50 protein-coding genes, 1 tRNA gene and 4 pseudogenes (1 of these 55 only partly in view) are annotated in these 56,045 nt (G+C 72.2%); 28 read left to right on the forward strand and 27 right to left on the reverse strand.

Features of this window, described 5'->3' with window-relative positions:
• Positions 1-191 precede the first annotated feature (191 nt).
• The 3 genes from ABZ920_RS08125 to ABZ920_RS08135 form a co-directional block, all read right to left on the reverse strand.
• Positions 192-1,514, reverse strand: a complete 1,323-nt coding sequence (locus ABZ920_RS08125) for a fused response regulator/phosphatase (protein ID WP_361500030.1) — start codon at positions 1,512-1,514, stop codon at positions 192-194.
• A 354-nt stretch (positions 1,515-1,868) separates the two neighbouring features.
• Positions 1,869-3,023 carry an NlpC/P60 family protein gene (locus ABZ920_RS08130; RefSeq protein ID WP_361500032.1) on the reverse strand — a complete coding sequence of 385 codons (1,155 nt, stop codon included), beginning with the start codon at positions 3,021-3,023 and terminating at the stop codon, positions 1,869-1,871.
• Positions 3,024-3,400: 377 nt separating this feature from the next.
• Entirely contained in the window at positions 3,401-4,213 is an 813-nt protein-coding gene (locus ABZ920_RS08135) for a class I SAM-dependent methyltransferase (protein ID WP_361500034.1), read from the reverse strand.
• 450 nt (positions 4,214-4,663) lie between these two features.
• On the opposite strand from ABZ920_RS08135, the gene mshA reads away from it, so the two are divergent.
• Entirely contained in the window at positions 4,664-6,001 is a 1,338-nt protein-coding gene (gene mshA / locus ABZ920_RS08140) for a D-inositol-3-phosphate glycosyltransferase (protein WP_361500036.1), read from the forward strand.
• Entirely contained in the window at positions 5,994-6,500 is a 507-nt protein-coding gene (locus ABZ920_RS08145; RefSeq protein ID WP_361500038.1) for a YbjN domain-containing protein, read from the forward strand. Before mshA ends, ABZ920_RS08145 begins: the two co-directional genes overlap by 8 nt.
• A 74-nt stretch (positions 6,501-6,574) precedes the next feature.
• Here ABZ920_RS08145 and ABZ920_RS08150 read toward each other — a convergent pair whose 3' ends face one another.
• Positions 6,575-7,408: an AraC family transcriptional regulator gene (locus ABZ920_RS08150; RefSeq protein WP_361500040.1), complete on the reverse strand. Its 834-nt coding sequence runs from the start codon at positions 7,406-7,408 to the stop codon at positions 6,575-6,577.
• Between the two features lie 49 nt (positions 7,409-7,457).
• Between ABZ920_RS08150 and ABZ920_RS08155 the strand changes: the two genes are divergently transcribed.
• Positions 7,458-7,907, forward strand: coding sequence for a DUF2000 domain-containing protein (locus ABZ920_RS08155; RefSeq protein ID WP_361500042.1), 450 nt, complete (start codon positions 7,458-7,460; stop codon positions 7,905-7,907).
• 330 nt (positions 7,908-8,237) lie between these two features.
• Here ABZ920_RS08155 and ABZ920_RS08160 read toward each other — a convergent pair whose 3' ends face one another.
• A complete protein-coding gene (locus ABZ920_RS08160; protein ID WP_361500044.1) occupies positions 8,238-9,500 on the reverse strand; it encodes an MFS transporter in 1,263 nt (420 codons plus the stop codon).
• A 155-nt stretch (positions 9,501-9,655) separates the two neighbouring features.
• Between ABZ920_RS08160 and ABZ920_RS08165 the strand changes: the two genes are divergently transcribed.
• On the forward strand, positions 9,656-10,417 hold the full coding sequence (locus ABZ920_RS08165) for a phosphoglyceromutase (protein ID WP_361500046.1): 762 nt from the start codon (positions 9,656-9,658) through the stop codon (positions 10,415-10,417).
• 658 nt (positions 10,418-11,075) lie between these two features.
• Here the strand turns inward: ABZ920_RS08165 and ABZ920_RS08170 are convergent.
• From ABZ920_RS08170 to ABZ920_RS08180, 3 genes and pseudogenes are all read right to left on the reverse strand, one after another.
• Positions 11,076-11,446: pseudogene (locus tag ABZ920_RS08170) on the reverse strand (site-specific integrase); the annotation flags it as partial.
• 348 nt (positions 11,447-11,794) lie between these two features.
• Positions 11,795-12,096 (reverse strand): annotated as a pseudogene (locus ABZ920_RS08175) (site-specific integrase); the annotation flags it as partial.
• 124 nt (positions 12,097-12,220) lie between these two features.
• On the reverse strand, positions 12,221-12,487 hold the full coding sequence (locus ABZ920_RS08180; RefSeq protein ID WP_361500048.1) for a hypothetical protein: 267 nt from the start codon (positions 12,485-12,487) through the stop codon (positions 12,221-12,223).
• Between the two features lie 523 nt (positions 12,488-13,010).
• On the opposite strand from ABZ920_RS08180, the gene ABZ920_RS08185 reads away from it, so the two are divergent.
• Together ABZ920_RS08185 and ABZ920_RS08190 are read left to right on the forward strand one after the other, a co-directional pair.
• Complete coding sequence (locus ABZ920_RS08185; protein ID WP_361500051.1) at positions 13,011-13,547, forward strand: hypothetical protein; 537 nt, start codon at positions 13,011-13,013, stop codon at positions 13,545-13,547.
• Positions 13,548-13,818: 271 nt separating this feature from the next.
• Positions 13,819-15,177, forward strand: a complete 1,359-nt coding sequence (locus ABZ920_RS08190; RefSeq protein ID WP_361500054.1) for a hypothetical protein — start codon at positions 13,819-13,821, stop codon at positions 15,175-15,177.
• A gap of 154 nt (positions 15,178-15,331) precedes the next feature.
• On the opposite strand, the gene ABZ920_RS08195 is transcribed toward ABZ920_RS08190, so the two are convergent.
• From ABZ920_RS08195 to phoU, 6 genes are all read right to left on the reverse strand, one after another.
• Complete coding sequence (locus tag ABZ920_RS08195; RefSeq protein ID WP_361500057.1) at positions 15,332-16,078, reverse strand: BTAD domain-containing putative transcriptional regulator; 747 nt, start codon at positions 16,076-16,078, stop codon at positions 15,332-15,334.
• Between the two features lie 559 nt (positions 16,079-16,637).
• A complete protein-coding gene (locus ABZ920_RS08200; protein ID WP_361500060.1) occupies positions 16,638-16,826 on the reverse strand; it encodes a hypothetical protein in 189 nt (62 codons plus the stop codon).
• A 287-nt stretch (positions 16,827-17,113) separates the two neighbouring features.
• Complete coding sequence (locus ABZ920_RS08205) at positions 17,114-17,602, reverse strand: lamin tail domain-containing protein (RefSeq protein WP_361500062.1); 489 nt, start codon at positions 17,600-17,602, stop codon at positions 17,114-17,116.
• Positions 17,603-18,227: 625 nt separating this feature from the next.
• Positions 18,228-18,989, reverse strand: coding sequence for a ferritin-like domain-containing protein (locus ABZ920_RS08210; RefSeq protein ID WP_361500065.1), 762 nt, complete (start codon positions 18,987-18,989; stop codon positions 18,228-18,230).
• A 268-nt stretch (positions 18,990-19,257) separates the two neighbouring features.
• Positions 19,258-19,413: a hypothetical protein gene (locus ABZ920_RS08215; protein ID WP_361500068.1), complete on the reverse strand. Its 156-nt coding sequence runs from the start codon at positions 19,411-19,413 to the stop codon at positions 19,258-19,260.
• Between the two features lie 140 nt (positions 19,414-19,553).
• Positions 19,554-20,243, reverse strand: coding sequence for a phosphate signaling complex protein PhoU (phoU, locus tag ABZ920_RS08220; protein ID WP_361500071.1), 690 nt, complete (start codon positions 20,241-20,243; stop codon positions 19,554-19,556).
• Between the two features lie 224 nt (positions 20,244-20,467).
• Between phoU and ABZ920_RS08225 the strand changes: the two genes are divergently transcribed.
• On the forward strand, positions 20,468-21,853 hold the full coding sequence (locus ABZ920_RS08225; RefSeq protein WP_361500074.1) for an ATP-binding protein: 1,386 nt from the start codon (positions 20,468-20,470) through the stop codon (positions 21,851-21,853).
• A complete protein-coding gene (locus ABZ920_RS08230) occupies positions 21,850-22,530 on the forward strand; it encodes a response regulator transcription factor (RefSeq protein ID WP_030612283.1) in 681 nt (226 codons plus the stop codon). Before ABZ920_RS08225 ends, ABZ920_RS08230 begins: the two co-directional genes overlap by 4 nt.
• 135 nt (positions 22,531-22,665) lie before the next feature.
• On the opposite strand, the gene ABZ920_RS08235 is transcribed toward ABZ920_RS08230, so the two are convergent.
• Entirely contained in the window at positions 22,666-23,328 is a 663-nt protein-coding gene (locus tag ABZ920_RS08235) for a DUF461 domain-containing protein (RefSeq protein WP_361500077.1), read from the reverse strand.
• A 686-nt stretch (positions 23,329-24,014) separates the two neighbouring features.
• Here ABZ920_RS08235 and ABZ920_RS08240 point away from each other — a divergent pair.
• From ABZ920_RS08240 to ABZ920_RS08270, 7 genes are all read left to right on the forward strand, one after another.
• A complete protein-coding gene (locus ABZ920_RS08240; RefSeq protein WP_003953493.1) occupies positions 24,015-24,497 on the forward strand; it encodes a CarD family transcriptional regulator in 483 nt (160 codons plus the stop codon).
• Between the two features lie 290 nt (positions 24,498-24,787).
• The gene (gene ispD / locus ABZ920_RS08245) at positions 24,788-25,552 is read left to right on the forward strand and encodes a 2-C-methyl-D-erythritol 4-phosphate cytidylyltransferase (RefSeq protein WP_361500080.1); all 765 of its coding nucleotides are present in this window, start codon (positions 24,788-24,790) and stop codon (positions 25,550-25,552) included.
• On the forward strand, positions 25,542-26,045 hold the full coding sequence (gene ispF / locus ABZ920_RS08250; RefSeq protein WP_361500083.1) for a 2-C-methyl-D-erythritol 2,4-cyclodiphosphate synthase: 504 nt from the start codon (positions 25,542-25,544) through the stop codon (positions 26,043-26,045). Before ispD ends, ispF begins: the two co-directional genes overlap by 11 nt.
• 55 nt (positions 26,046-26,100) lie before the next feature.
• On the forward strand, positions 26,101-26,505 hold the full coding sequence (locus ABZ920_RS08255; protein WP_361500086.1) for a PPOX class F420-dependent oxidoreductase: 405 nt from the start codon (positions 26,101-26,103) through the stop codon (positions 26,503-26,505).
• A 487-nt stretch (positions 26,506-26,992) separates the two neighbouring features.
• Positions 26,993-28,393: a cysteine--tRNA ligase gene (cysS, locus tag ABZ920_RS08260; protein ID WP_361500088.1), complete on the forward strand. Its 1,401-nt coding sequence runs from the start codon at positions 26,993-26,995 to the stop codon at positions 28,391-28,393.
• A 154-nt stretch (positions 28,394-28,547) separates the two neighbouring features.
• The gene (rlmB, locus tag ABZ920_RS08265; protein ID WP_361500091.1) at positions 28,548-29,486 is read left to right on the forward strand and encodes a 23S rRNA (guanosine(2251)-2'-O)-methyltransferase RlmB; all 939 of its coding nucleotides are present in this window, start codon (positions 28,548-28,550) and stop codon (positions 29,484-29,486) included.
• 164 nt (positions 29,487-29,650) lie between these two features.
• Positions 29,651-31,402, forward strand: coding sequence for a DoxX family membrane protein (locus ABZ920_RS08270; RefSeq protein WP_361500094.1), 1,752 nt, complete (start codon positions 29,651-29,653; stop codon positions 31,400-31,402).
• 219 nt (positions 31,403-31,621) lie between these two features.
• On the opposite strand, the gene ABZ920_RS08275 is transcribed toward ABZ920_RS08270, so the two are convergent.
• From ABZ920_RS08275 to ugpC, 3 genes are all read right to left on the reverse strand, one after another.
• Positions 31,622-32,353 (reverse strand): nucleotidyltransferase family protein, encoded by a 732-nt coding sequence (locus ABZ920_RS08275; RefSeq protein WP_361500097.1) that lies wholly within the window; start codon positions 32,351-32,353, stop codon positions 31,622-31,624.
• A 563-nt stretch (positions 32,354-32,916) separates the two neighbouring features.
• Complete coding sequence (locus ABZ920_RS08280; RefSeq protein ID WP_361500100.1) at positions 32,917-33,369, reverse strand: hypothetical protein; 453 nt, start codon at positions 33,367-33,369, stop codon at positions 32,917-32,919.
• A gap of 240 nt (positions 33,370-33,609) precedes the next feature.
• Positions 33,610-34,749, reverse strand: coding sequence for a sn-glycerol-3-phosphate ABC transporter ATP-binding protein UgpC (ugpC, locus tag ABZ920_RS08285; RefSeq protein WP_361500103.1), 1,140 nt, complete (start codon positions 34,747-34,749; stop codon positions 33,610-33,612).
• A gap of 233 nt (positions 34,750-34,982) precedes the next feature.
• On the opposite strand from ugpC, the gene ABZ920_RS08290 reads away from it, so the two are divergent.
• Positions 34,983-35,056 (forward strand) — tRNA-Thr (locus tag ABZ920_RS08290).
• 798 nt (positions 35,057-35,854) lie between these two features.
• Here the strand turns inward: ABZ920_RS08290 and ABZ920_RS08295 are convergent.
• Positions 35,855-36,190, reverse strand: a pseudogene (locus ABZ920_RS08295) (tyrosine-type recombinase/integrase); the annotation flags it as partial.
• Positions 36,191-36,268: 78 nt separating this feature from the next.
• On the opposite strand from ABZ920_RS08295, the gene ABZ920_RS08300 reads away from it, so the two are divergent.
• Entirely contained in the window at positions 36,269-36,994 is a 726-nt protein-coding gene (locus ABZ920_RS08300; RefSeq protein WP_361500106.1) for a hypothetical protein, read from the forward strand.
• A 304-nt stretch (positions 36,995-37,298) separates the two neighbouring features.
• A complete protein-coding gene (locus ABZ920_RS08305) occupies positions 37,299-37,562 on the forward strand; it encodes a hypothetical protein (RefSeq protein WP_361500109.1) in 264 nt (87 codons plus the stop codon).
• A 1,530-nt stretch (positions 37,563-39,092) separates the two neighbouring features.
• Here ABZ920_RS08305 and ABZ920_RS08310 read toward each other — a convergent pair.
• The 5 genes from ABZ920_RS08310 to ABZ920_RS08330 form a co-directional block, all read right to left on the reverse strand.
• Positions 39,093-39,509 carry a hypothetical protein gene (locus tag ABZ920_RS08310; RefSeq protein WP_361500112.1) on the reverse strand — a complete coding sequence of 139 codons (417 nt, stop codon included), beginning with the start codon at positions 39,507-39,509 and terminating at the stop codon, positions 39,093-39,095.
• Positions 39,499-39,930, reverse strand: a complete 432-nt coding sequence (locus ABZ920_RS08315) for a hypothetical protein (protein WP_361500115.1) — start codon at positions 39,928-39,930, stop codon at positions 39,499-39,501. The genes ABZ920_RS08310 and ABZ920_RS08315 overlap by 11 nt, the downstream gene beginning before the upstream one ends.
• Positions 39,931-40,789: 859 nt before the next feature.
• Complete coding sequence (locus ABZ920_RS08320) at positions 40,790-41,596, reverse strand: hypothetical protein (RefSeq protein ID WP_361500118.1); 807 nt, start codon at positions 41,594-41,596, stop codon at positions 40,790-40,792.
• Between the two features lie 55 nt (positions 41,597-41,651).
• Complete coding sequence (locus tag ABZ920_RS08325) at positions 41,652-42,509, reverse strand: hypothetical protein (RefSeq protein ID WP_361500121.1); 858 nt, start codon at positions 42,507-42,509, stop codon at positions 41,652-41,654.
• 686 nt (positions 42,510-43,195) lie between these two features.
• Entirely contained in the window at positions 43,196-44,986 is a 1,791-nt protein-coding gene (locus tag ABZ920_RS08330; protein WP_361500124.1) for an FAD-dependent monooxygenase, read from the reverse strand.
• A 213-nt stretch (positions 44,987-45,199) separates the two neighbouring features.
• Here ABZ920_RS08330 and ABZ920_RS08335 point away from each other — a divergent pair, with 213 nt between their 5' ends.
• Genes ABZ920_RS08335 through ABZ920_RS08365 form a run of 7 tightly spaced genes read left to right on the forward strand, consistent with a single transcriptional unit; the run spans position 45,200 to position 50,452 of the window.
• On the forward strand, positions 45,200-46,312 hold the full coding sequence (locus ABZ920_RS08335; RefSeq protein ID WP_361500127.1) for a SchA/CurD-like domain-containing protein: 1,113 nt from the start codon (positions 45,200-45,202) through the stop codon (positions 46,310-46,312).
• Positions 46,313-46,368: 56 nt separating this feature from the next.
• Complete coding sequence (locus ABZ920_RS08340) at positions 46,369-46,809, forward strand: cupin domain-containing protein (RefSeq protein ID WP_361500130.1); 441 nt, start codon at positions 46,369-46,371, stop codon at positions 46,807-46,809.
• Complete coding sequence (locus tag ABZ920_RS08345) at positions 46,806-48,071, forward strand: beta-ketoacyl-[acyl-carrier-protein] synthase family protein (RefSeq protein ID WP_361500133.1); 1,266 nt, start codon at positions 46,806-46,808, stop codon at positions 48,069-48,071. Before ABZ920_RS08340 ends, ABZ920_RS08345 begins: the two co-directional genes overlap by 4 nt.
• A complete protein-coding gene (locus ABZ920_RS08350; RefSeq protein WP_361500136.1) occupies positions 48,068-49,324 on the forward strand; it encodes a beta-ketoacyl synthase N-terminal-like domain-containing protein in 1,257 nt (418 codons plus the stop codon). Before ABZ920_RS08345 ends, ABZ920_RS08350 begins: the two co-directional genes overlap by 4 nt.
• A gap of 42 nt (positions 49,325-49,366) precedes the next feature.
• Positions 49,367-49,624, forward strand: coding sequence for an acyl carrier protein (locus ABZ920_RS08355; RefSeq protein ID WP_361500139.1), 258 nt, complete (start codon positions 49,367-49,369; stop codon positions 49,622-49,624).
• Position 49,625: 1 nt separating this feature from the next.
• Positions 49,626-50,108, forward strand: a complete 483-nt coding sequence (locus tag ABZ920_RS08360) for an SRPBCC family protein (RefSeq protein ID WP_361500142.1) — start codon at positions 49,626-49,628, stop codon at positions 50,106-50,108.
• A gap of 20 nt (positions 50,109-50,128) precedes the next feature.
• Positions 50,129-50,452, forward strand: a complete 324-nt coding sequence (locus ABZ920_RS08365) for a TcmI family type II polyketide cyclase (protein WP_361500144.1) — start codon at positions 50,129-50,131, stop codon at positions 50,450-50,452.
• A gap of 105 nt (positions 50,453-50,557) precedes the next feature.
• On the opposite strand, the gene ABZ920_RS08370 is transcribed toward ABZ920_RS08365, so the two are convergent.
• Both ABZ920_RS08370 and ABZ920_RS08375 read right to left on the reverse strand, forming a co-directional pair.
• A complete protein-coding gene (locus ABZ920_RS08370) occupies positions 50,558-51,583 on the reverse strand; it encodes a methyltransferase (RefSeq protein WP_361500147.1) in 1,026 nt (341 codons plus the stop codon).
• A gap of 86 nt (positions 51,584-51,669) precedes the next feature.
• Complete coding sequence (locus ABZ920_RS08375) at positions 51,670-52,740, reverse strand: right-handed parallel beta-helix repeat-containing protein (RefSeq protein ID WP_361500149.1); 1,071 nt, start codon at positions 52,738-52,740, stop codon at positions 51,670-51,672.
• Positions 52,741-52,877: 137 nt separating this feature from the next.
• On the opposite strand from ABZ920_RS08375, the gene ABZ920_RS08380 reads away from it, so the two are divergent.
• Positions 52,878-54,284: an FAD-dependent oxidoreductase gene (locus ABZ920_RS08380; protein WP_361500152.1), complete on the forward strand. Its 1,407-nt coding sequence runs from the start codon at positions 52,878-52,880 to the stop codon at positions 54,282-54,284.
• A 56-nt stretch (positions 54,285-54,340) separates the two neighbouring features.
• Positions 54,341-55,030 (forward strand): pentapeptide repeat-containing protein, encoded by a 690-nt coding sequence (locus tag ABZ920_RS08385; protein WP_361500155.1) that lies wholly within the window; start codon positions 54,341-54,343, stop codon positions 55,028-55,030.
• 144 nt (positions 55,031-55,174) lie between these two features.
• Here ABZ920_RS08385 and ABZ920_RS08390 read toward each other — a convergent pair whose 3' ends face one another.
• Positions 55,175-55,675, reverse strand: coding sequence for a hypothetical protein (locus ABZ920_RS08390; protein WP_361500158.1), 501 nt, complete (start codon positions 55,673-55,675; stop codon positions 55,175-55,177).
• Between the two features lie 213 nt (positions 55,676-55,888).
• Between ABZ920_RS08390 and ABZ920_RS08395 the strand changes: the two are divergent.
• Positions 55,889-56,045: pseudogene (locus ABZ920_RS08395) on the forward strand (M1 family peptidase) (its annotated part continues 134 nt past the right edge of the window); the annotation flags it as partial.

The following is a 56,045-nucleotide window of genomic DNA, read 5'->3' on the forward strand; positions in this document are numbered from 1 at the left end:
TGGTGACGGCCTGCCGGTCTCGCGGGTCGTCGGCCTGGCGGCGAAGGTGAGGGTCCGCCCGTTCACCGGGCCACGGTCCGGCCCGCGCGGACGCCCTCCGCCACGGCGCGCCGGTCCGCCGACGGTCGGGCCACAGTGCGCCGGTGACCGCCGACGGTCCGGCTGCGCGGATCGTCCCGTGGACGCCCCGGCTACGGCGCCCGGTCGAGCAGGACCACCGCGACGTCGTCCGTCAGCTCGCCGCCGTTGAGGTCCCGCACCTCGTTCACCGCGGCGCGCAGCAGGTCCTCGCCGCGCAGGCCCTGGTCCAGCTGACGGCGGATCATCTCCACCATGCCGTCCTGGCCGAGCCGCTCGCCGCCCTCGCCGACCCGGCCCTCGATCAGGCCGTCCGTGTACAGCATCAGGCTCCACTCCGCGCCCAGCTCCACCTGGAGGCGCGGCCAGCGGGCACCGGGCAGCAGGCCCAGGGCCGGCCCGTTGCTGTCGTACGGCAGCAACGCGGCGGGCCTGCCGGGCCGGGCGACCAGCGGTGCCGGATGGCCGGCCAGGCACAGGCCCGCCCGGCGCCCGTCGGGCGCGATGTCCACCGTGCACATCGTCGCGAAGATCTCGTCGTCGGGGCGCTCGTGCTCCAGCACCTGCTCCATCGTGCTGAGCAGCTGGTCCCCGCACAGCCCCGCCAGCGTCAGCGCCCGCCAGGCGATGCGCAGCTCCACGCCGAGCGCCGCTTCGTCCGGGCCGTGGCCGCAGACGTCGCCGATCATGGCGTGCACGGTGCCGTCGGGCGTGCGGACGGCGTCGTAGAAGTCGCCGCCGAGCAGCGCGCGGGAGCGGCCGGGGCGGTAGCGGGCGGCGAAGCGCAGCGCCGACCCGTCCAGCAGGGGGGTCGGCAGCAGGCCGCGCTCCAGACGGCGGTTCTCCTGGGCGCGCAGTTTGCCCTCGGCGAGCCGGCGCTCGGCGGTGTCGGAGCGCTTGCGCTCCACCGCGTACCGGATCGCGCGGCTCAGCAGCCGCCCGTCCAGCTCGTCGCGGAACAGGTAGTCCTGGGCGCCGACGCGCACGGCCTCCGCACCCCGTTCCGCGTCGCCGGACGCCGTGAGTGCGAGTACGGCGTGCCGGGGCGCGAGCTGGAGCACGTGCTTGAGCACGGCCAGCTCGTCCTCCTCACCGGGACCGGACCGGCCGGGCGCCGGCAGCGCGAGGTCCAGCAGGATGCAGTGGACGTCGTCCGTGAGCAGCCGCTCGGCCTCGGTGAGGTTGCGGGCCCTGCGGACGCGGATCGGCTTGCCGGCCGAGTCGAGCAGCTCGGGCACGATCGGCGAGCCGCCGGGGTCGTCCTCGATCAGCAGCAGCGTGAGGTTGGTGCCGGTGGCGTCACGGGCGTCCCTCTCGACCGCGGCCTCCACGCGCGGCGCCTGTGCTGCGGAGGGGCCGCCGCCGTGGGACACGGTCTGCGCCTGACCGCTCTCCGCGGCCGGGATCACTCTCTGCCGCGGTACGGGCACGGGCATCGTCCTGGGTTCCTTCCCTCCCCCCGAGGGCGTGGCGGATACGAGGGACCTCGCCCCACCGACGGGGACCATAGCGGTAGTGGGCGCCGCAGCGGAATGGTGCTCGGCGAGCCGCTCGGCTCGCGGCACCTGTCATATGCCGCGTTATCCGGCGGAGTTGGACAGCCTCCGGCCGGGCCGGGGATGACGAACGTCACCCCGTGACCGGGTCTGGCGGCCAAGGGGGTGCGGTGGGTCACGTGGTCCACCTCACCGGCACCGCGGGCGCCGCAGCGGCGGTGCCGACGGAGGCCGAGCACCGGCGGGGCGCGCCGCGTCGGTGACCGCGGCGCGCGGGCGCCGGCGACGGCGGAGTCAGCGGGCGTCGGCGACGGCGGTTCGACGGGCGTCTGGGCGGACCACGCCGAGGATGGGCATGGTCCCCGCGCCCGCGACCGTCACCGTCCGGCCCGGCCGCGGGGCGTGCACGACCGCTCCGTCGCCGATGTACATGCCGACGTGGCTTGCGTCGCCGAAGTAGATGATCAGGTCACCGGGACGCATGTCCTTCACGGCGACGTGCTCCAGCTGGCGCCACTGCTCCTGGGAGGTCCGCGGGATGGGCCGGCCGGCCGACGCCCAGGCCTGCGAGGTCAGCCCCGAGCAGTCGTACGTCCTCGGCCCCTCGGCGCCCCACTCGTAGGGCTTGCCGATCTGTTCGGTCGCGTACTTCACGGCCTTCTTGCCCTGCACGGACGCCTGGCCGCTGATCTCCTTCAGCACGCCGGTGCCGAGCCAGGCCGTCTGCGCCTTCGCGGCGGCCTCCTGCTCCAGCCGGGCGAGCCGCTCCCGCTGCCGCTCCTCCAGCGTGGACTGGAGCTTCTCGGCCTCGTCGATGCGCTGTTCTATCTTCTTCTTCGCCGCGGCCCTGGCCTTGCGGTTCGCCTCCAGCCTGCGCCACTGCGCGGCGGCGTCCGCCTCGTACCGCTTCAGTTCCTGCTGGGTGCGGTCCAGTTCCGCCAGCAGGCCCTTGGTCGCCCGCTCGCCCTGCAGCACCCGGCCCGCGCCGTCGAGGAACTGCCGCGGGTCGTCGCTGAGCACCAGCCGCGCCTCGGGCGGCAGGCCCGCGCCCCGGTACTGGGCCCGGGCCGCGGCGCCGGCGCGGTCCTTCAGGTCGTCGAGCCGCTCCTGGCCGTCGACGATCTTCCGGGCCAGGTCGACGACTTCGGCGGACTGCCGTTTCGCCTTCTCCTCCGCGGCGTTGTAGGCGTCGGTCGCGACGGCCGCGTCGTGGTACAGCGTGTCCAGCCTGGCGCGGACGGCCTCCAGGTCCTTGTCCGGCGGGAGGCCCGGGGAGGCGGTCGAGGGGGCGCCGGAGGACGGGGCGGCCGTACCGCCGGCCGGTCGGGTGGGCGACGTGGTGGGGTCGGGCCGCGCACTGGCGAACGCCGTCGCCGGTACTCCCAGCACGGTGACCGCGCAGACCACGGCCACGGCCGCCGCGAGCACGCTGCTCCTGCCCCGTCCCATACTCAGCCCCCAACCTGATTAACCGTCAGTAACTTAGGACACCGGGGGGATCGTGCCACGTCGCGACGCAAAACGACAGATGCCGTGCCGGTGAGGGCCGACGGGACCCACGGACGACGGCTCACCACCCCCTGCCCGCCCCCTTCGAAACGATCTCCCCGAGCGTGTGACGAACACCTCAACGCCATCGTTCCCGGCGGCCCGGTGCGGCCCGGTGCGGCCCGGTGCGGCCCGGTGCGGCCCGGTGCGGCCCGGTGCGGCCCGGTGCGGCCCGGTGCGGCCCGGTGCCCGGTGCGGGGTGGCGTGGGGCGGGGCAGCGGTCGGGCAGGGCGGACGGCGTGGCCGCGCGGGCCCGGCCGGGCGAGCGGCCGGTGTGATCAGAGGCGCGGGGCCAACGCCTGCCAGGCCACCGTCACTTCACCCTGCCGCCACCTCACCGGCCCGTCCGTCACCGGCCAGTCCGCCGTGAGGGCGCGCACCGCCCGGATCCAGCGCTGGCGGGCGCCGTAGGAGGCGTAGGGCGCGGCCGCCGCCCAGGCCCGGTCGAAGTCGCGCAGGAAGGCGTGCACGGGCTCACCCGGGACGTTGCGGTGGATGAGCGCCTTGGGAAGGCGTTCGGCCAGGTCGGAGGGGCGGTCCAGGGAACCGAGGCGGGTCGCGAAGGTGACCGTGCGCGGACCGTCCGGACCGAGCGCCACCCACACGTGCCGCCGGCCGATCTCGTCGCAGGTGCCCTCGACCAGCAGACCGCCGCGCGTGTGCCCGTCCGCCGGCGCGAGCCGCGCGCACAGCCGCTCCCAGACGGCCGCGACCTGGTCCTCGTCGTACTGCCGCAGCACGTTCGCCGCGCGGATGAGATGTGGACGCCGGGGGACGGGCACCTCGAAACCGCCGTGCCGGAACACCAGTCCGTCCCGCTCGTACGGCCTGGCCGCCGCGACCCGGGCCGGATCGATCTCGACGCCCGCCACGCACGTGCGGGGCGCCACGGTCCGCAGGCGGTGCAGCAGCTCCACGGCCGTCCAGGGCGCGGCGCCGTAGCCGAGGTCCACGGCCAGCGGATCGGCGGCCCGGCGCAGCTCGGCGCCGTGCACGGCCGCGATCCAGCGGTCCATGCGGCGGAGCCGGTTGGGGTTGGTCGTCCCGCGCGTCACCGTGCCCACGGGGCGGGTCGCTGCGCGGGATGTCATGGATTCCAGGGTATGCGGGCACCCGGCGGGTGCCGCCCGCCCCCGGCCGGCACCCGCCGGCGGCGACGGACCGGTTGTAGTCGGCGGCGGTGGCGGTGACCCGGGCGCCCCTCTGCGCGCCGGAGGGAACCGTCCGACCCGGCGCGGCGGCGCCCGCCCGCCTCGGCCCCGGGACGTCGGGCGCCGGCGCCCGGCACTCGCCCCTGGCGGCGGCCGCGTCCGGCACCGTCACCCGGAGCGGCCACCGCCCCCCGTCTTCCCGGCGTCCTCCACCGCTCCCCACCGCCACGACACCGCGTCACGCCACCCGACACCGAACGGTTGAGCGAGGACCGTAATGATTCGGCAAAGAGGCTCCCGGCGGAAATGGACCCATCACCTCCGGCGTTACGACTGGAAGGGCGCCCGGCGCCCTCCGTCCGGCATGCCCGCAGCGAGGAGGACCGCCACGTGAGCCAGTACGCCAGCAGGCTCGGGCGTCGCTCGGCGGCGGCCGGCCCCCGGCTGAGGCTGTACCGCCGCCCCCGTCGCGTGGCCATGCTCTCCGTCCACACCTCGCCGCTGCACCAGCCCGGCACGGGCGACGCGGGCGGCATGAACGTCTACATCGTGGAGCTCGCGCAACGCCTCGCCGCGCAGGGCGTCGAGGTCGAGATCTTCACCCGGGCGACCGCCGGGGGCCTGCCGCCGTCCGTCGAGCTCGCCCCCGGCGTCCTCGTCCGGCACGTCGACGCGGGCCCCTACGAGGGCCTCGCCAAGGAGGACCTGCCGGCGCAGCTGTGCGCCTTCACGCACGGCGTGATGCAGGCGTGGGCCGGGCACCGTCCCGGCCACTACGACCTCGTCCACTCCCACTACTGGCTCTCCGGCCACGTCGGCTGGCTCGCCGCCCAGCGCTGGGGCGTTCCCCTCGTGCACGCCATGCACACCATGGCCAAGGTCAAGAACGCCAGCCTCGCGGCCGGCGACACCCCCGAGCCCGCGGCCCGCGTCATCGGCGAGACCCAGATCGTCGAGGCCGCCGACCGGCTGATCGCGAACACCGCCGAGGAGGCCGACGAACTCGTCCGGTACTACGCGGCCGACCCCGCCAAGGTCGCCGTCGTGCACCCCGGCGTGAACCTCGGCCGCTTCCGCCCGGCGGACGGCCGCGCCGCCGCGCGGGCCCGCCTCGGACTGCCGCCCGACGCCCTCGTCCCGCTGTTCGCCGGCCGCATCCAGCCGCTGAAGGCCCCCGACGTCCTGCTGCGGGCCGTGGGCGTGCTCCTCGACCGGCGGCCCGAGCTGCGTTCCCGCATCGTCGTCCCCATAGTCGGCGGCCCCAGCGGCAGCGGCCTCGCCAAGCCGGAGGGGCTGCAGAAGCTGGCCGCCCGGCTGGGCATCGCCGACGTCGTACGGTTCCGGCCGCCGGTCGGGCAGGAGCAGCTCGCCGACTGGTTCCGGGCCGCGTCCGTCCTGGTCATGCCGTCCTACAGCGAGTCGTTCGGCCTGGTCGCGATAGAGGCGCAGGCGGCCGGCACGCCCGTGCTCGCGGCCGCGGTCGGCGGGCTGCCGGTGGCCGTGCGGGACGGCGAGACGGGCTTCCTGGTCCAGGGCCACGACCCGGCCCAGTACGCGCGCGTGCTGGGGGACTTCGCCGACGATCCGGACCTGGCGGACCGGATGGGCGCGGCTGCCGCCCGGCACGCGCAGTCCTTCGGCTGGGACACCGCGGCCCGCGCCACGGCCGACGTGTACACGGCAGCGCTGCACGCGCACAGGCGTCGCGTACGCTCGCCTCATGGGTGAGGCAGAGCAGCAGCACGCGAACGAGGTCCTCGAAGGCGTCCTGAAGGACTCCGAGGTGGAGTGGGAGAGCCCCCAGCCCGGTACCTACGTGGTGAAGCTCCCCGGCACCCGGAAACTGTCGACCACCCTGTCGATGATCGTCGGCAGACACTCGCTCTCCCTGAACGCCTTCGTCATCCGCCACCCCGACGAGAACGAGGCCGGCGTCCACCGCTGGCTCCTGGAGCGCAACCTCAAGCTGTACGGCGTGAGTTACGCCGTCGACCAGCACGGGGACGTCTACGTCACCGGACGGCTGCCGCTCGCCGCCGTGACCGCCGACGAGGTCGACCGGCTGCTCGGGCAGGTCCTGGAGGCCGCCGACGGCAGCTTCAACACCCTGCTGGAACTCGGCTTCGCCTCCGCGATCCGCAAGGAGTACGCCTGGCGCGTCTCCCGCGGCGAGTCGACGCGGAACCTGCAGGCCTTCGCGCACCTGACCAAGCCTCAGGACGGCTGAACGGTCGCTCGCCACAGGCCGGCTGACGCCCCGTCGGACGGGCGAGGCGCGGCGGCTTCCGCGGCGGACGGACCTCAGCGCGCCCGGCCCGGCCGCCCGGCGCCGTACCGTCCCGGTGTCACGCCCACCAGCCTCCTGAAGTGCCGGGTGAGGTGGGCCTGGTCGTGGAAACCGGTCGCGGCGGCCACCTCGGCCGGCCGCACGCCCTCCAGCAGCAGCCGGCGGGCGCGGTCGACGCGGCGGGACGTCAGGTACTGGTGGGGCGCGATGCCGTAGGCGCCGCTGAAGGACCGCACGAGGTGGGCGGGGTGGGCCTGCAGCAGCCCGGCCGCCTCCTCCAGGGTGAGCCCCTGCGGCACCCTCGCGTCGAGGAGTTCGCGCAGCCGGCGGGCGAGGACCGGGTCTCGGCGGACCGCCGGGCCAGCCGAGCCTGCCCGCCGCGGCCGCAGATGGGCGCGCAGCCGCTCGCCGATCAGCGTCAGCCGGCTCTCGGCCTCCAGCTCGCCGCCGGGGCCGGCGAGCGCCGCGTGCACCTGCCCGACGCGCCGCCGCAGGACGGGGTCGCGCAGGTCGGGCCCGTCCACCGCGGCACCGATGAGTTCCTCGCCGAGGTGGGTGGTGTCGAGGTACAGCACGCGTTTGCGGAACCCGTCCGAGGTGGCGGGGGAACCGTTGTGCGGCACGTGCGGAGGCAGCAGCGACACCGTGTCGTGCGGGGTGCCGTGCTCGTGCCGGTCGAGGTCGTACCGCACGGCACCGGCGTCCACGATGAGCAGCGTCCAGGCCTCGTGCACGTGCATCGGGTAGGCGTACTCGGTGAACCGGGCGTGGAAGACCTCCACGACGCCCGGGATCCGCGGCCGCCAGGCGGTGACGTCGCGCCGGTCCTCGCGCTGCTGTCCGGCCATGCAAAGAACGTACAAGACGGGCTCGCCCGACGCCCGGCAGGCTCGGGCCATGAACACCGCGACCACGGCCGAGTCGGCCACCGCCCCCGTCCGCTTCGACACCAGGATCGCCGTCCTCCTCCGCGACGACCTGGAGACCTGGCAGCGCCTGAACGTGACCGCCTTCCTGGTCAGCGGCCTCGGCACGACGCTCCCCGAGGTGGTGGGGGAGCCGTACGAGGACGCCGACGGGGTGCCGTACCTGCCGATGTTCCGCCAGCCGGTGCTGGTCTTCGAGGGCGCGAAGGAGACGCTGGCCGACGCCCACGGCCGGGCCCTGACCCGCGCCCTGCCGCGCGCCGTGTTCACCGGCGACCTGTTCGCCACGGGCAACGACCGCGACAACCGCGCGGCGGTACGGGCGGTGCCGACGGGCGAACTGGACCTGGTGGGGCTCGCGGTGTACGGGCCGCGGAACGCGGTGGACAAGGTGCTGAAGGGGGCGCGGATGCACCCGTGAGGACGCAGACGCCGCCGGGGCCCGGGACGGGATCGCCCGGCCGGGGCGGGATGGCGCGGCCCGGGGCGGGATGGCGTGGCCCAGGCGGAACAGGGCGGGATGGCGCGGCCCGGACGGCGATGGCGCGGCCTCGGACGGGACCGCGCGGCACGCACACAGGGGCCACGCAGCCCACGAGGGGACCGCGCAGCCCACGACGCGCACCGCCCAGTCCGGCGACGGACACGGCTCAGGCCGGGACGGGCACCGTTCGGTCCCGCGACGGGCGCCGCTCAGTCCAGCGAGGGAGACCGCTCGGTCCCGACGGCTCAGTCCCGCGACGTGGACCGCTCAGGCGGCGCTGACCTTGGCCTCGGCGTCCGCCGGGGCCGCCACGGCCGCCGTCTCCTGGCCGGGCAGGCGGCGCAGGAGGGCCGCGTAGCCGACGGCGGCCGCCGTGCCGACCACCGCGCACAGGCCCCACAGCCACTCCGCGCCGAGGCGGTCGATGACGTAACCGGACATCAGCGGGGCGACGAGCGCCGCGACGGACCAGGACAGGGTGTACACGCCCTGGTAGCGGCCGCGTCCGCGCGCCGGGGACAGGCGGACGACGAGGCCGGTCTGCGTCGGCGCGTTGAGCATCTCGCCCAGCGTCCACACGCAGACCGTCAGGGCGATCATGCCGACCGAGCCGGCGAAGGCGGTCAGCCCGAAGCCGTATCCGGCGAGGACGGCGGAGACGATCAGCACCCGGCGGGGGTCCCGGCGCTCGATGAGGCGGGTGACCGGTATCTGCAACGCGACGATCAGGACGCCGTTGACGGCGACGGCGAGGCCGTATTCGGCGGGCGTGAACCCGGCCTCGCCCATCGCGACGGGCAGGCCGACCGAGCCCTGCTGGAAGACCAGGGCGATCAGGAAGGACAGCCCGACGACGCTCATGAAGCGTCCGTCACGGAGCACGGTCCCGAGGCCGATGGCGTCTCCCTTGGCCTCCACGGCGCCCGCCGGGGCGGCGGGCCGGGACTCGGGCAGCTTCAGGAAGACGACGATCGCGCAGGCCAGCGTCATGGCGGCTTCGAGCAGGAAGCCGGCGAGATAGCTGAACCCGGCGATGAAGCCGGCGGCCATGGACGAGACCGCGAAGCCGAGGTTGATCGCCCAGTAGTTGAGGGAGAACGCCCGCACCCGGTCCTCGGGCCGCACGATGTCGGCCATCATCGCCTGCACGGCCGGCCGCGAGGCGTTCGACGCCGCGCCGACGACGAGGGCGACGGCGGCGATGGCCACGGGGTCGTGCACGAAACCGAGCAGGGCGACGGACCCGGCGGTGGCCGACTGGGCGATCAGCAGGGTCGGGCGCCGTCCGAGCCGGTCGGCCATCACGCCGCCGACGAGGGAGGACACCACGCCGCCGAGTCCGTGCAACGAGGCGATGAGACCGGCGTAGGAGGCGGAGTAGCCGCGGTCCAGGGTCAGGTACAGCGCCATGAACGTGGCGACGAAGGCTCCCAGCCGGTTGACCAGGGTGCTCGTCCACAGCCACCAGAACTCCCGGGGGAGCCCGGAGACGGTCTCCCGGGCGGCACGTCTGAGACTGGCGACGGACATGGACGGGTCCCCCCACGGGTGTAAGCGGCTCTGGCGGTGAGCACAACTTACGATCGGTGGGCTCGGAGGGGCCACTCAATTAACAGATGCCGTCAACTGTCCGCCTGCCGGGCGGGCCGCACGGGGGGCCGAATGCGTGGATTACGCTCTGAGGTATGGCCGACGCACCGTACAAGCTGATCCTCCTCCGCCACGGCGAGAGCGAGTGGAACGCGAAGAACCTGTTCACCGGCTGGGTGGACGTCAATCTCACCGAGAAGGGCGAGAAGGAGGCGGTCCGCGGCGGTGAGCTGCTGAAGGACGCCGGCCTGCTGCCCGACGTGGTCCACACCTCCGTCCAGAAGCGCGCCATCCGCACGGCGCAGCTCGCGCTCGAGGCCGCCGACCGCCACTGGATCCCGGTCCACCGCTCGTGGCGTCTGAACGAGCGCCACTACGGCGCCCTTCAGGGCAAGGACAAGGCGCAGACGCTCAAGGAGTACGGCGAGGAGCAGTTCATGCTGTGGCGCCGCTCCTACGACACCCCGCCGCCCCCGCTGGACGACGACTCGGAGTTCTCCCAGTCCGACGACCCGCGCTACGCGATGATCCCGCCGGAGCTGCGTCCCAGGACGGAGTGCCTGAAGGACGTCGTCTCCCGCATGCTCCCGTACTGGTACGACGACATCGTCCCCGACCTGCTCACCGGCCGCGTGGTCCTGGTCGCCGCCCACGGCAACAGCCTGCGCGCCCTGGTCAAGCACCTCGACCAGATCTCGGACGCCGACATCGCGGGCCTGAACATCCCCACGGGCATCCCGCTGGTCTACGAACTGGACGCCGACTTCAAGCCGGTCAACCCCGGCGGCACCTACCTCGACCCCGAGGCGGCAGCAGCGGCGATCGAGGCGGTCAAGAACCAGGGCAAGAAGAAGTAAGCGGTATCGAACAAGCCCCCTCCCTGCGGTTCACCGCAGGGAGGGGGCTTGTTTCTGCACTGGGGCCGTCGCTGGGCCGTGAAAGGGATCCGGGGCCGCTGTCAAGCGTTCCCGTGTGCCTCGGTGAAAAGCGATGTGCCCGGTATGCTGGTCGCGCCTCATCTGAACCTCCCCTGAACTCCGTGTAGGCGCATGTGAGTTCCAAGGCTCCGGCCCGAGAAGCGGGCCGGCTGGAGGAGAAGGGAGGCGTGGTAGAGGTGTGCCTTGAGAAGGACAGGCCTCGTAGGTGGACCGGCGCTGAGAAGTGGCAGGTCTGGCTTGCGGGAGTCAGCCTGCTGGTGACCACCGCTATCAGCGTGATGCAGCTCGCTCGATGAGCGCGTCACGCGCGAGGACGGTCGCGACCGGGAGCTGTACATGCAGCGAGCCCGGTCTGCTGCTACGCGACCGGGCTCGCTGACTGCAGGGAAGCCTGGGTCTGGCTGCAACCGGATCCAGGTCCGCAGTCCTTCTGGAGTCCAATCTCTCACGCGTGAAATCACGAATCAACTTTGTGAGCGTTGCCCGCGAACTTTGCGCGCTTGCCATTTCAGCGAACTTCGCCAGCGAAATGGTCAGACGGATCCAGCGGTGAGGGGCTTTGACCACGGCGTACGTGTCACCGGTGATCAAAGACGGATGCCACAGCCGTACGGGTCCGCTCCTGGCTGGATGGCATGAGGTGCGCGTACACGCGCACGCGCAGCGTCAGGCCGGGGTCCGAGTGGCCGAGGTACTCGGCGAGGGCCTTGATGTTCTCGCCCGCGTCCAGGGGCACCGAGGCGTAGAAGTGGCGGAGCGCGTGCATGCCGTTCTCGCGCGACTCCGCGTGCGGTCGGCCCTGCTCGGGCACGGGGATGGCGCCCGCCGCGGCGAGCGCCGGCTTCCACGCCTCCTCGTTCAGCGACGTACGCCAGACGTGCCCGCCGCGCGGCCGGTGAAGATGAGCCGCTTGGTCACCGTAGACCCGTCCGCCACCTTCCACGGCAAGGCTCGGGAGGAAGAGGCGCGCGGCCGGCGCTGGCAGGTTTCACTCTTGGCCATCGACGAAGCCCGGCCGTCGGTTAGGTCCCGGGCTGTTCCCGGGCCGCCCCCAGACAGAACCGGGGATGCAGCTGCACTACAGAGCTGGGCACCTCGGATGCCGACCGCGCGCCCGCGACCCTAGCCGTAGCCACCGACAACGGGCCGCTCATGAGGAGCCGGTGGGCGTCAGCACCGGGCCGTCCCTGGGCCGTTTCGAGGTCGCTCGACAGTGGCCAAGGACGACCAACGACGACCACCAGGACGCCTCAGCCCGGTCCTGACGTGAAGACCGAGGAAGGCCGCCGATGACGCTCAGACGGCTTCCGGGTTCGGCCGCACGCCACTGAAGACGGCAGCGACTGCCTTACGAGTGTGTTCCTGGCCGACTGGCATGAGGCGGGCGCGTACACGCGGAGCGTCAAGCCCGGGTCCGAGTGGCCGAGGTACTCGGCGTGCGCCTTGATGTTCTCCCCGGCGGCCAGGAGCACCGGGGTGTGGAAGTGTCGCAGCGCGCACATACCGTTTTCGCGCGACTCCGCGTACGGCCGGCCCCGCTCGGGCACGGGGATGACGCCGGCCGCGGCGAGCGCCGGTTTCCATGCCTCCTTGTTGATACGAGGCAGAACCTGCCGAAGCCCTGGGGTCGGCCCGGCACAACATCCGGGGCACTCGCCCGCCTGCCAGCGTCCGGACAAGCCAAACGGTCCGGCGGGCGAACCGCCGGACCGTTATGGAAGATCAGGACCCGAAGGTGATGATGTAGACGGGGCTGTTGGTGCTGCCCTCGTTGTGCACTACCGGACAGGACGTCTTCTGGCTGCTGTCCCTGGTCTTGATCTGGATTCCGCAGAAGGGCGAATCATCCCAGTTGAGCGTGTTGATGTTGCTGAGTACGGGGATGTTGTCCCCCTCGTTGCCGGTGGCAGCGCTGGCCCCGCCGATGCCGGCGAAGAGGATTCCGCAAGTGGCCGCGGCCACCGCTGCAATCTTCTGAACGTTCCTCATATGCACTCCTCCGCTTCGCTGCCCCAATCGGGCAGACACCTGGAGAACGATGTGCAAAAAGGATCAGAGCGTAACGTCCTTCGTGCTTTGATCACTCCTACGGCCGTACAGATTCCCAAGCGGAGGACTCGGCCGGCCGCCGTCGTCAGGCGCTGGCCGTCGGCACGGAGCCGGTGGCGCAGTAGTCGAAGCTCCGGCGCGTAGGACCCCACCGCTCCGGACGGACGTCGCAGGGCAGTGCCCGGACCCCGGACCGAACGCCTAAAGCGCTGCTCCTCGCGGCGCAGCACCGCGGAGCCAGTCGGCGAGCGTGGAGAAGTCGGCGTTCACAAGGCCTTTGGTGGCCGCGCACTCCGTGGATGAGTGGGGGCGCGAGCACTCCGGGAGCGGGTGAATGAGTGACAGCGAGGCGCGAAGCGGGTCGCCGGGGGAGGGTGATCCCGCGCCGCATGTACGTTGGGTGCCCGTTCCGTCGCATCGCGTAGTGCGGTTCCGCAGTGCAGAGGCACGAAGGGCAGGGCTCATGCGCAAGCTCCAGAAGGTCGTGATCACCGCTGCAACGGTCGGGGGCCTGGTCGCTCTCGGCTCGGAGAGCGCCCACGCCGCCGGCCACAGCGGGCCCCGCCACGGAAGCACCCAGCCACCTCTCGTCGGCGGCTTGGTGCACCCGCAGCTGGTGCGCACCTCCCGCGCTGCCAGCCTGTTCGACGGGGTCCTGCAGGCGCCGCGCCAGGAGAAGAGGGCGCCGGGTGGGAGGGGGCTGAAGACGGTGAAGGCGTCACAGCAGAAGGGGCGAGCGGATGTGCCCGCTGGGGCCGTCAACCAGCTGAACCAGGCGATCGGAGTCGGCCGGGCGAACCAGGGCAACCAGGCGGTCGGGGCCGACGGCAGGGTGAACCAGTTGAACCAGGCGATCGGCGTCGGCCAGGTCAATCAGGCCAATCAGGCCAATCAGGCTGTCGGGACGACCGGACAGGTCAATCAGGTGAACCAGGCTGTCGGGACGACCGGGCAGGTCAATCAGGCCAACCAGGTGATCGGCGCCGGCCAGGCCGGTTAGGGCGACGAAGCGGCCCTGATCTCAACGCCAACCCGCCACCGTCTCGTGGCGGGTTCCGTGCTTTCGGGGCGGGATCGTGCGCGAGCCCCGGCGTAGCGCTGACCTGGGCCGACAGGTGCTCCGCACCCTGCGGAGTCAGCCGCACGGGGTGATCGCCGGCGGGAGCCCGCCGCCCCCCGTCACGTCGGCGTCACGCGACTGTGATGCCCGGCGCTCAACGATGGCGGGTGCAGGCAAGCGCAAACTCGCTTTCACATGCAAGGGAACCACCATGGTGAAGAACATCCGGTGCCGCATACCTCGCCTGATAGGCGCGTCCAGCTTGGCCGCGACGCTTGCTCTCGGGGCAGGGGCGGTGACCGCCGAAGCGGGGACGCAGGAGATGGCGAAGTCGAAGTCCCCGACCGCAGCGCCGAATATCTGCGGCCGGCAGCCTCGTCCGAACTTCTGCCCCCGCGGCACCATCAACCAGGGCAACCAGGCCATCGGTGGCGGTCCGGTGAATCAGGGGAATCAGGCTGTCGGTGGCGGTCCGGTGAATCAGGGGAACCAGGCCATCGGTGCCGGCCGGGCCAACCAGGGCAACCAGGCGATCGGTGGTGGCCCGGTGAATCAGGGGAACCAGGCCATCGGTGCCGGCCGGGCCAACCAGGGCAACCAGGCCATCGGCGGTGGGCCCGTGAACCAGGGCAACCAGGCTGTCGGCGGCGGACCCGTGAACCAGGGCAACCAGGCCATCGGCGGCGGGCCGGTGAACCAGGGGAACCAGGCTATCGGTGCCGGCCGGGCCAACCAGGGCAACCAGGCGATCGGCGGTGGCCCGGTGAATCAGGGCAACCAGGCTGTCGGCGGCGGACCCGTGAACCAGGGGAACCAGGCCATCGGTGCCGGCCGGGCCAACCAGGGCAACCAGGCCATCGGCGGTGGCCCGGTGAATCAGGGCAACCAGGCTGTCGGCGGCGGGCCGGTGAATCAGGGGAACCAGGCCATCGGTGCCGGCCGGGCCAACCAGGGCAACCAGGCCATCGGCGGTGGCCCGGTGAATCAGGGCAACCAGGCTGTCGGTGGCGGGCCGGTGAATCAGGGCAACCAGGCCATCGGTGCCGGCCGGGCCAACCAGGGCAACCAGGCCATCGGCGGTGGGCCCGTGAACCAGGGCAACCAGGCTGTCGGTGGCGGTCCGGTGAATCAGGGCAACCAGGCCATCGGTGCCGGCCGGGCCAACCAGGGCAACCAGGCCATCGGCGGTGGCCCGGTGAATCAGGGCAACCAGGCCCTCGGCGGCGGCCTCGCCAACCAGGGCAACCAGGCGATCGGCGGTGGCCCGGTGAACCAGGGCAACCAGGCGCTCGGTGGCGGTCTCGCCAACCAGGGCAACCAGGCCATCGGTGGCGGTCCGGTGAACCAGGGGAACCAGGCGCTCGGTGGCGGCTTCGGTGCCAACCAGGGCAACCAGGCCATCGGTGGCGGTCCGGTGAACCAGGGGAACCAGGCGCTCGGTGGCGGCTTCGGTGCCAACCAGGGCAACCAGGCGATCGGCGGTGGCCCGGTGAACCAGGGGAACCAGGCGCTCGGTGGCGGCTTCGGTGCCAACCAGGGCAACCAGGCTGTCGGCGGTGGACTCTTCTAGGAGGGCCCCGGCCGGCCACACCACACTTGTGGTGCTGACCCGTCTCGGCAAGGCGAACCCGCCACGGGCAACCGTGGCGGGTTCGCGGGAATCGATCGGCGCGGTCGACGACCACCACCGTCCAGTGCCGGCCGACGACGACCACCGGCTTCGGCTAGTGCAGGAATCCGCCACCGGGGTACGACTGCCGCAGTTCCGCCACGAGCCGGCGCAGCCGCTGTGTGGGGCGGAGGCCCAACTCGTTGCGCAGCAGTTGCGCGTAGCGTTCGAAGTGGCCGAGCGCCTCGGCCAGGTTGCCCTCCGCGAGGTGGGCTCGGATCAGCGAGGCCTGGCTGCTCTCCCGCAGGGGATCGGCCTGGACGGCGGTGTGAGCGGCCGTCACCGCGCCGGCGAACTGCTCGGCGGCGATGAGTTCTCCCGCCAGTTTCTCGAGGGCGTGGAGCCGGAGCTGGCGCCAGTGCTCGGACTCCAGCAGGGCCCACTCGTCGTACCAGCCGGGCAGGAGGTCGGCGGAGAGCTGATCGACGGTCGCCGCGGTGAGGCGGAGGTCCTCGGCCGGGACGTGAGGGTCGAGTATGCGCTGGGCCAACGACCGGGCGTGGTGCAGGTCGACGGTGACCCCCCGCGCGAGGCGCACCTCGCTGGGGGAGACGTCCAGTGCCTTCCGGCCGAGGTCGCGCAGGCGGGACAGCGCCGCCCGGAGGTTCGTGTACGCCTTCTGCTCGCACGCGTCGGGCCAGAGACTTCCGGCGATCAGGGACCGGGGGACAGAGGCGCGGTAGTTGAGCGCGATTAACGCCAGGAGTCGCTTGGAGCCGACTGGCACTGTCACCGGGACGTCGTCGACCACGAGGTCGAAACCGCCGAGAAGAGCGATGTGTACGGACGGTCGGCTCTTCACCGTCAGAGAAGAGAAAGCGAGATCGTCTGAGCTCATGGCTGTGATCGCTCCGGATCGGTCCACCTGGGCGTCTGCCGGCCGGCGGCACCCCCTTCGCCCAAGGATTCGCGGTCTTCACACCTCCCTACGGACCCATGCTGCTCCATCCGGTGAGGGGTGTCTATTCGTCCTGTTTGTGCTAATAAGAGCCCCTTGGCCGCGATCGGTCGGTCCTCGCGGGCGCCGAACCGTGGGCCGGGGCCGTGTCGCTGCCGCCCGCCCGGGGTGCGTTCACGGCGAGCACTGAACGTGCGGTTCCCGGCGAGCGGCGGGGTTCGCCTGGCTGCCGGCGCCGGCCGCGTCAGGGCGTCAGGCTTCCGCCGGACCCGTCAGGTGTCCGACGGACCCGTCAGGTGTCCGACGGACCCGTCAGGTGTCCGACGGGTCCGTCAGGTGTCCGACGGACCCGTCCGGGACCGGGCGGTCCCGGACGGGCCGTGCCGAGGACGACGGCCACCGCCCCGCGGGGACACGCCCGGCTGGACGGCGCGCGGCCGGTGAGCGGACCGGCCACGGCGTTTCAGGCCGCAGGGGGAACCTCGGCGCCCGGTGCGACGCCGGGGCAGGCGTCGGTCACCAGGTCGAACCGGCGGCGCTGCGCGCGCGGGCCGGCCGGGCGGATAGCCGCGGACGCTCCGGCGGCGGGCGTGAGGCCGGCCGGGGCCGGATCGCCCTGGCCGTACCCGGCGGTGGGCTGGATGTCGTCCATGGGGCGGGCTCCGTCCGCTGGTGCTGTCCCAGCCGGAGGAGCATGGCAGGAAGTGAGGGCGGCGTGAAGGTGGTTGCCGGTTCAATGAACCGTTCGTCACGCTATCGTGATCAAGGCCGCACCCGACGCAGGTGAGCCCTCGGTGCGCCGGCCCCGCGGCGTCCTGGGGCCGCGGCGCGGCCGAGGCCCGGTGCCGCGCATAGGGGCACGCCCCTCCCGGCGGGAAGCCGCCGGGAGGGGCGTGACGTCAGGTGGGTGCCGTGCGGGCACCCGGCGTGGCCGGTCGGTCAGTGGCGGCCGCCGCGGTGGTGCCGGTCGCCGCCCCACGAGACGGTGTCGACGACGTGGCGGTGGTTGTCGCGCAGGGTGGCGGTGTCACGCCGGTCCCACACGGAGTTGCGGCGGTCCTGGTAGAGGTCGGTGCGGGTGTCGCGCCCGAACCCGGTGTGGACGCGCACGCTGGAGCGGCCGTCCAGGCGGTAGTGGTGGAAGGTGTAGGTGTGACCGGCCCGGTCGGACAGGGTCCAGCCGCTCAGGTTGACCGCGTGACGGCCGCTGTTCGTGAGGACCACGTACTCCCTGCTGAGGGAGTGGCTGGAGCGGTGGTGGCGGCCGGCGGAGTCGTGGTGGACGTTGCTGATCTGTACGTGCTCACGGTGGTGCGGGTGGGCGTGGTCGGCCGCGGTGGCCGGCAGCGTCGCCGCGCCGACCAGGGCGCCGGCCGCGGCGACGGCGGCAGCCAGACGACGGGCGATCACGGAAGCGGAAACGGTCACGTACTCTCCCTGCGAGTGCGGGCACCTCGCCGGTCACGGGGTGAGCCGTGCGCCGGGTGTGCCTGGTGCGAAGGGCGGCCGGGCGGCCGCACACCCCCACCTTGTCCGTATCGGCCCGTGATGATGTGAATATGGGTCTCGCGTTACGCATCGTCCATATTTCCGTGACTCTCGGCTGTATCGACCATTTACCCAGCCGGGGCATCAGGTTGACGGGCTGTCAGGCCGCTCGGTCCTTCCGGCGCAAGCCCCGTGGCGTGAAACCGCCATACCGCGCCACCCCGGCCCCGCGGCGGCCGTCACCCGCAAGTGAGTAACGGACCGGCGCGCCGACAGGACCGCCGCCCGCGCGGCCGTGCTCGGCGAGGCGCCCGGACGCGCCTCCGGCACCGCGGTGACCACCGTGCGGAGGACGTCGTGACGTCGGTGACAGCCACCGGCAGGAACGGGTGACAGTCATCGGGCAGGACGGCACGACGCCGGCCGTCACCTGGGAAGGAGCCCGGGACGTCCGTACCCGGCTGGTCATCACCCGCGGAACGAGCCCGTGACGCCGGTGATGACCTGCGCCATGGACCCGGGCCGTCGTCTTTCGCCGTGCGGAACGAGTCCATGGCGCCCGTGGTCACCTGCGCCACGAACCCGAGGTGTCATTTCTCGCCACGCCGGAGGGCGCCACGCCGAAGGGCGCCACGACGTCGGTGACCACCCCGCGCGAGGAGGCCATGACGTCGGCCACGAAGCGGGCGCGTCCGAGGCCGAGCCGGCGCAGTGCGCGGCCGTGGTTGGCGGCGACCGCGGCGGAGACGGCGAGCAGGAGCAGCCGCCACAGCGCCATGACCGGTCGGCGCACCGGCCGGGGCAGCTCCGCGAGCGCGGCGCGCAGCCGCTCGCAGTGGAAGGGGACGTGGCGCTGTTCGTCCGCCAGGATCCTCCGCGCCACCTCCGAGGTGAGCGGATCGCGGACGCCGTCGCGCAGCGCCCGGTAGTACCGCAGGGCGATCACTTCCGCGATCATCAGCACCAGCAGTTCCGTGCGCAGGCCCATGAGGCGGCGCAGGCGCACGAAGGCCGTGTCGCTCCAGTGGCCCGTCAGCGTGGGTACGCCGCCCGCCGCGAGCAGCCGGGCCAGGAGCCGGGCGTGGTTCTGTTCCTCGGCGAGGAACAGCCGTACCGCCCGCGCGTAGTCGGGGTCACCGGCGCCGTCCGCCTTGGCGACGAGGTGGGCGCCGTCGCCGTCCTCTCCCACCTGGAAGCGCTGGATGCCGGCCCACACCGCCGGGTGCAGGGTGGCGCCGAGCGCCCAGTCCGGGTCGCCCAGGTCCCGCCTGCGCCGGTGTTCGTCCTCGAAGCGCCGTACCCACCCGGCGAACGCGCTCGTACCCACCCGGTCTCCCCTCTCTCACCGGGACACGGATTGCCATGCCCTGATCAAGTGGGACGTGCCGGGGAGCCGGGTCCGTTCCCCCGTGCGCCCGGGTGCCGCGAGCGGCCGTACGGCGCGCAGGGGTCCCGGCGCGAAGACCGGACGGAGGCGGATCGCGGGGTCAGACCGAGGCGGATGCGGAAGGGCCCGGTGCGCATCACCGGGGTGGGCACCGGGCCCTTCGGAACGTCGTACGGGCGCTCCCGCACGCGGAGGTGCGGCTACGCCGTCACCCGCACTGGCAGGGGCTGCCCGACTGGCACCCGCAGCCGCAGCCCGAGCCGCAGCCGCAGGCGCCGAAGAGCGGCAGGCTCCTGGTCTCGGCGGGCCGGTCGGTCTCGCGCTCCTGCGTGGGGTCGGGCGTGGTGGTGGGAGATTCGGCCATGGGTCCTCCTCGAGGCTGTTGCCTGTGCCCATTGCATGCCCGTTCCGCTGGGCGCATCAACGGCGCACTGTGGCTCACTCGCGCCCCCGCGCCGTGCCGGGCGCCCGCCGGGAGCGCCCGGACCCGCCGCCGGGCGGTCCTCAGGCGCCCTCGACTCCCGTCACCGGCTGGACGTCCGGCTGCAGCTCGTCCGCGTGCTCGCCCGTGACCAGGAACACCACCCGCTTCGCCACCGCCACCGCGTGGTCCGCGAAGCGCTCGTAGTAGCGGCCGAGCAGCGTCACGTCGACGGCCGTCTCGATGCCGTGCTGCCAGCGGTCGTCCATCAGGTGCTGGAAGAGGGCGCGGTGCAGGAGGTCCATCTCGTCGTCGTCCTGCTCCAGCTGCAGGGCCAGGTCGACGTCCTTCGTCACGATCACCTCGGCGGCCTTCGCCATCAGGCGCTGCGCGAGCTGGCCCATCTCCAGGATCGTGGCGTGCAGGTCGTGCGGCACCGCACGCTGCGGGAAGCGCAGCCGGGCCAGCTTCGCCACGTGCTGCGCGAGGTCGCCCGAGCGCTCCAGGTCCGCCGACATGCGCAGCGACGTGACGACGATCCGCAGGTCGGTGGCGACCGGCTGCTGCCGTGCCAGCAGGGCTATGGCCCGGGCCTCCAGCTCGTGCTGCAGTTCGTCGACCTTCTTGTCGGCCTCGATCACGCTCTCGGCCAGCTTCAGATCGGAGTCGAGGATGGCCGTGGTGGCGCGCCCGACGGCCGACCCGACCAGCCGGGCCATCTCCACCAGACCGTCGCCGATCGAGTCCAGTTCCTCGTGGTACGCGTCCCGCATCAGGGTTCCCTCTCGTGCGTCTTCGTCCGGGGGTTCCGGGGGCCGGGGGCCGTGGTGAAGCCGCCGGCGCGAACCCCACGCTGCCACGTTCCGGCCCGTACGCGTCGGTTTCCGTCCTCCTGAATGAACCGGTCCTGGCCCCCGGGTGAACTCTGGGCGACGAGTGTCCGAGCCGGTGCTCCGGCGGGTGTGGGCAGGTCGTTCCGCATGCCTAACCTGGACGCATGGACGTGAACGCGGCGGTCGCCGCAGCGGCAGCGATCGCCGGTGTGCTCACCGGTGTCATCGCCATGCTGGCGTTCCGCTGGAGCGAGCGCGAGCAGAAACGCCCGACCCGGACCTCCCTGCACACGGACGCGGTGCTCCCGCCCGGTGTGGACACCGTCCTGTCCGTCCTGCGCTCCTCAGCCGTCGTGCTCGACGAGGCCGACGCCGTGGTCAAGGCCAGCTCCGCCGCCTACGCCCTCGGCCTCGTCCGCGGTGGCAGGCTGTCCGTCGAGCCGATGCTCCAGATGGCCCGCGACACCCGGCGGGACGGCGAGATACGCCAGGTCGAGCTGGACCTCCCGCGGCGCGGCACCGGGCGCGGCGAGGCCCTCGCCGTGTCCGCGCGCGTCGCGCCACTCGGCTCCCGGCTCGTCCTGCTCCTGGTGGAGGACCTGACCGAGGCCCGCCGGATAGAGGCCGTGCGCCGCGACTTCGTGGCGAACGTGAGCCACGAGCTGAAGACCCCGGTCGGCGCGCTGTCCCTGCTGTCCGAGGCCGTCATGGACGCCTCCGACGACCCGGAGGCCGTGCAGCGCTTCGCCGGGCGCATGCAGATCGAGGCCACCCGTCTGACCAACCTGGTGCAGGAGCTCATCGACCTGTCGCGGGTGCAGAACGACGACCCCCTCGAGGACGCCGAGCCGGTGGGCGTGGCGGAGCTGGTCGACGAGGCGGTCGACCGCTGCCGGCAGGCGGCCGGCACCAAGCAGATCACCATGGCCGCCGTGATCCAGCCGGGCCGGGAGGCCCGTCCCGCCGGCGACGAGGGTGCCGGGCGGGGGACCGGTGGCGAGGGTGCCGGGCGGGCGGCCGGGGGCGCCCCCGCCCGGCGGACGGGCGCCGCGGATCTGCACGTCTGGGGCAACCGCGGCCAGCTCGCCGCCGCCCTGGGCAACCTCGTGGAGAACGCCGTGAACTACTCGCCGGCCCGCACGCGCGTCGGCATCGCCGCCCGCCGGGTGCCCGCGCCGGGCGGGGACATGATCGAGATCGCGGTCACCGACCAGGGCATCGGCATATCCGACAAGGACAAGGAGCGCATCTTCGAGCGCTTCTACCGCGTCGACCCGGCCCGCTCCCGGGCCACGGGCGGCACGGGCCTGGGCCTGGCGATCGTGAAGCACGTGGCCGCCTCGCACGGCGGGGAGGTCACGGTGTGGAGCGCCGAGGGACAGGGCTCCACCTTCACCCTGCGGCTGCCGGAGGCGGGCGCGGCCCGCGACCGTGCGCAGCACAAGCCCGTCCTCGACGAGGAGGACGGGCGGTCCGCCGGCGCGATCCGCGGCGGATCCCCCGATTCACCCCATGAACCGCTTCCCGTAGCCCCGGAGGTCCTTCCGTGACCCGAGTGCTCGTCGTGGAGGACGAGGAGTCCTTCTCCGACGCTCTGTCGTACATGCTGCGCAAGGAGGGCTTCGAGGTGGCCGTCGCGGCCACCGGGCCCGACGGGCTCGACGAGTTCGAGCGCAACGGCGCCGACCTCGTCCTCCTCGACCTGATGCTGCCGGGTCTGCCCGGCACGGAGGTCTGCCGCCAGCTGCGCGGCCGCTCCAACGTCCCCGTGATCATGGTGACCGCCAAGGACAGCGAGATCGACAAGGTCGTCGGCCTGGAGATAGGCGCCGACGACTATGTCACCAAGCCCTTCTCCTCCCGCGAGCTGGTCGCCCGCATCCGCGCGGTGCTGCGCCGCCGCGGCGAGCCGGAGGAGGTCGCGCCGGCCGCGCTGGAGGCGGGCCCGGTGCGCATGGACGTCGACCGGCACGTGGTCACGGTCGCGGGCTCCAAGGTGGACCTGCCGCTGAAGGAGTTCGACCTGCTGGAGATGCTGCTGCGCAACGCCGGGCGGGTGCTGACGCGCATGCAGCTCATCGACCGGGTCTGGGGCGCCGACTACGTGGGCGACACCAAGACCCTCGACGTCCACGTCAAGCGCCTGCGCGCGAAGATCGAGCCGGACCCGGGCGCGCCGCGCTACCTGGTGACGGTCCGCGGCCTCGGCTACAAGTTCGAGCCGTAGAACCCCTCCCCGCGCCCGCACGGCCGCCGGGCCTCCCCGGCACACGATTTGGCCGTACGGGGCGCGCGCTGCCGGATACGGCGCGGGGCGGCACCCTCCGTCGTGAGGGTGCCGCCCCGCGGGCGTTCAGGGGCCCTACTCGCCGGCCGGCGTCTCCGAGGCCGAGTCGCTCGGGGTGGCGCCCGCGGAGTTCTCCTGTGACGGGGCGCCGGAGGCGGACTCCGACGGCGCGCCGGACTCCGGCTGGGACGGCTCGCCGGACTGGGAGGCGCCCGGCGCCGCCGGGATCTCGCTCGGGCCCCACGAACTGAAGTAGCTGACGGCCGGCACGACCAGGGCGCTCAGGCCCACCTCACCGGTCTTGCTGAAGGTGAAGGTGATCTTCTGGTCGTTGCCGTTCCGGACGGCGGGGCCCGGGTCGGACAGCACGGCGGAGGCGTTGCCCTTGCCGCCGAGGACGAGGAAGCCGCCGGCCGGGACGGTCACCTTGCCGCCGCCCTCGGCGGGCGAGAGCTTGGCGGTGCCGTTGTCCTGGACGCTGATCGAGTCCAGCGTCTGGTCGGCGTCGCCGTTGTTGAACACGGTCGCGGAGATCACGGCCGGGCCGTTGGCCTGTGCGTCCGGCTGGGTGATGACCAAGGCGTTCTGGATCTTGATGTCGCCGACGGAGACGGCCGGGTTGTCCGGCTTGACCTGAAGCGTCTCGGCGTTGTTGCCGGCGCCGCACGCGGCGAGCGAGGCGATCGAGAACGCGATGGCGGCGGCGGCGAGGGCGCCGCGTCGAAGGCTGCTGCTCACGGCGGCGGCAACTCCTTGAACGTGGGCGGAGCAGGACGGCACCCTGATAAAGCCGCCCTAAGTGTCTGTCAGCGGCCACAGGTTACCGAGCCGTTCTCGCCCCACCGCACCCGACCCGCCTCTACCCCCGTTCCCGCGCCCCTACGCCCCGCCGAACGGCGCGCTCGGCCCTGCCACGGCAGGACGCTTCTCCCGCTCCCGGAGACCTGCCGACTCACCAGTCACATTGGCCTCAGCAGTCTCTCCATTCACATAAGAGCCGGTCGCATAGCCCGTCGGCCGCGCACGCTTTTCCGCGCGGGAATGCGCGCCCGCGGGCCCGGAATTGATCACCGGGCGATCGGCCGGCGGCGCCCCGGCGGCCGTGATCAATTCCCGGGATTCGGCCGGGACGCGACTCAGCTCACCGAACGGAGTAGCGGGAGTCGCACATCTGGAGCCGGACAAAGCGGGAATTTCGACCGTTTGGAGAGGGCGCCGGATGTGTGTAACGTACGCGTTTCACCTCCTGCGCAGAGCCCCTCCGACCTGCGAATACCCGCTTCCGTTCGCCTTCCGCACCCCTCCCGAAGCACGTCCCTGTCGCTGTTGTCAAGCCCCGAGATATGCCCTGACCTGCGAAAACGCCATTCAGAAGACGCCGTATCCGTGTTACCCTGGATAGCCACGGAAGGGGTACCTGTCACATGACGTTCAAGGTTGGCGACACCGTGGTCTATCCCCATCACGGGGCCGCGCTGATCGAGGCCATCGAAACTCGCCAGATCAAAGGCGTGGACAAGACCTACTTGGTGCTGAAGGTCGCCCAGGGTGACCTGACGGTGCGCGTGCCGGCGGACAACGCGGAGTTCGTGGGCGTGCGTGATGTGGTCGGTCAGGACGGGCTGGACCGGGTCTTCGAGGTGCTGCGCGCTCCGTACGCCGAGGAGCCCACGAACTGGTCACGCCGTTACAAGGCAAATCTGGAGAAGCTCGCCTCCGGCGACGTCATCAAGGTCGCGGAAGTCGTGCGGGACCTGTGGCGCCGTGAGCGCGAGCGCGGACTCTCCGCCGGTGAGAAGCGCATGCTCGCCAAGGCCCGCCAGATCCTGGTGAGCGAGCTCGCGCTCGCGGAGAACACCAACGAGGACAAGGCCGAAGCCCTGCTCGACGAGGTCCTCGCGTCCTGACCCGAGGCATCCACACCCGCCTCACCTCAGCACACCTGCCGCGGTGCCCGATGACACACTCGCTGTCGCCGGGCGCTGCGGCATGCTCGTACCCGCGCACACGCGCCACCCCCGTCGCACGCGGGGGAGAGGCCACCGGCACCGAGGTGCCCGGCCCGGGCGGTCGGCTCGACCAGGGTCACGGAAAGGGTCCGGTCAAGGTCTCACGCCCGGTACTCCCCCGGCTCGGCCGGGGGTGCTGCAAGTGGCCATACCCAGGTAGGCCGAGCACACAAACCTGACAGGAACCGATGTCTGACGATTCGCTCCCTCCGCCCGCGGGAGCGCCCGCCGGGGCCTCCGTCGCCGCCGTGATCCCGGCCGCCGGCCGGGGTGTACGCCTCGGTCCGGGTGCCCCCAAGGCGCTCCGCGCGCTGAACGGCACGCCGATGCTCGTCCACGCGGTGCGCGCCATGGCCGCCTCCCGCGCCGTCTCCCTCGTGGTCGTCGTCGCCCCGCCCGAGGGCGCCGCCGAGGTGAAGTCGCTGCTGGACGCGCACGCCCTGCCCGAGAGGACCGACTTCCTCGTCGTCCCCGGCGGCGGGTCCCGCCAGGAGTCGGTCAGGCTCGGCCTGGACGCGCTGCCGCCCGGCCACGACATCGTGCTGGTGCACGACGCGGCCCGCCCGCTGGTGCCGGTGGACACCGTCGACGCGGTCATCGAGGCGGTGCGCGACGGTGCGCCGGCGGTCGTCCCCGCGCTGCCGCTGGCGGACACCGTCAAGGAGGTCGACCCCGCGGCCGTGCCGGGCGAGCCGGAGCCGGTCACCGCGACGCCCGACCGGGCGCGGCTGCGCGCGGTGCAGACCCCGCAGGGCTTCGACCGGGCGACGCTGATGCGTGCCCACCGGACGGTCACCGGCGACGTCACCGATGACGCGAGCATGGTCGAGCAGCTCGGCGAGCGGGTTGTGGCCGTGCCCGGCCACGAGGAGGCCTTCAAGGTCACCCGGCCGCTCGACCTGGTCCTCGCGGAGGCCGTCCTGGCCCGCCGGAGGCTGAACGATGGCTTCTGAGACCGCCGCGCAGCCGCTGCTGCCCCAGGTCGGCATCGGCACCGACATCCACGCCTTCGAGGAGGGCCGCGAGCTGTGGTGCGCGGGCCTGAAGTGGGAGGGCGAGGGACCGGGGCTCGCCGGGCACTCCGACGCCGACGTCGTCGCGCACGCCGCGTGCAACGCGCTGTTCTCCGCCGCCGGCCTCGGCGACCTCGGACAGCACTTCGGCACGGGCCGCCCGCAGTGGTCGGGCGCCTCAGGGGTCACCCTGCTGACCGAGGCCGCCCGGATCGTGCGGGAGGCGGGCTTTCGCATCGGGAACGTCGCAGTGCAGGTCGTCGGCCCCCGGCCGAAGATCGGCAAGCGGCGGGACGAGGCCCAGCGGATCCTGTCCGAGGCGGCCGGCGCGCCGGTGTCCGTCTCGGGCGCGACCACCGACGGCCTCGGGTTCCCGGGCCGGGACGAGGGGCTGATGGCGGTCGCCACGGCCCTCGTGATGCGGGTGAGCTGAGCGCGTACAGGGGTACTCGGAACGTCACCGCTGACCCAGGTTTCCGGAGGTGCCCATGCCCGCCGCCCTGTCCGACCGGCTCAAGGACCTGCTCGACACGCCCGTCTTCGTGATCGTGGGCACCGTCCAGCCCGACGGCCGCCCGCAGATGTCCCCGGTGTGGGTGAAGCGGGACGGCGACCAGCTCCTGCTCTCCACCACCGTCGACCGGCGCAAGAAGAGGAACCTGGACCGCGACCCCCGGGTGGGCATCGTCGTCGTGGACCCCGAGTCGCCCTACGACTACGCCGAGATCCGCGGCACCGCCGAGCTGACGACCGAGGGCGGCCAGGAACTCATCGACGAGCTGAGCCGCAAGTACACGGGCAAGGACTACGCGGAGTTCAACCCGGCGTCCGGCCAGGACGCGGAGCGCGTGGTGGTGCGCATCACGCCGGAGAAGGTGGTCGGCAGCCTCTAGTGCCGCGACAGGCAACGTTCGCCCCGTCGCGGCGCCCGGCACGCGCCCCCGTCCTCGAACCGGCTCCGCCCGGCACGCGCCCGCGTCCTCGAACCGGCTCCGCCCGGCACGTCCCCCCGTCCTCGAACCGGCTCCGCCCGGCACGTCCCCCCGTCCTCGAACCGGCTCCGCCCGGCACGTCCCCCCGTCCTCGAACCGGCTTCGCACGGCTCGGACGGGGGACCCCCTTCGTCGCACCGGCCGAAGGCCCCGAGTACATCCAGTAGGAGGGCGTCCGGCCGGCACGCCGGGAGCACGCACCGGACGCCGCTCCTCGACGGGCGAACGTTGCCGGCCGCGGCACTAGGCCCCGGCCGGGTGCTGCGCCCGGCCGGCCCGCATCCGGGCCGCGCCCGGCACCGGCGGGAACGCCGGGGAACGCCGGGAATCGGCGCCGCGAACGGGGAAGGGGCGCGAGGCACTGCCCCGCGCCCACTACTCTGGAGTGGTGACCATTCGCCTGTACGACACCAGCGCCCGGCAGATCCGTGACTTCACCCCGCTCAAGCCGGGCTGTGTCTCGATCTACCTCTGTGGCGCCACCGTGCAGGCGGCACCGCACATCGGGCACATCCGGTCGGGCCTGAACTTCGACATCATGCGCCGCTGGTTCGCGTACCGCGGCTACGAGGTGACGTTCATCCGCAACGTCACCGACATCGACGACAAGATCATCGCCAAGGCCCACGAGCAGAACCGCCCGTGGTGGTCGATCGGCTACGACAACGAGCGCGCCTTCAACGACGGCTACGCGGCGCTCGGCTGCCTGCCGCCCACCTACGAGCCCCGCGCCACCGGCCACGTGCCGGAGATGGTCGAGATGATGCGCACGCTCATCGAGCGCGGGCACGCCTACGAGGCCGACGGCAACGTCTACTTCGACGTGCGCTCCTTCCCGGGCTACCTGCAGCTGTCCCGGCAGGAGCTGGACAACCTCCAGCAGCCCTCCGGCGCGGGCGAGAGCGGCAAGCGCGACCCGCGCGACTTCGCCCTGTGGAAGGCGGCCAAGCCGGGCGAGCCGACGTGGCCGACGCCGTGGGGCGAGGGCCGGCCGGGCTGGCACCTGGAGTGCTCGGCGATGGCGCACAAGTACCTGGGCTCCGCCTTCGACATCCACGGCGGCGGCCTGGACCTGATCTTCCCGCACCACGAGAACGAGATCGCCCAGGCCAAGGCCTACGGCGACGACTTCGCCCAGTACTGGGTGCACAACGCCTGGGTGACCATGGCCGGCGACAAGATGTCCAAGTCGCTCGGCAACTCGGTGCTGGTCTCCGAGATGGTCAAGCAGTGGCGCCCGATCGTGCTGCGCTACTACCTCGGCACCCCGCACTACCGCTCGATGATCGAGTACAGCGAGGAGTCGCTGCGCGAGGCCGAGTCGGCGTTCGCCCGGATCGAGGGCTTCATGCAGCGGGTGGCGGAGCTCGCCGGCGGCGTGGTCCAGCCGGCCGCCGAGGTGCCGCTCGCCTTCGCCGAGGCGATGGACGACGACCTGGGCGTCCCGCAGGCGCTGGCCGTCGTGCACACCACCGTCCGGCAGGGCAACTCCGCGCTGGCCGCCGACGACAAGGAGGCCGCCGTGGCGCGGCTCGCCGAGGTGCGTGCCATGCTCGGCGTCCTCGGCCTCGACCCGCTCGATCCGCACTGGGCCGGCGAGGGCGACCGCGGCGAGGACCTGCACGGCGTCGTCGACAGCCTGGTCCGCCTGGTGCTGGACCAGCGGGAGGCCGCCCGTGCCCGCAAGGACTGGGCCACCGCGGACGCCATCCGCGACCGGCTCAACCAGTCCGGACTCGTCATCGAGGACAGCCCGCAGGGACCCCGCTGGAGCCTCGGCCCGCGCTGAGCCCGGCCGCAGGCCCCGGCGACCTGGTGTGCCGCCCGGCCTTCCGGCCGGCACACCGCAGGAACACAGGACGTACGGCACCGAAGGACCGTGCACACCGCACAGCCGTCCGCACGAACGCTTCATCACCGCAGAGAGCAGAGACAGGTAGGTCATGGCCGCGAACAACCGCCGCATGTCCGGCAAGAAGGGCGCGCAGGTCGGCAGCGGCGGCAAGCGGCGCCGGGGCCTGGAGGGCAAGGGCCCCACGCCCCCCGCCGAGATGCGCAAGGGACACGCCAAGCAGCGCGCCGCCCAGGCGAAGACGCGCCGTACCCAGGGGCGCCCGCAGCGCCGCGGTGCCGGCAGGTCCACGTCCGAGCTGGTCGTCGGCCGCAACCCCGTGGTCGAGGCGCTGCGCGAGGGCGTGCCCGCCTCCACCCTGTACGTCCAGCAGTTCATCGACAACGACGAGCGGGTGCGCGAGGCGCTCCAGCTCGCGGCCGAGCGCGGCGGGATCAACCTCATGGAGGCCCCGCGTCCCGAGCTCGACCGGATGACGAACGGGCTCAACCACCAGGGGCTGGTCCTCCAGGTCCCGCCGTACGAGTACGCGCACCCCGAGGACCTCCTCGACGCCGCCCACGACGAGGGCGAGGACCCGCTGATCGTCGCCCTGGACGGGGTGACCGATCCGCGCAACCTGGGTGCCGTCGTCCGGTCCGTCTCCGCCTTCGGCGGGCACGGCGTCGTCGTGCCCGAGCGGCGCGCGGCCGGCATGACCGCCGGCGCCTGGAAGACCTCCGCCGGTACGGCCGCCCGGACGCCGGTGGCCCGCGCCACCAACCTGACGCGCGCGCTGGAGGCGTACAAGAAGGCGGGCATCACGGTGATCGGTCTCGCCGCGGACGGCGAGGCCGAACTCGGCGAGGTGGACGCCCTGGAGGGCCCCGTCGTCGTCGTGGTCGGCAGCGAGGGCAAGGGCCTGTCCCGGCTCGTCGGCGAGACCTGCGACCTGCGGGTGCGGATCCCGATGCCGGGCGGCGCGGAGTCCCTCAACGCCGGTGTCGCGGCGGGCATCGTGCTCTACGAGGCCTCCCGCAGGCGCTCCTGAACCGTCCGGGGCCGGGTGCCTGAACCACCCGGCGCCGGACACCCGCACAGGCGTTCCCCGCGGTCACCCACTCGCGTGGAGCCGGGCGCACAGGGCGAGCTTGACGGGGTCCGGACACATCCGGCACGCGGTGGCAGTGTCCTAACCCGACATCACTCGGTTAGATGAGTGTGGACACCAGAACACCCCGCACACCCACGGGGGACCGCTCGTCGGGACACGACGACGCTCCCGCGCTGAGCATGGTGAAGGTGCCGAGCGACCCGGCGCAGATCATCGTCAGTCACGCGAGCTTCCGCGTGCAGCTGGGTGCCGCGACGCGGCGCACCCGGTCCCCGCGCATCGCCCGGCACATGAGCGCCACCGAGGACGCCGCCCGCAGGCCCGTCGTCGGCACGGCGGGCGGGACCGGCGCGGCCGAGCAGCGCCGCCCGGTCGTCTGGAGCGGGCGGTCCGCGCCCGACGACACCGGCGCCCACCGGCTGCTGCAGGCCGTGCGGACCGGCAGCGTCCGGCACGGCGACGAACCGGCCGGCACCGGGGCCACCCGCGTCATCCCGCGCATCGACGCGGGCCCGCGCCCGGGCACTCCGGGCGCGCCCCACGGCGGCGACGGCCACGACGGCTACGACGATCTCGACCGGACCGTCGAGACCCCGGTCGTCGGCGCCCGGCGCACGCCCGAGGGGACCCGCCTCCTGCCCCACATGCGGGCCGCCGTCAGCGCCTACGACGAGCCCGCCTACGGCGCCCCCGCGCACGGCGGTCCCGACTACGGGGAGCCGGGCCACGGCGAACCCCCGTACGGCACCGACGGGTTGGGCGACGACGTCCCCGGGGACGCGGCCGGGCGCGGACGGGCGTCGTCCCGGCGGCAGAGCGACGACCCCGGGCGGCACGCCTACTACCCGGGCCGCCGCATGAACCTCGGCGTCGTCCTGCTCCCGCTGAGGGTCTTCCTGGGCTTCATCTCCCTCTACGCCGGCATGGGCAAGCTGTGCGACCCGCTCTACTTCGACGGCGGCGAGCGCGGCTCGATGGTGAAGTGGCTCAACTCCCTGCACCCCTGGGAGGTCGCCGAGCCGCTGCGCCAGTTCGCGCTGCACCACCCCGTCGGCTCGGGCCTCGTGATCGCCTTCCTCCAGGTCATCGTGGGCGTCCTGACGGTGCTCGGGTGCTGGCAGCGGGTCGCCGCGGCCGTCGGCGCGCTGCTCTCGGCCGCGCTGATCGTCACCGTCAGCTGGAAGACGGTCCCCGCCTACGACGCGCCCGACATCATCTACCTCGCCGCCTGGTCGCCGCTGGTCATCGCCGGCGCTCCCGTGTACTCCGTGGACGGACGGCTCGCCGCCTCCGCGTGGCGGCGGCTCGGCCCGCGCTCCGACATCTGGGAGCTGCGCCAGTACGTGCTGCGCCGGGGCGCCCTGCTCACGTTCGTCGTCACCGGTCTCACGCTGCTCGTGGGCTCGGTGCTGGGTGGTGCCGTCCGCGACGCCGACCGCGTCGTCGTCCCCGGCCCGGGCGAGGCCCCGCGCAACGAGCTGCCCGGCTCGCCGCTCCCGCGGGAGTCCGGCGAGCGGCACGACAGGTCCCCGTCGGCGTCGACGGCGCCGAGCCGCGGCGGCGGCGCGTCGGCCACCCCCTCCGGCGGTCCCGAGCGCTCACCGGGCGAGGCCCGCGAGAGCGGCACGGCCACGGGGGGCTCGCCCAGCCAGACCCAGGGCACCGGCGGCCAGGCTCCGCGCCGTCAGTCCTCCCCGGCCGAGCAGGCGCCCAGCACCAGCTCGGGTCCGGCCTCCGGCGGCGGCACGACCGGCGGCGGTGCCGGGGACGCCGGGAGCGGCTCCGGCAGCGGGTCCGGCGGCGGCAGCGGGTCCACGGGGCAGCCGGGCCTGGTGGGCGGGCTTCTCGGGTAGGGCCCGGTCCGGAGCCGGCTCCCCACCCGGTAGGAGGCCGTTCCGCACCCGGTGGGGGGTGGCTGGGCACCGTCGCCGCGCTGCTTCGGCCTGTTCCCTCCAGGAGACCGACGGGGTCCCGCACGTCCTCCAAGGACGTGCGGGACCCCGTCGGTGTGCGGGTCCGGCCGGCGCACGGGGCGCCCGCTCCCCGCGGCGGGCGCGGTCACCGAGTGGCCGTCAGCGGGCCAGTGCCGCCAGTTCCTTCGCGGCCTCGGTGAGGTCCTTCGCGGTGTCGATGGCACGCCAGTACGCGCCCTGCGGGATCGGGAAGCCGGCCAGCCGGCGCTCCCGGGCCAGCCGCGGGAACGTGGTGCGTTCGTGGTCGCCGCGCTCGGGGAGCAGGGCGGCGAACTCGGGGGAGAAGACGTAGACGCCCGCGTTGATCTCGACGGTGGACGGCGGCGCCTCGATGAAGTCGGTGATGTGACCGAAGCCGTCCGTCTTGACGGCGCCCCACGGCAGCCGCGGGCGGGCCAGCGCGAGGGTGGCGACCGCGTCGCGCTCGGTGTGGAAGTCCGCCATGTCGCGCAGCGAGAAACGGGTCCAGATGTCGCCGTTGGTCGCGTACCAGGACCGCTCGGGGTGGGGCAGATGAGCGGCGGCGAACCGCAGGCCGCCACCGCGGCCGAGGGGCTCGCTCTCCACGACGGTGACGACGCGGACGGGCAGGTCCGCCGACTTCAGCCAGTCCTGCAGGACCTCGGCGAGGTGACCGCAGGAGACCACCACGTCCGTCACACCCTCTTCGGCGAGCCAGGCGAGCTGGTGGCCGATGATCGGGGTCCCGGTGCCGGGGATCTCGACCATGGGCTTCGGCCGGTCGTCGGTGTAGGGCCGCAGGCGTGAGCCCTGGCCACCGGCCAGGATCACGGCTTGAGTGGGGCGGGACGCCGCGTTCGGATGGGTCATGACCGAACTGTACGTGGCGCCCCGCGAGCGGCTTCAGGCCGTCACCGGCCCGTAAGCGGCAACGGCCCGCGCCCGGCCGGGGGCGGATCCGGCGCAGCCCGGGCCGGTGCCCGGCGGAGCGCGGGCGGGGATGCGCACAGGCCGCGGGGGTTTGCGTGGTCCGCGCGGCTCGGCACAGCGCGTCGTGCCGGGCTCAGCGGAGTCCGTGTGGAGTTCGGCGGAGCGCGGGCGGGGATGCGTACAGGACGTGGGGGTTTGCGTGGTCCGCGCGGCTCGGTACGGCGGTCGTGCCAGGCTCAACGGAGTCCTGGCCGGGCTCGGCGGAGCGCGGGCGGGGGTCGGCGGGGCCCGGGGGCTTCGCGTCTTCCGCAGGGCCCGGCGCGGCTGGTCGCGCCGGGCCCTGCGGGGTCCGGGCGCGGGGCTCGGCGTCCGAGTGGGTCCCCGGAGCCCGCGGCGCCCAGCGGCTTCCGTACGGGGCCCGGTGGTGCTCCGGGCGGGGCCGGGCCCCGTCGGCGGGTCCGCCGAGGGGCCGGTGGGGGACGGTCGGCCGGGCCCGTGCGGGGTCAGCTGTGCGCGGCCAGGACGCCCGAGGCGAACGAGGTGTCGCAGACCGGGCGCGCGTAGGACTGGGCGCGCGAGGGGCCGTAGATGCGGACGGCCGCGCGGCCCAGGGTGCGGGCGATCGACGAGCAGTGCCGGGCCAGCGACGGGCGGCCGTTGACGGCCTGCTGCAGGTGGGTGAGCGCGACGCCCGGGTCCTTCTCCTGCAGCTCCGTCAGCAGCCGGTCGCGCAGCACGTCCTGCGGGGCCAGGGAGCGGGCGCGGGAGACATCGGCCACGGAGGCGTCCGACGCGGTGAGCACCGAGTTCGAGGCGTTCCCCGACCAGTTGACTCGGGTGACCGCGAGGGTCCCGGAGAGCACCAGGACGACGGGCAGGACGAGGGCGAGGGAGCGGCCGATCCGGCGGGCGGGGCCCCGGCCGCGTCGCGTCTGTTGGGTGGTGGAGTGCTTCACGCGAGTGAGGTTAGCGCCCAGTAATGATTTGGCGACATTTGGTCACCTCTTCGAGGGATGCCGAACGCCCCTGTCGCGGGCGCGGAGTTGACGCACACGGATCGAAACGGGCGTTATGCCGGGCAGGCCGGGGCAACGGAAAAGGGCCCCGCGCCAGTTCGCGGGGCCCTCTCCGTCAACCTGGGTGAATCACCCTCAGGTGTACCGGTGTTTCAGCCGTAAGGGGACGGCGGGAGCGTCTCAGTCGGACAGCCGCTCGCCCGTGGAGGTCGAGAACACGTGGATCTCGCCCGGCTGCGGCACGACGTGGACCGTGGCGCCCTTCTCCGGCACGGCACGGCTGCTGACGCGCACGACCAGGTCCTTGGACTCGCCGCCGACCTGCACGGTGCCGTAGATGTAGCCGTCGGCGCCCGTCTCCTCGACGACGTTCACCGTGACCTCCAGGCCGGCCGGGGCGTTGTCCGCGTCCTTGGACAGCGCGTCGGCCACGGCACCGCCGCCGAGCTCGACGACGTCGAAGTGCTCGGGCCGGACGCCGACGGTGACCGTGCGGTCGCCCTTGTCGGAGGCGGCCTTGAGGGCGTCACGGCTGACCGGGACGACGCTGTTGCCGAACTTCACGCCGCCGTCGGTGATCGGGACCTCGATCAGGTTCATCGCCGGGGAGCCGATGAAGCCGGCGACGAACAGGTTGGCCGGCTTGTCGTACATGTTGCGCGGCGAGTCGACCTGCTGGAGCAGACCGTCCTTGAGGACGGCCACCCGGTCGCCCATCGTCATGGCCTCGACCTGGTCGTGGGTGACGTAGACGGTGGTGATGCCGAGCCGGCGCTGCAGCGACGCGATCTGCGTACGGGTGGAGACGCGGAGCTTGGCGTCGAGGTTGGACAGCGGCTCGTCCATGAGGAAGACCTGCGGCTCGCGGACGATGGCGCGGCCCATCGCGACGCGCTGGCGCTGACCGCCCGAGAGGGCCTTCGGCTTGCGGTCCAGGTACGGGGTGAGGTCGAGGATCTTCGCGGCCTCCTCGACCTTCTGCCGGATCACCGCCTTGTTGACGCCGGCGATCTTGAGCGCGAAGCCCATGTTGTCGGCGACCGTCATGTGCGGGTAGAGCGCGTAGTTCTGGAACACCATGGCGATGTCCCGGTCCTTCGGCGGCAGGTGCGTCACGTCGCGGTCGCCGATGCGGATGGCGCCGCCGTTCACGTCCTCCAGGCCGGCGAGCATGCGCAGCGAGGTGGACTTGCCGCAGCCGGACGGGCCGACCAGGACGAGGAACTCCCCGTCGGCGATGTCGATGTCGAGGGCGTCGACGGCGGGCTTGTCGGAACCCGGGTAGATCCGGGTCGCCTTGTCGAACTGGACAGTGGCCATGGTGAATGGGCCCCCTTCTACCGGCAGGAACGTGCCGGACGATCCGTTGTAGGAAGGTGGTGAGCCACGACGGGCTGTATTCCGTTGTGGTGTAGTCCACAGGGGTGAACTGGCACAGGACGGTACCTGGCGTTCACCTGGTCTGTCAGCAGTCCGGGCCCGGTGAACTTCGCGGAAATTCCCGACGGACCGCGGCGGCGACGCGGGTACACTGCACGGGCAGGCCCGTGCACGCCTCCTTAGCTCAGCCGGCCAGAGCAACGCACTTGTAATGCGTAGGTCGTCGGTTCGAATCCGACAGGGGGCTCCCGTGGACCCCAGGTCAGACGCTGTCTGACCTGGGGTTCTGTCGATCAGTGGGCGCGCGATGGCGTCAACGGACATCGCATCGCCGTGCCGCGGTCTCGGTTCGGGTCTCAGTTGGCGACTGGGGGTGCGCCTCGCCTAGCTTGCCCCCCGGATCTTCGGGCCCTACTACGCCAATGTCCGCGGCAGCGCCAAAGCACGCTTAGGCTGGCAACCACGGCAAGCACCGGTTGGCTCATCAGGCATGCGTCACAGCCCACGGCGGACGGTGGCCACAACCAGATGACAAACGCCGACCCAGCAGCGACGCACACGGTCATGGCGACCTCGGCGTCATATTCCAGCTTACTCAGTTGGGCTTCAGTGAACCGTGTTTGATCCTTGGTATTGCATGCGGCAGCGAGGCGCATCAGGGCCAGCCGACCCGTGAGTGCGATAAGGATCCCGACTCCGATGGCGCTTGGTGCCCCAGAGACCCAGCCCAACACGCAGGGCTCTCCATACCCCCAGTTGGTGAGCAGGGCAGCCACCTCCAAAAAAGCAAGGAAGAGCACGACGAGGTACGACTTAGCCAGGTCACCCGGCACGTCGTGGCCGGACGCTACCAGCTGCCGGGCTGGATCGGAGCTGCGAGCTTCGACGATCAGAGCAAGAAGGACGAGAGGCAGGACGGTGGCCATTAGGCCAGCAAAATCCATTTGCTCCTTGGTCACCCGGACATGCTTCCAGGTGACCAGGCTCATCTAAGACATTTGCGGCTGTGTCCCTGCGTTAACACCACTGCGTAGGGTGGCGTCACCTAACGAACACGCCGCCGACGCAGCGAGCGTTCCGTTTGGCTGCTCCGAGTGCCAGATTCAGCGATCGTCCGAGGCATAAAGGTATCGCCGATGCGGCGCATCGCCTCTTTTGAGAGGTGGGAGCGTCCTTTCACGTACCGCCGCGTCTGGCTGATCTGGGTATGCCGCAGGATCTCCATGATCGTGGGCATGTCCACCCCGAGTTCGTTGAGGATCGTCCCGGCGGTGTGCCGACTGCCGTCGTACAGGCGCCGGTCATCGATGCCCGCTTCCGCCAGCAGCTCCTTGAACTCCGCCCAGTCGGCCCGCGGGTCGATGGGGCGGCCGTCCGGGCGCGCGTTGCCCTTGAGACTCAACCCGGAGGAACCGCCCCCAACGAGGATTGGGTGGCTGGCACACCGACTCTCGCCGTCGTGCTGGACGGACTAAGCACTGCCGACCTGGACACCGGGTGCCGTCACGGCGTGCCCTGGTATGTGGCGCAACTAGGTGGTCAGCTCGTGGCCGCGCTCACTAGCCAAGAGACGCCACTCACGGTCGGCTTGGCCAACGCCCTCGAACGGGTAGCTGCGCTGCACCCCGAATGCGACCTCGCCAGTCCCGGAACCCCCTCAGCCACGGTCGCGATCCTTCGGCAGCGAGCCGGATTCTTCGATCACCTGGTCTTGGCAGACTCCCCGATCGTGTTCGAAGGGCTCCAGGGTTTCACCGTACTCACTGACCTACGGGTGGATGAAGTCCTTCCCGACATGCGCGCCGAAGTTGAGCGGTACGAGACTCATACGCCAGAGCACCAAGCGGCGCTGCGGCGGTTGGTGACCGCGCAGCGCCGCATCCGCAACACTCCGGACGGCTACTGGGTCGCCGGCGCGAGTCCCGAGGCAGCAGCACATGCGCGGGTAGGCAGCACCCCGGCCGAGGAGGTACGTGCCGCGGCTGTCCTGTCCGACGGTGCGTCGCGACTCGTCACGGAGTACGGCATGGCCACTTGGTCGGAAGTGTTCACGATGCTCCGTACTGGTGGCCCGCAAGAACTGATCGCCGCCGTCCGGAAGGCCGAAGCCACCGACCCGACCGGACGTCGGTGGCCGCGCTATAAGTCCGGCGACGATGCAGCCGTAGCTTTCTGCCAGTGGTGATGTTGCGGTCAGTGCTCGGGGCGGCGGCCTCGCATCGTCCAGGGGCTCGGCTCAACGAGCCGGGCCCCTCATGCGTGCTCGGCCAAGGAAGGGCTGACGAAGCCTTTCGGAAGCCACGATTCGGTCGTAAAGTTCACCGTTACAGGTAACGGCTCGCCTGTACGAGCCGCTGCGCTATTGCACACCGACTTGGGGACGTCTGTGATTATCAGAAGGGCGGTTCATCGCTGTACCCAGGCGCGGGGATCTCGTCTGCTATATCATTCATCCCCTCACCCCTCAGGGCACTAATATAATTCGCTCGATGGTTCCATGGAATGGCATCGAGCAGGACTTTTTTGAAGGGGCCACAGCGGGGGTCACGAAGCGCTATGAGGAGCCGCTTTGGGCTTTCTCTGGCCATTCCTTGCAATACCAGCTCACTATCCTTGGGCGCTTCATGGTCCATGAAATAGTGGACAACTTCTATCACGCGATCATCAACGCGTTCCGCACCCACGGATATCAAAAGGTCTCTCGCGTCTGCCCCAAGCTCTGCGGAACGCAGCCTCCTCACCGCGTTCGCTAGGTTTTTAGCAAGATGCCAGCGTGCAATATTCACCAGTAGTGGCTGCACCAAGTGCCCTAGGCTTGCCCGCCGAAGCCCCACGACCAATACGGGTGCGTTCGGCCCGTGAACCCGTGCGGCGTACCGGAGGAGATGCGAGGTGGTAGCGCCGTACCCGTCAGACCAGTTAGCCCATATTTGGGGTTCCACTTCGGATGGCAGGGGAAATGTTTGGTTCAGTGCTTCGATGCAGTCTATGACATCCTTGGTGGTACCGTTCGCGACCCATTCCATGAGTTTGTTGCAAGACATTTTGGCTTGGACCATTTCGCTTGCCACATGAGGTACCCATGTGACGGGTGGAGCCCCCCTGGACTGCGAGACCAAATCTACAAGATCTGTCATCCCCGCGTGCCATAGGGGTGTCGGATCCCAGATCCGATGGGGTGACGCGGGTGTCGCTTCGGAGGCGCCTACCTGCTGTGCATTACTACGCTTTCCCATCGTGGCAACGTATTTGGCCCTCCATGAGTTCTCATCTACCTCTTGTGGTGTCAGTGGTGTACCGCTAAGCCTTCCGTACTCGGCTATTGCGGCAACAAGAGATAATACTTGACTCAGTTTTGCTGGGCTCCTGCCGGACAGTTTATCTTGAATGGTTGAGCGGGCCATGGGGTGTCTTTTCTGCAGCGTGCCTATGAGACGCTCCAGTTCCCTAACCGGCGGATTGCCCGCGCGTATCCGAAGGTCTCGCAACTGTTTGGCCAAGCTGTTGGTCATGTCCCCCCTGTCAGGTGTCCGCGGACGGCCGCATGCGTCCGCGTCTGTCCGCGCCTGTCTGCGCCTGTCCGTGCTGTGGGGAAGAAGCCTAGGTCAGCATGCATGATGGCGTCCGGATGTTGCCGCAAGTGGCCGCCACTTTGGTATCGAGGGCTCCGGACAGCTTCACTCGAACGCAAGATGCCCCGTGCTCACCGCTGGAACGGTGAGCACGGGGCACGACTTGCTATGGCCTGACTTGGCACAGTCTGGCCGAAGGAGTGGAGTACCGCCGTGACGAAGATGGACGGGTCTCTCAATGAGGAGACTACCGAAGCTCGACACAGTAGGGCCGCGCTTTGGCTCGCCGGCGCAACGGCAGTGACGGGTCTCATGTCAGCCGTGGCGGCGTTGATCACGGCTCTCAAAGGGTGACTGCTACCGCGCCGTGGGCCATGTGTGGGCCAACGGGGTAACGAAGAAGTGTCGTCGCAGGTCGTTGAGAGGCTGGGTCGCGGCACTGCGACGCTCTTGAAAACCGTCGTGGCAGCGATGTCGCCGTGGGTTTAAATTCCACCGCGTCCGCGCTGAGAGCAGTGAGAACGGCCCCCGACCAGGGTGACTGGTCGGGGGCCGTTCTCACTGTGGCCTCATCCTTATCAGGTCGATCACCGGGGGTCAGGAGCCTCCGTCGACCCTGCCTCCCCTGCGGGCACCCTCCGCCACCGTTCGGTGCTGATCGCCAGTGTCCGAAGCGGTCACTTGACAGCCATGCAGCCCCAGTCGCGCTGTTTAGGCGGTCGCAGCCTCAAAGCGATCGATAGTCATCGCTGGCTTGTCCCAGGTCAGGTTGAACCGGTACTGCCCTCGCTTCTGTCGATCGGCATGCTCAAAGAGCATGCCGATCGTTGCGGTACCACCGACCTGCTCCTTGGTGCCACCGATCGTGGACGATTCGTCGCCCGGCTTGAATGAGGTGTACTCAAGGCGGCCTGTCTCGGGCCAGAAGATCGCTACTGCTACTGGTGGCTTGTGCCTACGGACCCGGCTGAACACGTCCTCGATCGTGTCTGACTCAAGGGCAACCACGATCTCCTCGTCCGAGCGGTATCCGCTGGCTTCGAAGAGGGCACGGGTCTCGTGACGCCCCAGATCGCGGGCCACAGCGAACGCTGCCTTGCGTCGAAGCACTGCCTCGTCAGCGGCCACGCCTCCACCTCCGCAGGTTGTCTTCCCAGCGTTCTTCCATCTCGTCCAACGCCCCCTCGTAGCTATCATCCACCACTTCCCAAGACTTCTCGCCATAGGGGATGTGGCAGATGAGGTCATGATCAAGCAGGGTCTCGCCCTCTTGCGAGACGAGGTGACGGTGGACTGTACCGCGGCAACAGTCGATGCGAGCGAGCTGCTCCCACTGCCCGGCAACCAGTGTCTCTTGCATGACGGCGTAGTCGACGACCTTCTTGCGGTACGTACGAAGACGCACTACAAGCCGATCGTTTTCGCTTAGTTCGATGGGGAACGTCGTCTCCTCCGCTGGAGGTACGCCGGGTGGCGTGTAGACCTGAACCGCCGGCTCCCCGGCCATGTCCGTAACCCTGCCTCGTCGCTTCCCGCTGTTGTTTGCCAAGCGGCCCCCCAACCCCTCGAACGAGTGATGAACGCTACAACATGTAGTACACAGACCGTGAGACCTGGTTCCACATTGTCACCGTCACACGGGTGTGCGCACTAGATACCGAGAGTTAATCAGGCCAGCGACTCCGCTACCTCAACCTGCCACTGTCCCCGCTTCCATCCCGTCCGCCGTCGACCCACGCACCGTGGAGCGGGCGTGGTCCCTGGCGTCCAGGTGGAGCGCGCCACTGTACGTGGCCGCGCTCCGCGGTGCTCAAACTCACGGGGTCCGGCCTTATTCACATGTGGGCGCGCGTCGGCGCAGCGCGGGCGGAGCGGGCCCAAGGCAGGAGCGGCGCCCGGAGCGGAGCAGGAGCGCGTCCGGCGGAGCGGAGCGCAGCCGGGGCTTGATGAAGTAGGGGAAACTGTCCGTCGAACGGACCTGGCCCTGCGCTACGGGCGGCGCGGTCTCAGTTCCGGTCTCAGTCATTGCTTGTTCCGTGAGCGTCCGCCCTTGTCCCCCGGCGGCTGGAACGCCCGCTGAGCAGGCAAAGAGCCGACCCTGTGCACGCTCCCGGACGCCCCCGGACCAAGATCGGACAACTTGTAATGCGTAGGTCGTCGGTTCGAATCCGACAGGGGGCTCTTCTGGAACCCCGGGTCAGGTACCGCTGACCCGGGGTTCCGCGTTTTCCGCGCCGCGCGGTCCCGTCCGGGTCACCGGGCGGATGAGGAGGTGCCCGCGACGCGAGGTCCGGCCGGGCGGACGGCCGCGGTCGTCCAGCCGCTGGAGCGGTGCGTCCCCGCCGGCCGGACGCGGGCTCCCGGCCGATTGGTGCGCGCGAGTGAGAAGACGTGCCGCCTCGTCCGTGTCAGGACGGTGGGCACCCCCGGTGTGCGAGGTTACGGCTGTCTTGAACGCGGATCGGAACAGGGGTGATCATGCGGGGCGCGGTCCGGCGTGTGGTGTGCGGTGCTTCGGTGGTGGCCCTGGCCGTGTGGGGGGCGGCGGGGTGCCATGCGCGGAAGGAACCCGACCCGGGCAAGCTGTACGGCGAGGTCCACACGGGGGACAGCTCGCGCATGAGCGTCCCGACGGTGAAGGTCGGGTCCTCCGCCACCGGCCGGGTGCGGGTCACCAACAGCGAGAAGCAGCCGGTGAAGGTCCGCAGCGTCCGCACCGCCGAAGGCGCCGCGGGGGCGCCGGCCCACCGCTCCGCGGCTTCCGCGCGGCCGTCGCAGTTCTCGGCGCGGCTGGGGACCTGCGCCGGCCGGACGCTCAAGCCCGGCGAGTCCTGCGAGATCGAGATCGTGTCCAGGCCGACGGTCGCCGGGGCCAGCACGGTGCTCCTCGTCATCGAGACCGATCCGCCCTCCGCGGCCATCCGGGTGAAACTGGAGGGCCACGCGTCGGCACCGGGTGCCGGGACCGAGGCGCCGTCCGGCGAGCCCGGGAAGCCCACGTCCGGGTCGGCGAAGCCCTCCGGCAAGGAGACGAAGTCCTCCGGGGCGCCGGAGCCCGGGCACGGCTCCTCCCCGCCCGCCCCGCCCTCCGTGTCGCCGCACTCGCCGCCCGTCTCGCCCGAGTCGCCGCCCGTCTCGCCCGGGTCGCCGCCGGTCTCGCCCGGGTCCCCGCCGGTCTCGCCCGGGTCCCCGCCGGGAGGCCCGCGACCGTCCACCGGGGCGACCGGGCCCGGAGACGGCGGGTCCGCTTCCTGACCGGGCCGAAGGCGCTCATGACGCGCGCCCGAGGACGTCGACGCGGACACTGTCGTTGTCGGGCAGCAGCAGCACCGTGTTGTCCGAGGACGGGTGCCAGGAGCGGTTCACCAGGTAGTACCGGCCGCTGCTCTTGGCCAGCAGCACGAACCACTGGTACCGGTACCGGTACGGCCCGTGGCCGGTTCCGAGGTCCGCCCGTGCGACGTCGGGCAGGTCGTGGGCGAGGGGCAGCCGCGAGTACACGCGCACCAGGGGCCTGTCGGGATAGTGGCTTCTCGCATCGTTCCCGGCCTGTGCAAGGCCGGCGTCGTGGGCGTACCGCGCCATGCTGAAGAACAGCGACAGGACGAGCATGGCGGTGAACAGCGACCCGCCGACCAGCCACAGCCGGTCGGCCGACCGGTGGGCGCCCGGGCGGCGCCGGTGGGCGAGGCGCAGATGGACCGCGCAGATCCCCATGACCGCGCCCAGGGCCACCACGAGCGTGGGCAGGAACTCCCGGACCGCGCCGGGCCGCAGACGGGCGACGACCGCGTCGTTCCACCACCCGGGCGACAGGAACACGACGAACCCAAGCAGCGTCAGGACGACCCCGGCGCCCAGCAGCCCCCGGGTCGCCCGGCGCCGCAGGCTCCGGCCGCCCCCCGACACCGCCCGCTCCAGCAGCCCGAAGGCGAGCAGCACGACGAGCCCGCAGCAGAACAGGAACCACACGGGCAGGAAGAGCGCGTCGTCGCTGCTCACGACGTAGCTCTGCGAGGACAGCTGCAGATCGCTCGTCAGGATCCCGAAGTAGGAGTAGTACGACGTGATGTAGGTGCTGCCGAAGTAGTAGAGCAGGCCGAAGACGACCGTTCCGGGCGCCAGCACATAGGCCGCCTTCTCGAGGAAGGTCTTCCCGCCCGGCTCCCGGGCGGCGGGCCGACTGCGGATCGGCGGCCGTGCCGGCGAACCGGCACGGTGGATCCGTCGTCGCCGCCCACGTCGCTCTGCACACACGGTTCAAGGCTGGGCTGCCGCGTCCGCGGCCGCACCCCTGGCCGGTCCGGTCGTGTGACCGGGACCTGCGGGACGGTCCGCGGTCCGTCGCCGGCCGTCCGTCGCCTGCCGCCCGCCGTCCGTCGCCTGCCGCCCCTGGGCGGTCCGGTCGCGTGGCCGGGAGTCGCTTGACCGGGACCTGCAGGACGATCCGCTGCCGTCCGCCGTCCGCCGTCCGCCGTCCGCCGTCCGCCGTCGGCCGCCCCTGGCCGGTCTGGTCGCGTGGCCGGGAGTCGCTTGACCGGGACCCGCAGGACGGTTCGCTGCCGCCCTCCAGCCCTCCAGCCCTCCAGCCCTCCAGCCCTCCAGCCCTCCAGCCCTCCAGCCCTCCAGCCCTCCAGCCCTCCAGCCCTCCAGCCCTCCAGCCCTCCAGTCCGCCGTCCCGCCGCCGGCCGAGCCGGTGGTGCGCCGTGCGCCCTGGTCCACCCGGGTGACCGCCGTCGCGCGAGCCCGGCGCCCCGTGCGCAGGGGCCGCCCGCACCGGGCGGTGCGGGCGGCCCCTGAGGCGCGTCGGGCGTTCAGTCCCGGCGGAGCACCGCCGTCAGGACCTGGCGCAGCGTCACCTCGGGGTCCGGGACGGCGCCCGTCGCCCGCCATGCCACGAACCCGTCCGGCCGCACCAGCACCGCCCCGTCGGGTGTCGTGCCGTGGACCCGCGCCCAGTCCGGCGCCTGCTCCGCACCGCCGCCACCGGGCCCGCCGGCACCGGGCCCGCCGCCACCGGGCCCGCCGGCACCGGGCCCGCCGGCGCCGGGCCCGCCCGCGGCCTGCTGCCCGTCGGCGCCGGGCCGGCCCGCCGGGCGGCCCCCGGGGCCCGGGTCCGCCGGGGCGTAGGTCAGGTCGGCGTCGTCGCCGGCGCCGACCCGGTAGCTCTGCAGGGCCACACCCTCCTCCGCGGCGACGCGCTGGGCGGCCTCGTGCCAGCCCGCCGTGGACCGCGCGTCGCTGAGCAGCACCATCGTGCGCTCGTACAGGTCGAGCGTGGACACCCGCCGGCCGAAGCGGCGCAGCCACATGTGGGGGGCCCGGGTGCCGGGCTCGCCGGTCAGGTGCAGGCCGTCGGGCACGATCTCCTGCTCCGGGTCGGCCCCGAGGACGGCGCCGCTGGGGTAGCGGTAGCCGAGGACCACGTTGAGGATGCCGCCGCGCGGGCCGCCGCCGACGCCGGGGGCGGGCGCGAAACCGGGGTGGCTGTGTTCCACGGAGCGGGCCGAGGCGCGGGCACTGGTCGCCCGGGCCACCGGCCGCCGCTCGGTGTCGTAGGTCTCCAGCAGGCCGGGACCGGCCCAGCCGCCGAGCACGGCAGCCAGCTTCCAGGCCAGGTTGTGCGCGTCCTGGATGCCGGTGTTGGAGCCGAACGCCCCCGTCGGGGACATCTCGTGGGCGGAGTCGCCGGCGAGGAAGACCCTGCCGGCCGCGTACCGGTCGGCGACGCGCTCGGCGGCGCGCCAGGAGGCCTTGCCGGTGATCTCCACGTCCAGCTCGGGCACCCCGACGGCCCGGCGGATGTGCCGCGCGCAGCGGTCCTCGGTGAACTCCTCCAGCGTCTCGCCGCGCTCCGGGTGCCAGGGGGCGTGGAAGACCCAGTTCTCCTCGTTGTCGACGGGCAGCAGGGCGCCGTCGGCTTCGGGGTCGGTGAGGTAGCAGCAGATGAAGCGGCGCTCGCCCACCACGTCGGCGAGGAGCTTGGAGCGGAAGGTGAGGCTCACGTTGGCGAACAGGTCGCCGGGGCCCGTCTGGCCGATGCCCAGGCGACGGCGGACCGGGCTGCGCGGGCCGTCGGCGGCGACGAGGTAGTCCGCACGGACGGTGCAGCGGCGGTCGGTGTCCCGATCGACGATCACCGCGGTCACCCCGTCGGCGTCCTGCTCGAAGGACTCCATCTGGTGGAAGTAGCGCAGGTCGCCGCCGAGGGCGCGGGCGCTCTCCAGCAGCACCGGCTCGAGGTCGTTCTGGCTGCACAGGCACCAGCCGGTCGGGCTGAACCTCGCCAGGCCCCCGCCCGGGTCGATGTGCTTGAACAGCCACTCGCTGGCGTCGCCGGCCAGGGTCGGGGTCTGCAGGATGCCGTGGTTGCCGGCCAGCAGGGACGCCGCCGTCTTGATGTCCGGCTCGATGCCGGCCACCCGGAAGAGTTCCATCGTCCGGACGTTGTTGCCTCGTCCGCGCGGGTGGACGGAGGTCCCGGCGTGCCGCTCGACAAGCAGGTGCGGCACGCCGAGGCGGCCCAGGAACAGCGACGTGGACAGGCCCACCAGTGAGCCGCCGACGATGAGGACGGGAACGCGGTGGTCGGCTTCTTGGCGCATCGATTCCTCCATGAGCAGGGGGTTGCGGGAGTGGAGCGCACGGACTGTTCATCCCCTCTCAAGGCCGCCGAGCGTGCGTCGGCGGGGCCAATCACCCGCGTGGTTCATACGAGTCGCGCGCCCCCGGGGACCGGCACATGATCGAGATCACGCTGACGTCGCGTCACCCGCGGCCGGCGTTCCCCTCTGCCCCGCGAAGGAGACGTACGCAGGATGACCACCACGTCTGAACGAGTCTCAGAACCTCTGATGCGACAGGCCGCGAAGCGGGTGTCCCAGTCCGTGTTCGACGGCTCCCGGCTCCGGGTCGTGCTTCTGGTGGACGTCTACGACGGCGCCCAGCAGCAGTTCCTGGAGGCGTACGAGCAGCTGTGCAACCAGGTCGCGTCCGTCCCCGGGCACGTCAGCGACCAGCTGTGCCAGTCGATCGAGAACCCCTCCCAGTGGCTCATCACGAGCGAGTGGGAAAGCGCGCCGCCCTTCCTCGCCTGGGTGAACAGCGAGGAGCACGTGCGGATGGTGGAGCCGATGCACAGCTGCATCCGGGACACCCGCTCGCTGCGCTTCCACATCGTCCGCGAGACGGAGGCGGCCGGCGGTGCCGCCGAGCGCCGCCTGCAGACGTCCCCCCGGATCGGCGACGGGGTGATCCGGCACGCGCTGACCTTCACGGTCAAGCCGGGCAGCGAGCGGAAGGTCGCCGAGATCCTGGCCGGCTACGCCTCGCCCGAGCCGAGGGTCGACGACACCACCCGGCTGTGCCGCACCTCCCTCTTCATGCACGGCAACCGGGTCGTGCGGGCCATCGAGGTGCGCGGCGACCTGCTCGCGGCGCTGCGGCACGTGGCCCGGCAGCCGGAGGTGCGGGCGGTCGAGGAGGCCATCAACCCCTACCTGGAGCAGCACCGGGACCTCAACGACCAGGAGTCGGCGCGGGTGTTCTTCACCCGGGCGGCGCTGCCCGCCGTGCACCACGTCACGGTCGGCGAGGAGAGCGCGGAGGCCGAGCGGCACGCCCTGTACTACCCGGCGCGGCCCGGCCTCGGCATGAGGCTGGCCGAGCTGCTCGCCCAGCAGGACGAGCGCGCCGCCGACGACCCGCGCAGCCCGGTGCTGCGCAGCACGGTCTTCGAGCGCGACGACGTCGTGGTGCGGCTGATCGACGTCCGCGGCGGCCTGGACAGCGACGTCGCCCTGACTCTCGGCCTGACGGACCGCGCGCAGGTGGCCGAGCTGACGACGCTGCCGGCGGGCGACCTCGCGGGCGCCGTCCGGCACGCCCGCATGGACCTCATCACCGACCGCCGGTCCGCACCGGAGGCCTGACGCCCCGGGCGCCGGCCACGTCCCGTGCCGACGCACCACAGCAACGGAGGAACGTCGTGATCAAACCACGGCCCAGGATCGTGAACCTTGACGAGACCGAGCCCAACACCAAGCGCGGCGGCGATCTGCGCGCCATGCTCACCCCCGCCACGGTCGGTTCCACCAGCGGCTTCATGGGCGTCGCCATCGTCCAGCCGGGTGACCGCATCGGCGAGCACTACCACCCCTACTCCGAGGAGTTCGTCTACGTCGTCTGCGGCGACCTGGAGGTCGACCTGGACGGCGACCCGCACCCGCTCCGGCCGGAGCAGGGCCTGATGATCCCGGCCTACATGCGGCACCGCTTCCGCAACGTGGGCGACGTGGAGGCGCGGATCGTCTTCCACCTGGGTCCGCTCGCGCCGCGCCCGCAGCTCGGCCACGTCGACACGGAGGGGACCGAGGACGGGGCGCTCACGCCCGCCGAGGGGGCCGCGACGGCAGAGGTGCGGTCGTGAACAGGCGAGTGGCGGTCACCGGCATAGGCATCGTGGCGCCCGGCGGCATCGGCGCCCCGGCGTTCTGGGACCTGCTGGCGAGCGGGCGGACCGCGACGCGGGGCATCACCTTCTTCGACCCCGCCGGCCTGCGGTCCCGGATCGCCGCCGAGTGCGACTTCGACCCGGTGGCCTGCGGGCTGGACGGGGAACAGGTCGCCCGCTGCGACCGGTACATACAGTTCGCCCTGGTCGCCGGCGAGGAGGCCGTACGGGACTCCGGCCTCGACCTGTCCAGGGAGAACCCCTGGCGGGTCGGGGTGTCCCTGGGCACCGCCGTCGGCGGCACCACCCGGCTGGAGCACGACTACGTGCTGGTCAGCCACGGCGGCGAGCGCTGGGACGTGGACCACGAGCGGGCCGAGCCCCATCTGCACCGGGCGTTCACGCCGAGCACCCTGGCCTCGACGGTGGCGGAGCGCTTCGGGGCGCACGGGCCGGTGCAGACCGTCTCCACCGGCTGCACCTCCGGCCTCGACGCGGTCGGGTACGCCCTGCACACCGTGGAGGAGGGCCGGGCCGACATCTGCATAGCCGGGGCGTCGGACTCGCCCATATCACCGATCACCATGGCGTGCTTCGACGCGATCAAGGCGACGTCGCCGAACAACGACGACCCCGCCCACGCCTCCCGGCCCTTCGACAACGACCGTGACGGCTTCGTCATGGGCGAAGGCGGCGCGGTGCTGGTCCTGGAGGAGCTGGAGCACGCCCGGGCGCGCGGCGCGCACGTGTACTGCGAGCTCAGCGGCTACGCCACCTTCGGCAACGCCTACCACATGACCGGCCTGACGAGCGAGGGCGTGGAGATGGCCCGGGCGATCGAGGCCGCGCTCGACCACGCCCGCCTGGACGGCTCCGCGATCGGCTACGTCAACGCCCACGGCTCCGGGACGCGGCAGAACGACCGGCACGAGACCGCGGCGGTGAAGCGGGCCCTCGGGCACCACGCCTACGACACGCCCATGAGCTCCATCAAGTCCATGGTGGGCCACTCGCTCGGGGCGATCGGGGCGATCGAGGTGGTGGCCTGTGTGCTGGCCCTGGCCCACCAGGTGGTCCCGCCGACCGCGAACTACGAGACCCCCGATCCCGAGTGCGACCTGGACTACGTCCCGCGGGTCGCCCGCGAGCGGAAGCTGGACAGCGTGCTCTCCGTGGGCAGCGGGTTCGGCGGCTTCCAGTCCGCGGTGATCCTGACCCGGCCGAGGGAGGGCACATGAGGAGTGCACCGCACGAGCGGCGCGCGGTCGTCACCGGTATCGGTGTGATCGCGCCGAACGGAACGAGCGCCGAGACGTACTGGAAGGCCACCCGGGAGGGCGACGCCGTCCTCGGCCGCATCACCCGCGAGGGCTGCGAGCACCTGCCGCTGAAGGTGGCCGGGGAGGTCCGCGCCTTCGATGCGTCGGCGTCCGTGGAGGAGCGCTACCTGGTCCAGACGGACCGGTTCACGCACTTCGCGATGGCCGCCGCCGACGCGGCGCTGGAGGACGCCCGGCTCGGGCCGGGGGACACCGGCGCCGCCCCGTTCTCGGCGGGCGTGGTCACCGCGGCCGGCTCCGGCGGCGGCGAGTTCGGCCAGCGGGAGCTGCAGAAGCTGTGGGGCAGGGGCAGCCGGTACGTGGGCCCCTGGCAGTCCATCGCCTGGTTCTACGCCGCCAGCACCGGCCAGATCTCCATCCGCCGCGGCTTCAAGGGCCCGTGCTCGGTCGTCGCCGCCGACGAGGCGGGCGGCCTGGACGCCCTCGCCCAGGCGGCGCGGGCGGTCCGGCGCGGTACCGACGTGATCGTGGCCGGCTCCACGGAGGCGCCGCTGGCCCCGTACTCGATGGTCTGCCAGCTCGGCTACGAGGAGCTGAGCGGTGTGCCGGACCCGGCGCGGGCCTACCGCCCGTTCACGGACGCGGCCTGCGGGTTCGTGCCCGCCGAGGGCGGCGCCATGCTCGTCGTGGAGGACGCGGCCTCGGCCCGCAGGCGTGAGGTGCCGGTGCGGGCCGCCGTCGCCGGGCACGCGGCGACGTTCACCGGGCCCTCCCGCTGGACGGAGTCCCGCGAGGGGCTCGCCCAGGCGATCCGCGGCGCGCTGGACGAGGCCGGCTGCGCCCCGGAGGAGGTCGACGTCGTCTTCGCGGACGCGCTCGGCATCCCGGAGGCGGACCGGGCCGAGGCGCTGGCCGTCGCCGACGCCCTGGGCGCGTACGCCCGGCGCGTGCCGGTCACGGCGCCGAAGACCGGCATCGGCCGGGCCTACTGCGCGGCGCCCGTGCTGGACGCCGCGGCGGCCGTCCTCGCCATGGAGCACGGGCTGATCCCGCCGACCCCCAACGTCTTCGACACCTGCCATGACCTCGACCTGGTGACCGTCCGCGCCCGCGCCGCCGAGCTGCGCACGGCGCTGGTCCTCAGCCGGGGGCTCATGGGGTCGAACTCGGCGCTCGTGCTGCGGCACGGCGCCGCCGACGCCTCCTGGTGAGGCCGCCCGGAGCGCAACCGGAGCAAGAAGGAGAGGAACCGCATGAGTGCCCAAATCACCGTGGAAGAACTGTCCGAGCTGATGAAGACCGCCGCCGGTATCACCGTCAGCCCGCAGCAGCTGCAGGACCAGCCGGACACCGGCTTCGACGACCTCGGCATCGACTCGCTCGGCCTGCTCGGCATCGTGGGCGAACTGGAGAACAGGCACGGCACGCCGATGCCTCCCGACGCGGAGCGCTGCAAGACCCCCCGGCAGTTCCTCGACCTCATCAACAGCACCCTGATGGCAGGAGCCTGACATGGCCGGACACACACAGAACGAGATCACGATCGCCGCGCCGGTCGACCTGGTCTGGGACATGACCAACGACGTGGAGCGCTGGCCGCAGCTGTTCAGCGAGTACGCCTCCGCGGAGATCCTGTCCCAGGAGGGGAACAAGTGCACCTTCCGGCTGACCATGCACCCGGACGAGAACGGCACCGTCTGGAGCTGGGTCTCCGAGCGGGAGCCGGACCGCGGCACGCTCACGGTCAGGGCCCGCCGGGTCGAGACCGGGCCCTTCGCCCACATGGACATCCACTGGCGCTACGAGGAGGTGCCCGGCGGCACGCGGATGGTGTGGACGCAGGACTTCGCCATGAAGCCGGACGCGCCGGTCGACGACGACTGGATGACCGACAACATCAACAAGAACTCGAAGGTCCAGATGGCCCTGATCCGCGACAGGATCGAGCAGGCCGCCGCCGCGCGCCGCGCCGAGCCGGCCTTCACCACCGACTGAGCCGGACGGAGAAGCAGAAGATGCACCAGGCCCTCATCGTCGCCCGGATGGCCCCGGGGTCCGCCCCGGACATCGCCGGGATCTTCGCGGACTCGGACCGGGGGGAGCTGCCGCACCTCGTCGGGGTCGCCCGGCGCAGCCTCTTCCAGTTCGGCGACGTGTACCTGCACCTCGTCGAGTCCGAGCGGGACCCGGGCCCCGCCATCGCCGAGGTGGCCGGGCACCCGGAGTTCCGGGACATCAGCGAGCGGCTGTCGGCGTACGTCAGCGCCTACGACCCGCAGACGTGGCGCTCCCCGAAGGACGCGATGGCGCACCGCTTCTACGTCTGGGAGCGCGACTGAGCCGGCCGGCACCGGCCCCGCCGTCCGGCTCGCGGACGGCCGGCGGCCGCCGGGCCCGCAGCGTCGCGGGCCCGGCGGCCGGTGATCGCGGCACGTCCCCCCGGGTCAGTTCGGGACGGTGCAGTCGAACGCGTGCAGGTAGGGGTTGACCGGGCGGACGTCGTCGATGACCAGGCCCGCGGCGGTGATCCGGCCCACCATGCTGTCGGTGGTGTGCTTGGCCCCGCCGACGTTGAGCAGGAGCAGCAGGTCCATGGCGGTGCTGAACCGCATGGAGGGGGTGTCGTCGACGAGGTTCTCGATGACCACGACACGCGCCCCGGGGCCGCCGGCCTGCATGACGTTGCGCAGGCACCGGGCGGTGCTCTCGTCGTCCCACTCCAGGATGTTCTTGATGATGTAGACGTCGGCCTTCACCGGGATGGCCTCACGGCAGTCGCCGGGCACGATGGTCACCCGGCCGGCGAGGCTGCCGCCGTCACGCAGCCGCGGGTCGGCGTTCTCCACCACGCGCGGCAGGTCCAGCAGGGTGCCGTGCATCGACGGGTACTTCTCCAGCAGGCTCGCCACGACGTGCCCCTGGCCGCCGCCGATGTCGGCGACCGACGACGCCGCCGACAGGTCGAGCAGGTCGGCCACGTCCTGGGCGGACTGGCGGCTGGAGGTCGTCATGGCCCGGTTGAAGACGTCGGCCGACTCCGGGGCGTCCTCGTTGAGGTAGACGAAGAACTCCTTGCCGTACAGGTCCTCGACGACGTTGCGGCCGGTGCGCACGGCGTCGTCCAGCTTCGGCCAGGCGTCCCAGGTCCAGGCCTCGGTGCACCACAGCGTGATGTAGCGCAGGCTGTGGGGGTCGTCCTCGCGCAGCAGGCGCGACATGTCGGTGTGGGCGAACGTGCCGTCGCCCTGCTCGGTGAAGACGCCGTAGCAGGACAGGGCGCGCAGCAGCCGCCGCAGCGGCTTGGGCTCGGTCTTCACCGCTGCCGCGAGGTCCTCCACGGACATGGGGGCGTCACCGAGCGCGTCGGCGACACCCAGGCGGGCGGCCGCGCGGAGGGCGGCGGCACACGCCGCCCCGAACGCGAGTTCCCGCAGCCGCATGGACGGCGGAGGGGTGGTTGCGGTCGTCATGCGCCGCCTTCCTTCCTTCTTGCTGCTGTTCGTCGGTGCCGTTCATGAATGACGGCGGTGGTGCCGTTCGGTGCCGGCGGTGGTGGTCAGCACAGTCCCGCGGGCCGGGAGACACGGCAGGTGTTGCGCGCGAAGGTGTTGTTCCGCACGGTCTCCTGGTCGACCAGGTCCGCCGGGGTGTTGCCGTCGAGCAGGTTCTCGGTGACGCGGTTGCGCTCGCTGGTGACGCCGACGAAGCTCTTGAACAGCACCACGCCGCCCGACAGCGGCGACGCGCCGGTGTTTCCGGTGACCGTGTTGTGGGTCACGAGCGTGTCCTCGACGCCGGTCAGGACGATGCCGGAGCCCTGGAGGTAGGGCAGCCGCGCGGTCTTCGGGCAGTACTTGTTGTTGCGCGTGACGCGGTTGTCGGTGACCGTCACGGCGCCGGCTTTGGGCCGGTTCTCGTCGCCGACGACGAAGACGCCCGCGCAGTTGCTGGTGACGTCGTTGTCCGCGACGACCACGTCGCGCAGGCGCCGGACGGTGACGCCGATGCGGTTGCCCTCGAGCCGGTTGCCCTCGAGCAGCGTGCCCCCGGCGTCCGCGGCGCCCGCCTCGGTCGTGACGGTGTTGGCGAGGAACAGACCGGCGTCGCCGTTGTTCCGGGCGGTGTTGTCCCGGTACACGCTGCGTACGGAACGCTCCTCGGCGATGCCCCACTGCCCGTTCTTCTCGGCGGTCACCCGGCGCACGGTCAGCCGGTCGGCCGACACCGCGAGGACCCCGGAGCGGGAGAAGCCGCGCACGGTGAGGTTGGCGACGGTGACGCCCTCGACGGGGCGGCCCTTCGTGCCCGTCACGCAGATGCCGTTGCCGCCCTCGGCGCAGCGGCCGGAGGCCTTGCCGGCCGGCTCCACCACGGTGTAGCGGCCGAAGCCGCGCAGGGTCACCCCGGACGTGGCCACGGTGACGCTCTCGTGGTACGTGCCGGGCATCAGCAGGACGGTGTCACCCGGCCTGGCGGCGTTGACCGCCTGCTGGATCGACTGGCCCCGCAGCACCAGGTGCGTCTTCGGTACGGAGATCTGCGGCGCGGAGGCCGGCGGAGCGGCGCCGAGGCCCGCCCCGACGAGCGCAACGGTGCACGCGAGAAGAGCGATATGGCGTTTCGTCATATTCCGTACCGTATGACCGGAAGGCCGGTGAGGGCCCGGGATCGGCCGTCCGGCGGCGTGTCACCGGCGGGCGGGCGGCCGGAAAAGCACGGAATCCGAAGGAGACAGTGGCCGTGCCGAGGGGTTAACGTCCGGCCATGAGCAGCTCGGTCAGCGGTGCCGTGAACGGCGGCATCTCCTTCTGGTTCGCCGACGACGGCCTGCCCCCGGTGCGGGAGCCGCTCACCGGCGACGCGGCGGCCGACGTCGTGATCGTCGGGGGCGGGTACACGGGCCTGTGGACCGCGTACTACCTGAAGAAGGCGGCGCCCTTCCTGCGCGTCACCGTCCTGGAGCAGAAGTTCTGCGGCTACGGCGCCTCGGGGCGCAACGGCGGCTGGCTCTACAACGGCGTGGCCGGCCGGGACCGGTACGCGAAGCTGCACGGCCGGGAGGCCGCCGTGCGCCTGCAGCGGGCGATGAACGACACCGTGGACGAGGTCGTCCGGGTCGCGGCCGCGGAGGGCATCGAGGCCGGCGTCCACCAGGGCGGCGTCCTCGAAGTCGCGCGGACGCCCGCGCAGTTGGCCCGGCTGAAGGCCTTCCACGAGCACGAGCTGGCCTTCGGCGAGAAGGACCGCGAGCTGTACGGTGCCCGCGAGACCGCCGAGCGGGTCCGGGTCGCCGACGCCGTCGGCTCCACGTGGACCCCGCACGGCGCCCGGCTGCACCCGGCGAAGCTGGTGAAGGGACTCGCGGCCGTCGTGGAGGCGCTCGGCGTGACGATCCACGAGTCGACGCCGGTGACGGAGATCCGCCCCCGGCACGCCGTCACCCCGTACGGCACGGTCCGCGCGCCGTACGTGCTGCGCTGCACGGAGGGCTTCACCGCCTCGCTCAAGGGCCAGCGGCGCACCTGGCTGCCCATGAACTCGTCGATGATCGCGACCGAGCCGCTGACCGACGCGCAGTGGGAGGCGCTCGGCTGGGCGGGCCGCGAGACGCTGGGCGACATGGCGCACGCGTACATGTACGCGCAGGCCACCGCGGACGGCCGGATCGCGCTCGGCGGGCGCGGGGTGCCCTACCGCTTCGGCTCGCGCACCGACCACGACGGCCGCACGCAGGCGGCGACGGTCGACGCCCTGCGCGACGTCCTCGTCGGCTTCTTCCCCTCGCTGGCCGGGGTGCGCGTGGAGCACGCCTGGTCCGGCGTGCTCGGGGTGCCCCGCGACTGGTGCGCCACCGTGACCCTGGACCGCTCCACCGGGCTGGGCTGGGCGGGCGGTTACGTCGGCTCGGGGGTCGCCACCGCCAACCTCGCCGCCCGCACGCTGCGGGACCTGGTCCAGCTCGACTCCGGCCAGGCGGGCCGGACCGCCCTCACCGACCTGCCGTGGGTCGGCCACCGGGTGCGCAAGTGGGAGCCGGAGCCGCTGCGCTGGCTGGGCGTCCAGGGACTGTACGCCACCTACCGCACCGCCGACCGGCGCGAACGGCGCACGCACAGCGCCCGGTCGTCCCGGCTGGCCGGCGCCGCCGACCGGGTGGCGGGACGCCACTGACCCGGCTGCCGCGGGCCCGCGGAGCCGTTGTCGGCGGCGGGCGGCAGGATGGGCGCATGGTGAGGAGAGCGACGGGGGCGCCCCGGGCCGGCGCAGGCGTGAAGGCGGCACGGCGCCCCGAGGTGCGGCTGCCCGCGCTGGAGCCCTTCGGCGCCGGCACGCTGGAGCCGGACGGGGACTACGACGGGCTGGAGTTCTGCCGGGCGGACCTCACCGGGCAGAACGGCGCGGGGGCCCGGTTCCTGGACTGCGCGCTGACCGGCTGCACCGTGGACCAGGCGTCGCTGCACCACGCCCGGCTGCTGGACTCGGTCGTCACCGGCCTGCGCGGCGTGGGCACGGACCTGGCCGAGGCCACCCTGCGCGACGTGGAGCTCGTCGACGTCCGCCTCGGCGGGGTCCGGCTGCACGGCGCGGTCCTGGAGCGGGTGTGGATCCGCGGCGGCAAGATCGACTGGCTGAACCTGCGCACGGCGCGGCTGAAGGACGTCGTCTTCGAGGGCTGCGTCCTGGTCGAGCCGGACTTCGGCGGCGCCCGCCTGGAACGGGTGGAGTTCGTCGACTGCGCCGTGCGGAGCGCCGACCTCACCGCCGCCGTGCTCAGGGACACGGATCTGCGCGGCGCCGCCCCGCTGGAGGTGGCCCGCGGCCTGGACCGCCTGGCCGGCGCGGTGATCAGTACGCCGCAGCTGCTCGACCTGGCGCCGCTGCTGGCGGCGGAACTGGGGATCGCGGTGCGGGACTGAGCCGCGGCCCCGCACCGGGCGCCGCGGGCGGGGTCCTGCCGGGCGGTGCGTGTCAGGGGCGGCCGCCCCGTTGGGGCCGCCCCAGCCGGCGCGCCGGGCGCCGCGGGCCGGGCCCCGCCCGCGGTGACCGCCGGGGCGGGCCGCTCACGGCATCCGGGGGTAACGGGCCTGCAGCGTCCAGATCGCCGGGTTGTCCGCGAGGTCCTCGTGCAGGTCGCACAGGTCGGCGATCAGGTCGTGCAGGAAGTCCCGGGCCTCCCGGCGCAGCTCGGCGTGGGAGAAGGTCAGCGGGGGTTCCTCGGCCGGCATCCAGTCGGCCTCGACGTCGACCCAGCCGAAGCGGCGCTCGAAGAGCATGCGGTCCGTCGACTCGGCGAAGTCCAGCTCCGCCCGCTGGGGGCGGGACGCCCGGGACCCGGCCGGGTCGCGGTCCAGACGCTCCACGATGTCGCACAGCGCCCACGCGAAGTCGAGCACCGGCACCCATCCCCAGGCGGTGGACAGCTCCCGGTCCGCCTCGGTGTCCGCCAGGTAGACGTCGCCGCAGAACAGGTCGTGGCGCAGCGTGTGGACGTCCACACGCCGGTAGTCCGTCTGCGGGGGGTCGGGGAAACGGGTGGAGAGGGCGTAGCCGATGTCGAGCACGAGGTGATGGTGTCACGCTCCCCGCCTGAGATCGCGAGCGTGGACCGGCATGCGCCTTTCGTCCGGCCGGCGGCGGTCACCTGCGCCCTGCTCGCCCTCGCCGTGACGGCCTGCGGCGGCGACGGCGTGCGGGGCTCCCCGGGCGGCTCCGGCGTGCGTGACCCGTACTTCCCCAAGTCGGGCAACGGCGGCTACGACGTCACCGACGATCCGGACGAGAACGAGGAGATCTGGGCCTTCCCGCCCGGGAGGCCGAGCGGTGCCGCGCACCTGTCCGACCCGCCCGTCTACTACCGGGGGGCCATGGTGCTGCACAGGATCCGGCAGCTCGTGGGCGACGACGCCTTCCGGGGCATCCTCCGGGGCTGGG

The organism is Streptomyces sp. NPDC046831 (assembly GCF_040645305.1).
In the GTDB taxonomy this organism is placed as follows: domain Bacteria; phylum Actinomycetota; class Actinomycetes; order Streptomycetales; family Streptomycetaceae; genus Streptomyces.

Bases quoted from the DNA above. Each gene is read 5' to 3' on its own strand.
- ABZ920_RS08125 (WP_361500030.1), bottom strand. From the start codon at position 1,514: ATGCCCGTGCCCGTACCGCGGCAGAGAGTGATCCCGGCCGCGGAGAGC.
- ABZ920_RS08130 (WP_361500032.1), bottom strand. From the start codon at position 3,023: ATGGGACGGGGCAGGAGCAGCGTGCTCGCGGCGGCCGTGGCCGTGGTC.
- ABZ920_RS08135 (WP_361500034.1), bottom strand. From the start codon at position 4,213: ATGACATCCCGCGCAGCGACCCGCCCCGTGGGCACGGTGACGCGCGGG.
- ABZ920_RS08145 (WP_361500038.1), top strand. From the start codon at position 5,994: ATGGGTGAGGCAGAGCAGCAGCACGCGAACGAGGTCCTCGAAGGCGTC.
- ABZ920_RS08150 (WP_361500040.1), bottom strand. From the start codon at position 7,408: ATGGCCGGACAGCAGCGCGAGGACCGGCGCGACGTCACCGCCTGGCGG.
- ABZ920_RS08155 (WP_361500042.1), top strand. From the start codon at position 7,458: ATGAACACCGCGACCACGGCCGAGTCGGCCACCGCCCCCGTCCGCTTC.
- ABZ920_RS08160 (WP_361500044.1), bottom strand. From the start codon at position 9,500: ATGTCCGTCGCCAGTCTCAGACGTGCCGCCCGGGAGACCGTCTCCGGG.
- ABZ920_RS08165 (WP_361500046.1), top strand. From the start codon at position 9,656: ATGGCCGACGCACCGTACAAGCTGATCCTCCTCCGCCACGGCGAGAGC.
- ABZ920_RS08180 (WP_361500048.1), bottom strand. From the start codon at position 12,487: ATGAGGAACGTTCAGAAGATTGCAGCGGTGGCCGCGGCCACTTGCGGA.
- ABZ920_RS08185 (WP_361500051.1), top strand. From the start codon at position 13,011: ATGCGCAAGCTCCAGAAGGTCGTGATCACCGCTGCAACGGTCGGGGGC.
- ABZ920_RS08190 (WP_361500054.1), top strand. From the start codon at position 13,819: ATGGTGAAGAACATCCGGTGCCGCATACCTCGCCTGATAGGCGCGTCC.
- ABZ920_RS08200 (WP_361500060.1), bottom strand. From the start codon at position 16,826: ATGGACGACATCCAGCCCACCGCCGGGTACGGCCAGGGCGATCCGGCC.
- ABZ920_RS08215 (WP_361500068.1), bottom strand. From the start codon at position 19,413: ATGGCCGAATCTCCCACCACCACGCCCGACCCCACGCAGGAGCGCGAG.
- phoU (WP_361500071.1), bottom strand. From the start codon at position 20,243: ATGCGGGACGCGTACCACGAGGAACTGGACTCGATCGGCGACGGTCTG.
- ABZ920_RS08225 (WP_361500074.1), top strand. From the start codon at position 20,468: ATGGACGTGAACGCGGCGGTCGCCGCAGCGGCAGCGATCGCCGGTGTG.
- ABZ920_RS08240 (WP_003953493.1), top strand. From the start codon at position 24,015: ATGACGTTCAAGGTTGGCGACACCGTGGTCTATCCCCATCACGGGGCC.
- ispD (WP_361500080.1), top strand. From the start codon at position 24,788: ATGTCTGACGATTCGCTCCCTCCGCCCGCGGGAGCGCCCGCCGGGGCC.
- ispF (WP_361500083.1), top strand. From the start codon at position 25,542: ATGGCTTCTGAGACCGCCGCGCAGCCGCTGCTGCCCCAGGTCGGCATC.
- ABZ920_RS08255 (WP_361500086.1), top strand. From the start codon at position 26,101: ATGCCCGCCGCCCTGTCCGACCGGCTCAAGGACCTGCTCGACACGCCC.
- rlmB (WP_361500091.1), top strand. From the start codon at position 28,548: ATGGCCGCGAACAACCGCCGCATGTCCGGCAAGAAGGGCGCGCAGGTC.
- ABZ920_RS08270 (WP_361500094.1), top strand. From the start codon at position 29,651: ATGAGTGTGGACACCAGAACACCCCGCACACCCACGGGGGACCGCTCG.
- ABZ920_RS08275 (WP_361500097.1), bottom strand. From the start codon at position 32,353: ATGACCCATCCGAACGCGGCGTCCCGCCCCACTCAAGCCGTGATCCTG.
- ugpC (WP_361500103.1), bottom strand. From the start codon at position 34,749: ATGGCCACTGTCCAGTTCGACAAGGCGACCCGGATCTACCCGGGTTCC.
- ABZ920_RS08305 (WP_361500109.1), top strand. From the start codon at position 37,299: ATGGTTCCATGGAATGGCATCGAGCAGGACTTTTTTGAAGGGGCCACA.
- ABZ920_RS08330 (WP_361500124.1), bottom strand. From the start codon at position 44,986: ATGCGCCAAGAAGCCGACCACCGCGTTCCCGTCCTCATCGTCGGCGGC.
- ABZ920_RS08335 (WP_361500127.1), top strand. From the start codon at position 45,200: ATGACCACCACGTCTGAACGAGTCTCAGAACCTCTGATGCGACAGGCC.
- ABZ920_RS08350 (WP_361500136.1), top strand. From the start codon at position 48,068: ATGAGGAGTGCACCGCACGAGCGGCGCGCGGTCGTCACCGGTATCGGT.
- ABZ920_RS08355 (WP_361500139.1), top strand. From the start codon at position 49,367: ATGAGTGCCCAAATCACCGTGGAAGAACTGTCCGAGCTGATGAAGACC.
- ABZ920_RS08360 (WP_361500142.1), top strand. From the start codon at position 49,626: ATGGCCGGACACACACAGAACGAGATCACGATCGCCGCGCCGGTCGAC.
- ABZ920_RS08365 (WP_361500144.1), top strand. From the start codon at position 50,129: ATGCACCAGGCCCTCATCGTCGCCCGGATGGCCCCGGGGTCCGCCCCG.
- ABZ920_RS08370 (WP_361500147.1), bottom strand. From the start codon at position 51,583: ATGACGACCGCAACCACCCCTCCGCCGTCCATGCGGCTGCGGGAACTC.
- ABZ920_RS08375 (WP_361500149.1), bottom strand. From the start codon at position 52,740: ATGACGAAACGCCATATCGCTCTTCTCGCGTGCACCGTTGCGCTCGTC.
- ABZ920_RS08380 (WP_361500152.1), top strand. From the start codon at position 52,878: ATGAGCAGCTCGGTCAGCGGTGCCGTGAACGGCGGCATCTCCTTCTGG.
- ABZ920_RS08385 (WP_361500155.1), top strand. From the start codon at position 54,341: ATGGTGAGGAGAGCGACGGGGGCGCCCCGGGCCGGCGCAGGCGTGAAG.